General features: G+C 53.4%; 32 protein-coding genes and 1 pseudogene. 26 read left to right on the top strand and 7 right to left on the bottom strand.

Annotation, left to right across the window (positions count from 1 at the left end):
* Positions 1 to 240 precede the first annotated feature (240 nt).
* On the bottom strand, positions 241 to 999 hold the full coding sequence (locus AC3Y2E_RS31055) for an IclR family transcriptional regulator (RefSeq protein ID WP_379217179.1): 759 nt from the start codon (positions 997 to 999) through the stop codon (positions 241 to 243).
* 390 nt (positions 1,000 to 1,389) lie between these two features.
* Between AC3Y2E_RS31055 and AC3Y2E_RS31050 the strand changes: the two genes are divergently transcribed.
* The 6 genes from AC3Y2E_RS31050 (at position 1,390) to AC3Y2E_RS31025 (ending at position 9,558) form a co-directional block, all read left to right on the top strand.
* Entirely contained in the window at positions 1,390 to 2,811 is a 1,422-nt protein-coding gene (locus AC3Y2E_RS31050; protein WP_379217178.1) for an FAD-dependent oxidoreductase, read from the top strand.
* 56 nt (positions 2,812 to 2,867) lie between these two features.
* Complete coding sequence (locus AC3Y2E_RS31045) at positions 2,868 to 4,121, top strand: sialidase family protein (RefSeq protein ID WP_379217177.1); 1,254 nt, start codon at positions 2,868 to 2,870, stop codon at positions 4,119 to 4,121.
* Positions 4,122 to 4,188: 67 nt separating this feature from the next.
* Positions 4,189 to 5,535 carry an ABC transporter substrate-binding protein gene (locus tag AC3Y2E_RS31040; protein ID WP_379217176.1) on the top strand — a complete coding sequence of 449 codons (1,347 nt, stop codon included), beginning with the start codon at positions 4,189 to 4,191 and terminating at the stop codon, positions 5,533 to 5,535.
* 67 nt (positions 5,536 to 5,602) lie between these two features.
* The gene (locus tag AC3Y2E_RS31035; RefSeq protein ID WP_379217175.1) at positions 5,603 to 7,774 is read left to right on the top strand and encodes a tail fiber domain-containing protein; all 2,172 of its coding nucleotides are present in this window, start codon (positions 5,603 to 5,605) and stop codon (positions 7,772 to 7,774) included.
* Between the two features lie 652 nt (positions 7,775 to 8,426).
* The gene (locus AC3Y2E_RS31030) at positions 8,427 to 8,789 is read left to right on the top strand and encodes a hypothetical protein (protein WP_379217174.1); all 363 of its coding nucleotides are present in this window, start codon (positions 8,427 to 8,429) and stop codon (positions 8,787 to 8,789) included.
* Between the two features lie 61 nt (positions 8,790 to 8,850).
* On the top strand, positions 8,851 to 9,558 hold the full coding sequence (locus AC3Y2E_RS31025) for a hypothetical protein (RefSeq protein ID WP_379217173.1): 708 nt from the start codon (positions 8,851 to 8,853) through the stop codon (positions 9,556 to 9,558).
* 188 nt (positions 9,559 to 9,746) lie between these two features.
* On the opposite strand, the gene AC3Y2E_RS31020 is transcribed toward AC3Y2E_RS31025, so the two are convergent.
* Positions 9,747 to 10,049 (bottom strand): GerAB/ArcD/ProY family transporter, encoded by a 303-nt coding sequence (locus AC3Y2E_RS31020; RefSeq protein ID WP_379217180.1) that lies wholly within the window; start codon positions 10,047 to 10,049, stop codon positions 9,747 to 9,749.
* 246 nt (positions 10,050 to 10,295) lie between these two features.
* On the opposite strand from AC3Y2E_RS31020, the gene AC3Y2E_RS31015 reads away from it, so the two are divergent.
* Complete coding sequence (locus AC3Y2E_RS31015; protein ID WP_379217172.1) at positions 10,296 to 11,606, top strand: neutral/alkaline non-lysosomal ceramidase N-terminal domain-containing protein; 1,311 nt, start codon at positions 10,296 to 10,298, stop codon at positions 11,604 to 11,606.
* 263 nt (positions 11,607 to 11,869) lie between these two features.
* On the opposite strand, the gene AC3Y2E_RS31010 is transcribed toward AC3Y2E_RS31015, so the two are convergent.
* Together AC3Y2E_RS31010 and AC3Y2E_RS31005 are read right to left on the bottom strand one after the other, a co-directional pair.
* The gene (locus tag AC3Y2E_RS31010) at positions 11,870 to 12,526 is read right to left on the bottom strand and encodes a DUF2306 domain-containing protein (RefSeq protein WP_379217171.1); all 657 of its coding nucleotides are present in this window, start codon (positions 12,524 to 12,526) and stop codon (positions 11,870 to 11,872) included.
* Between the two features lie 64 nt (positions 12,527 to 12,590).
* Positions 12,591 to 13,640 (bottom strand): DJ-1/PfpI family protein, encoded by a 1,050-nt coding sequence (locus AC3Y2E_RS31005; protein ID WP_379217170.1) that lies wholly within the window; start codon positions 13,638 to 13,640, stop codon positions 12,591 to 12,593.
* A 222-nt stretch (positions 13,641 to 13,862) separates the two neighbouring features.
* Between AC3Y2E_RS31005 and AC3Y2E_RS31000 the strand changes: the two genes are divergently transcribed.
* On the top strand, positions 13,863 to 14,555 hold the full coding sequence (locus AC3Y2E_RS31000; protein WP_379217169.1) for a response regulator transcription factor: 693 nt from the start codon (positions 13,863 to 13,865) through the stop codon (positions 14,553 to 14,555).
* Positions 14,552 to 15,904 (top strand): sensor histidine kinase, encoded by a 1,353-nt coding sequence (locus AC3Y2E_RS30995; protein WP_379217168.1) that lies wholly within the window; start codon positions 14,552 to 14,554, stop codon positions 15,902 to 15,904. Before AC3Y2E_RS31000 ends, AC3Y2E_RS30995 begins: the two co-directional genes overlap by 4 nt.
* 401 nt (positions 15,905 to 16,305) lie before the next feature.
* Here the strand turns inward: AC3Y2E_RS30995 and AC3Y2E_RS30990 are convergent, their stop codons facing one another.
* Positions 16,306 to 17,106 (bottom strand): AraC family transcriptional regulator, encoded by an 801-nt coding sequence (locus AC3Y2E_RS30990; protein ID WP_379217167.1) that lies wholly within the window; start codon positions 17,104 to 17,106, stop codon positions 16,306 to 16,308.
* A 130-nt stretch (positions 17,107 to 17,236) separates the two neighbouring features.
* On the opposite strand from AC3Y2E_RS30990, the gene AC3Y2E_RS30985 reads away from it, so the two are divergent.
* From AC3Y2E_RS30985 to AC3Y2E_RS30945, 9 genes are all read left to right on the top strand, one after another.
* Complete coding sequence (locus AC3Y2E_RS30985; RefSeq protein WP_379217166.1) at positions 17,237 to 19,051, top strand: FAD-dependent oxidoreductase; 1,815 nt, start codon at positions 17,237 to 17,239, stop codon at positions 19,049 to 19,051.
* Positions 19,052 to 19,087: 36 nt separating this feature from the next.
* Positions 19,088 to 20,005 (top strand): ABC transporter permease, encoded by a 918-nt coding sequence (locus AC3Y2E_RS30980; RefSeq protein ID WP_190930356.1) that lies wholly within the window; start codon positions 19,088 to 19,090, stop codon positions 20,003 to 20,005.
* Between the two features lie 15 nt (positions 20,006 to 20,020).
* Entirely contained in the window at positions 20,021 to 20,896 is an 876-nt protein-coding gene (locus tag AC3Y2E_RS30975) for a carbohydrate ABC transporter permease (RefSeq protein WP_379217165.1), read from the top strand.
* A 50-nt stretch (positions 20,897 to 20,946) separates the two neighbouring features.
* Positions 20,947 to 22,491 (top strand): extracellular solute-binding protein, encoded by a 1,545-nt coding sequence (locus tag AC3Y2E_RS30970; protein ID WP_379217164.1) that lies wholly within the window; start codon positions 20,947 to 20,949, stop codon positions 22,489 to 22,491.
* 119 nt (positions 22,492 to 22,610) lie between these two features.
* Complete coding sequence (locus AC3Y2E_RS30965; protein ID WP_379217163.1) at positions 22,611 to 24,959, top strand: DUF4838 domain-containing protein; 2,349 nt, start codon at positions 22,611 to 22,613, stop codon at positions 24,957 to 24,959.
* A gap of 183 nt (positions 24,960 to 25,142) precedes the next feature.
* Positions 25,143 to 25,679, top strand: a complete 537-nt coding sequence (locus tag AC3Y2E_RS30960; RefSeq protein ID WP_379217162.1) for a class I SAM-dependent methyltransferase — start codon at positions 25,143 to 25,145, stop codon at positions 25,677 to 25,679.
* 123 nt (positions 25,680 to 25,802) lie between these two features.
* Positions 25,803 to 26,255: a VOC family protein gene (locus AC3Y2E_RS30955; protein ID WP_379217161.1), complete on the top strand. Its 453-nt coding sequence runs from the start codon at positions 25,803 to 25,805 to the stop codon at positions 26,253 to 26,255.
* Positions 26,256 to 26,484: 229 nt separating this feature from the next.
* Positions 26,485 to 27,642, top strand: coding sequence for a non-hydrolyzing UDP-N-acetylglucosamine 2-epimerase (gene wecB / locus AC3Y2E_RS30950; protein ID WP_379217160.1), 1,158 nt, complete (start codon positions 26,485 to 26,487; stop codon positions 27,640 to 27,642).
* Between the two features lie 102 nt (positions 27,643 to 27,744).
* Positions 27,745 to 28,971: a MerR family transcriptional regulator gene (locus AC3Y2E_RS30945; RefSeq protein WP_379217159.1), complete on the top strand. Its 1,227-nt coding sequence runs from the start codon at positions 27,745 to 27,747 to the stop codon at positions 28,969 to 28,971.
* A 205-nt stretch (positions 28,972 to 29,176) separates the two neighbouring features.
* Here AC3Y2E_RS30945 and AC3Y2E_RS30940 read toward each other — a convergent pair whose 3' ends face one another.
* Entirely contained in the window at positions 29,177 to 30,028 is an 852-nt protein-coding gene (locus tag AC3Y2E_RS30940) for an AraC family transcriptional regulator (protein ID WP_379217158.1), read from the bottom strand.
* 156 nt (positions 30,029 to 30,184) lie between these two features.
* On the opposite strand from AC3Y2E_RS30940, the gene AC3Y2E_RS30935 reads away from it, so the two are divergent.
* The 3 genes from AC3Y2E_RS30935 (at position 30,185) to AC3Y2E_RS30925 (ending at position 35,459) form a co-directional block, all read left to right on the top strand.
* Positions 30,185 to 31,900 carry a DUF4091 domain-containing protein gene (locus AC3Y2E_RS30935; protein WP_379217157.1) on the top strand — a complete coding sequence of 572 codons (1,716 nt, stop codon included), beginning with the start codon at positions 30,185 to 30,187 and terminating at the stop codon, positions 31,898 to 31,900.
* 52 nt (positions 31,901 to 31,952) lie between these two features.
* Entirely contained in the window at positions 31,953 to 33,308 is a 1,356-nt protein-coding gene (locus AC3Y2E_RS30930; RefSeq protein ID WP_379217156.1) for an ABC transporter substrate-binding protein, read from the top strand.
* A 63-nt stretch (positions 33,309 to 33,371) separates the two neighbouring features.
* Positions 33,372 to 35,459 carry a glycosyl hydrolase family 28-related protein gene (locus AC3Y2E_RS30925; protein WP_379217155.1) on the top strand — a complete coding sequence of 696 codons (2,088 nt, stop codon included), beginning with the start codon at positions 33,372 to 33,374 and terminating at the stop codon, positions 35,457 to 35,459.
* A 180-nt stretch (positions 35,460 to 35,639) separates the two neighbouring features.
* Here the strand turns inward: AC3Y2E_RS30925 and AC3Y2E_RS30920 are convergent, their stop codons facing one another.
* Positions 35,640 to 36,593, bottom strand: coding sequence for a helix-turn-helix domain-containing protein (locus tag AC3Y2E_RS30920; RefSeq protein ID WP_379217154.1), 954 nt, complete (start codon positions 36,591 to 36,593; stop codon positions 35,640 to 35,642).
* A 205-nt stretch (positions 36,594 to 36,798) separates the two neighbouring features.
* Here AC3Y2E_RS30920 and AC3Y2E_RS30915 point away from each other — a divergent pair, with 205 nt between their 5' ends.
* From AC3Y2E_RS30915 to AC3Y2E_RS30895, 5 genes and pseudogenes are all read left to right on the top strand, one after another.
* Complete coding sequence (locus AC3Y2E_RS30915; protein WP_379217153.1) at positions 36,799 to 38,484, top strand: alpha-L-rhamnosidase-related protein; 1,686 nt, start codon at positions 36,799 to 36,801, stop codon at positions 38,482 to 38,484.
* Positions 38,485 to 38,559: 75 nt separating this feature from the next.
* Complete coding sequence (locus AC3Y2E_RS30910) at positions 38,560 to 39,447, top strand: AraC family transcriptional regulator (RefSeq protein ID WP_332071497.1); 888 nt, start codon at positions 38,560 to 38,562, stop codon at positions 39,445 to 39,447.
* A gap of 183 nt (positions 39,448 to 39,630) precedes the next feature.
* Positions 39,631 to 40,968 (top strand): ABC transporter substrate-binding protein, encoded by a 1,338-nt coding sequence (locus tag AC3Y2E_RS30905; protein ID WP_379217152.1) that lies wholly within the window; start codon positions 39,631 to 39,633, stop codon positions 40,966 to 40,968.
* Between the two features lie 43 nt (positions 40,969 to 41,011).
* Entirely contained in the window at positions 41,012 to 43,027 is a 2,016-nt protein-coding gene (locus AC3Y2E_RS30900) for a putative phage tail protein (protein ID WP_379217151.1), read from the top strand.
* Positions 43,028 to 43,210: 183 nt separating this feature from the next.
* A pseudogene (locus AC3Y2E_RS30895) lies at positions 43,211 to 43,301 on the top strand (IS200/IS605 family transposase); the annotation flags it as partial.

Genomic DNA, 43,301 nt, shown 5'->3' with positions numbered 1-43,301 from the left:
AATCCGCAACTTTGCAGGCAAGTACGTAACTGCCCAGGGTGAAGAGCATCGGAAAGCCGTATGCGGGAAAACCGCACGTACGGTTTGATGAGGAGGGGCTGGTAATCCCAGCCCTTTACTCTACTATGGCTCGAACGGCTGCCGCATACACTCACATGCTCACCGAAGTATGCTTTTTGATACGCCCACCCGCTGACGCAACACTACAGATACGCTCTCAGTCAACACACGCACTTACACTCAATCAATCTCCAAAACCGCAATAACCGCTGCGAGTCTCCGCACATGCTCTTCAATGGTTTGTTCGTCGAAGCGCAGCGAAGGACCGGATATGCTTAGCCCCGCGACAACGTCGCCCTTGCGGCTGCGGATCGGCATGCCTACGCATTTGATGCCGTATTGGTGCTCCATATTGTCGATCGCGTAGCCGCGAAGGCGGATCGTGTTCAATTCGTCCAGCAGCGTACAGGGATCGGTAATGGTGTTGTCCGTTATCGAAGCCAGTCCCCGACCGATCACGGTATCCACGACCTCGCGGGGGAGATAGGCGAGCATCGCTTTGCCGATTCCGGTGCAATAGAGCGGAGCCTTGATGCCCATGACCGATTTGACGGTCATCAGATTTCTCGGCGAGGAGGAATCGAGGTACACGACTTCCGCGTCTTCGCCGGGAATCGCCAGAAAAATGGTTTCGCCCGTAGCGTCGGCCAACTCCTGCATATGGGGCTGAACCGTTTTGCGGAAGCTGATGTTGCTCGATACGACATGGCCCAGCTGCAGCACTTTAAGCGTAAGCCTGTATTTGCCGTTATCCGGATTTTTTTTGATATAACCGGCTTTGACGAACGTGTCCATGATGTTATGTACGTTGCTTTTGTACAAGCCGAGACGTTCGCTGATCTCCGTAACGCCCAGCTCGGGCGTCGTCGCGGTGAAGCAATCCAGCACCTGCAACGCTTTAAATAACGTTTTTGTTTTGATCTGATCGTCTGTCGCCATAAGCTCCACTCCGTCCACATTCCATAATCGGTACAGCGAACCTTAAGGTTTGCTATATTCTTTGTTACCGCTATTATTTAGAACTCTGTTCTTATATTTAGAATTCGATGCAGCCTCATTATACGACAATAGTTTGCGTCAATCAACGATCAGGTGAAAAAACGTGCGAAATCCGGGATTGTATTTCCACGATCGCTGTGCTACTATTTGGGTGTTAAATAATAGAACAACGTTCTAAAAATTAGAACGTTAAGAAGGTGGCTTATCCGCTAGCCGTTCATTGTCTCAATTTGCGGACGGAGAGCGGGGGATGAAAAGAGACGATGCGTCTGTAAGCGGTCGCATAATCACGAAAATAACACGAATCAAGGGGACGAAGGAGGACGAACGATGCGTTACGATGTCATCGTATGCGGAGGAGGCCCGTCGGGGGCCGCAGCTGCCATAGCGGCGGGGCGTGCGGGAGCGCGCGTTCTGCTGGTTGAGCGGTACGGTTTCTGCGGGGGCATGGCGACAAGCGCCCTGGTGAATCCATGGGCAGGCCATGAATACCCTCATCCGGTAACGGGCGATATGGGCTCGCTGATCGGCGGCATATTCAAGGAAATTGTCCGCGGGCTGCACGAGGCGGGCGGCTACGGCTCGGAGCTGACACACTCCGCGTTTGACGAGGAACGCCTGAAAGTGGTCTATGACTGCATGTTGCAGGAGGCGGGCGTTGACATGCTGTATCATACGATCGTGACGGATGTCGTCTGCCGGAACGGACGGATCGAATCGATCGGCGTCGCTTCAAAAGACGGCGCGAGGGCTATCGAAGGCGATATGTTCATTGACGCGACGGGCGACGCGGACTTGGCGAGCCTAGCCGGCTGCGAGTGGAGTCTGGGCCGGCCGGCGGATCAATTGACGCAGGCGATGACGGTAAGCTTCCGCATGGGGAATGTGAACAAGCCTCTGATGCTCAAGCATCTGCGCGAGCGCAACGAGACCGGACACAAGAAGGCGAGACTGCTGGTCGAGCCGTATTTTCAGGAGGCGATCCGGGCTGGGCGGCTTCACTATCCGTACCGCAATTGGATTCATTTTTATGATTATCCGCACCCGGGTGTGTTGCATTTCAACATGACCCGGATCAACAAGGTCAACGGGCTGGTCGCCAAAGATTTGAGCTTCTCTGAAACCGAGGGGCGCAGACAGGCATTCTTGCTGGCCGATTGGCTGCGTGCCGAGGTTCCGTACTTCTCCGGCGCTTATTTGGAGAAGGTCGCCTGCCAGGTGGGCGTGCGGGAAACCCGGCATATTCAAGGGCTGTATACGGTGACGGAGCAGGACATTACCGGTGCGGGAAAGTTTGACGATGCAATCGTGCGCAGCCGTTATTTTATCGATATCCATTCGCCGACCGGCTCGGGCTTCGACCACGAATCTTCGACAGGCTACGGCGCGGTGGCGGACCGGTACAATGTGCCAGAGGGAGATTATTACGAAGTTCCGTACCGGGCGATCGTGCCGAAGGGCGTCCAGAACCTGCTCGTACCTTGCCGGGCATTGTCGGCGACACATGAAGCGTCCGCAGCGATCCGCGTCATGGCGACGATGACCGGGATCGGCGAAGCGGCGGGGATTGCAGCCGGTCATGCGGCCTCACGGGGAATAGCCGCGCAGGAAGTCGATCCGCAGTGGCTCAGAAGCAGGCTGGATTATTTGTCCGAAGGCCCCGATTTCGATCCGTTATGGAACGGCTGCGCCAGCCGGCGGATGACGGGAGCCTCGGTGGCTCCGGAGATTCCCGAAATGCCGGGCGTTTGAGATTCGAAATTCCGCAGTATTCATCGATTAATTGGTTCATATAGGAGGCAGAGCGCATGTTCAAAGTAACCCCTTTAGCGAACGAGCATTTGACGATATTCGAATCCCCCGAACCGGCCTCCACCTTTGTGGGCAGCCCCGGCATCACCCGGCTCGCGAGTGGGAGAATTGTCGTGACGATGGATTTGGGCAACCGCTGGGCGGACTGGACGTATACGAAACCGAAAGATTTGAGCAAGATGGGCAAAGTGTTCGTATCCGACGACCACGGCAAAACCTTCGTTCTGAAGAAGGAATACCCGTTTTTTCACGCCAGGCCGTTTGCCGCCGGGAGCTCGCTGTACGTCTTGGGGCATTGCCGCGACTTGATGGTGATGCGTTCCGACGACGACGGAGAAACCTGGACGGACGCTTATCCGCTTACGGAAGGACAGAAGTGGCACCAGGCCCCCAGTAACGTCCATTACGCAAACGGGAACGTATACTTGGTCATGGAGCGGATGGCCTACACCGATTTTAAAGGATGGGGCGTCGGCTCGCTCGCTCCCGTGCTGATGCGGGGCAGCGAAGCCGCCGATCTGACGCGCAGGGACAACTGGACGTTTGCCTCGGAGGTTGCTTTCCGCGATGTGATCGACAGTGGAGAGCTGGATTATTTCGGCGTACCGTTTTATGAAACGCCGCCCAACGGGTATGCGCTTATCGCGCCTAAGCGGAAGGCCGACGCGGCCGGCTGGCTGGAGACGAACGTTGTGCAGTTCGTCGATCCAAACCATTACTGGCACGATCCGGACGGAAGAACGCTTCATTTGTGGATGCGCGCGAATACTGGAGGAACGGGATATGCCGCGATAGCCAAAGTCGTGGAACAGCCAGACGGCTCGATGGCAACCCAACTGGAAACTGTACCTTCCGGCAAACGTATCGCGTTCGTCCCTTGCCCCGGCGGGCAATTGAAATTTCATATTTTATACGATGACGTATCGCGGCTGTACTGGCTGTTAAGCTCGCAAGCCCGCGACAGCATGATCCGGGCGGAGCGGATGCCGGACGACCGGTACGGCTTGCCCAATAACGAGCGCGACCGGCTGCAGCTGCATTTCTCCACCAATTGCGTCGATTGGTGCTTCGCCGGGCTCGTGTGCGCCGGAAGCTTCGCCAAGGAATCGCGGCAATACGGCAGCATGGCGATCGACGGCGACGATCTGCATATCGTCAGCCGCTCCGGAGGCGAGCATTCGGTGACCGCCCATGACGCTTATAAGCTGACGTTTCATACGGTCCGCAATTTCCGAGATCTTGCGTATTAAACGGTTCCGGGAAACAGTCGCATCGGCGTCCGGACGAAATTAGGAATTAGACAGGGGGAATCCATCCATGGGGGACTCAGGAAGATCGAGAAGACAGAGCCTTTTATACACGACGCTGATTGTCGGCGGATTGCTGATCGCGAGCGGCTGCGGTCGCGAGGCGGACGTAGGCAAGACGCCGGATAATCCGGCAGGATCGCTTGCGGGAGGCGAGCCGGTCACCTTGACTTTGTTCGCGCATGGCATACTGCGGGATCAAGATTTTATCGACTATATGCAGGAACCGATCAAGAAAAAGTACCCGAACGTCACGCTCCGCAAGGTGGACGCCGACAAGCAGGTGACGATGGCAAACCTGATCGCTGCGGGCGACATTCCCGACCTGGTATGGCTCGGACTGACCAATCTTCAGCAGTTGACCGATCTGAACGTGCCCAGCAATCTGGAGCCGCTCGTCCACAAGCATCAATTCGATCTGAAGCGGCTTGACCCGCAGGTGGTCAAAAGCATCCGCTCGTATACGGATAAAGGGGAACTGGTCTATCTGCCGTTCCGCACCTATGCCTTCGGCCTTCATTACAACAAAAGCATCTTCGACAAGTTCGGAGCCGAGTACCCACGAAACGGCATGACCTGGGACGAAGTCATCGAGCTGGCGCGCAAGGTGACACGCACCGAAAACGGCGTCGCCTACCGCGGCTTGAATGCGGGCACCGCGCTGAACCGGATGCAGTCCCAGCTGTCGCTGCCTTATGTGGACCCGCAAACCGACAAGGCGCTTGTTTCTTCGGATGACGGCTGGAGGAGACTGTTTCAAACATTCCAGGATATATACGGCATTCCCGGCAACTATCCGAGCGGAGCGACGTTCGGTGACGGCGCCAAGGCGTTTTTGGATACGAAAACACTCGCGATGTTCCCGCAGCTGCTGCTGCTTAACAATCTCGATTTGGCGAAGGCCGCGAGCGAAGGGTTCCAATGGGGCGTCGTCAGCTACCCGACGTTCAAGGACAAACCGGGCACCGGCCCCGGGCTTTTCTCCGACGGCTTCGTGATCCCGCACGGCAGCAAGCATCCGGATCAGGCGTTTGAGGTGATGGCCTATCTGCTGACGGATGAGATGCAGAAGGTTTACTCCGAGAAAGGCAATATGTCAGCGCTTGTGAACCCGGATATCCATAAACGGTTGTATGCCGAGAGCCCGCTCAGCAAAGGGGTGGATATCGCCGCGCTGTTGGCCGTCCGGTCCGCCGATCCCCACGAGAAGACGATCTATGACGAGAAGGGAAGAGTGATCGTCACCAAACATCTGGAGGCGTATTTTACAGGGAAAGTCGATATGAATACGGCCATGCGGATGGCAAACGACGAGCTCAACAAGGCGGCAGCCGAGATGAAGGCAGCGAAGCAATAAAGGCAGTCGGCAGTTGGAACGATGAAAACGGTTACCTCTTGAACCTAAAAGAAAGCAGGTGATCCCATTGTCGGAGGAAGAAAAAGGCGCATCGCAGGGGCCGCAAGAAGAGAAGGAGCATTCCCCATCCCCGAAGATCAGCAGAAGAAAGCTGCTGGCCGCCGTAGGCATGACCGGAGCTGCATGGGCGGCAACCGGCGCATATGGGGTAGCAGACGGCAGGTCGGTCAGTACGGCGGTTTATGGGTGGATGGACGGCCCCGGGATGCCGTTCCGTAACGTGAAGGCGCTCGGTTCCGTAGCCGAGCTGGCGGGCTTCGAAGGAGAGTACGACGGGCGGCAGGCGCATGTCATCGCTTATCATCCGGATAAGGAGGTCGGCGGCGGTCTCTTCTACTTCGATGCCTCACGTCCCAAGTCGAAGCATGACGGCGGAACGGTCATCAGCTGGACGGTCCCTTGGGACGGTCAGCAGGCGACACTCGCGGATTACTTAAACGGAGCCGGGGAAACCGATCCGAACGGGCTCGGCTGCTGGGTACGTCCCTTCGACGGGCGCGGCGTGTATGCAGAGTGGTTCGGCGTAGTGGGGGACAACGGCGACGAGACGGCCGGGCTGCTGGCAGCCAAGCGGGTGGCGGAGGCGGAGCCTAACCGGTACTTGTACTTGCCGGCGCGCATCGTGACAGTCACGCTGAACGAGCCGCTGCTGTTCGCGGTGCAGAGCTCCGGCTTGTTCGGGACGGGCGCCGATCCCTACATCTACTCCCCCAACGAGCAGAACGTATCCGGTCTGCGGATCAACGGCGGACCTGTCGGTGAAAACAACCGTGCGGCTGTCGTGTTCGACGGATTGGGGCAATGCGGCGGCAATTTCATTCTGATCCCGGGCGAGCAGAACAACTGGTATTGGCCGCTGGATACGTGCGTGTATTCCGGGGATTTTCAGCGCATCCGGACCCGGAGGTTTAACGGCGGACACAGAGTATACAACTCCGTGACCCACGGCCATGAATCGAACAACAACAAGTTTGAGATGGTGGAATGTTATGCCATCAAAAAAGGTCTGCTGCTGGGGGTCAACCCCGTGCCCGGGGCGAAGCAGGTAGCCTTTAATGAGAACACGTGGATCAGCTGCCGTTATCGCGGCAACGTTCATTGCTTGTACATGTACCGCAACAGCACGCCGAAAGCATACGGGAACGTATTCATCAATTGCATATTCCAGGAACGGGCGGCGCCGCTTCAAGGGGATTTCGAAATGTTCAAGGCCGAAGGGGGCCACGTGGAGGGCGTCACGTTTATCAACGGACGTTTCGAATGCGTGCAGGAAGCCGGACGGCAGCGTCCGGTAATCCACCTGAACGGGCTGTCCGGCCGGTCGTTGTGCACCTTCATCGGCACCTACATTCATTCAACGATTGCGATCATCGACGATAATAACATTTTGCGCTCGCTGGGGACTGTGCACAACCCGAACTGGACGGCCAAAGTGCTGGAAACGAACTCGTTGACAGCCCGGGGAACGGCGGAGATGGTAAACGCGCTTAACCCGAGCAACTCGATCCGCTGGACAGGGAAGGGCGATGTGCAAACGCCCACGCGCCATTGGCTGGAAACGCCGTATATTGCGAACGGACACACGAGCGCAGGGTATGGGGGCAAATACCGCAAAGGTTCGTCGTGGTCGGAAAATGTGATCGAGTTTCTCTCCACGGGCGGGGTGCGCGAAACCAAATTGTGGGTGGACGGCGTGCCGGTAACCCGCACGATGCTGTCGGGCACGGACAAATTCCACGCGCCGGCGAGCGATGCGGACGTTCACCTCGGTGCGTCCTACGCCCGCTGGGCGGACGTGTACGCTGCAAGCGGCGTTATTAACACGTCGGATCGGCACGAAAAGCAGGATATCCAGCCGATCCCGGGCGCCGTGCTCGATGCGTGGGCCAGCGTGCAGTACCGGATGTTTCGTTTCAAGGACGCGGTGGCGAAGAAGGGAGACGGGGCACGGCTGCATATCGGGCTCATCGCCCAGGATATCGAAGAAGCGTTTCGCCGGTTCGGGCTGGATGCCTTCGCTTACGGCTTGCTGTGCCGGGATGAGGTCGTCGACGAGAAAACCGGCAATCGGCGGGAAACTTGGGGGATCCGGCCCGACGAGTGCCAGTTTCTCGAATCCGCCTTGCAGCGCAGGGAATGGAACCGGCGGATGAGTGAGCGTTTGAACGGCCAATTTTAAGTTCATTCGGGAGCTAGTTCACGTAGACTGGCACGTCGTGCCGGGAGCAACGGCAGAGTTGGATGAGTGTTACTTATCCGACCCTGTCGTTTCTTTTGGTTTTTTCGGCCGAAGCGGCGTCCAGGTTAATCCGTGATCGCAGGGCAGGAACGGGTGCGTATGTTGCCTAAGGAATGGACCTCATCTTGGAATGATCGGTAATTTATCGGTATATTAAATCGTGTTTCTATTGTAAAATAATTGAAATGCGTAAACTAGGAACCTTATAGGAAATTTAACAAAAGATATTGAACAAGCTTTTGTGTCGTTACAGCAAAAGGGGGTATGTGTGCAAAATTTCAGGGATGAGGGCGCTGTAGGGAAATTCTTTGATTTTTATGATCCATATGGAAACAGGTTTACGATATGGGGAGGCCAGGTCGAGGATTATAATCGCTCATTAAATCAGGCTGGAGATTTCATTCATAGGGAGACACCAACGATGTCATAAAGTAAGATATTAGGGAAAGAGCCAAAGGACAATGAACAACTGGCATTGGGCGCTTGGAGATATCTATTCCATCACCAAGGGTGACGATGGATTATGGAAGACAAGGATTTGAAGGTTGTAGAGGAATACGCAATGAAAAGGTAGCTTTATTGGGAGGAATTCATGAGGAATATTCTAAATTTACTTGTTACACTTATTGTGTTCTGGGTAGGCAATCAGTATTTTAATGAGTATCTATCCATTGCGGATATTAAGACTTTAGTAATTGCATCTGTTCTAATGTTTGTGATTCGTTTTTTGTTCAGTTTGGCCATGGCATTGTCAGTGATGCTGATAGTAGTGGGGGTTGGCTGCTTAACAACACCGGCATTAATTCTCGCCTCAATAGTGCTGACGCCAATAAAACTCTGGCTGCTTGATAAATACCTTAGCGGTTTTGAGATTCATGGGTTCTGGACATACGTGTTACTTACGATTGTTCTCAGTATTTTTACGGTGAAGGTAAAGTCGAAACAAGATAAATGATAAGACAAATCCATTGGATAAAATAATACTTTCATTAGGAAGTGGGGGGAACTACGTATCAATGATTCAAGATAAACCGGGATACTTGTCGAAAGTCCATTATTTATTTGGGAATCATCAAAACTACATTATTACAACGGAAAAGTTTCTCTATGATTTAGAAAAGGTAAAGACAACTGAAGCAATCGCTTTTCATAATGGGGAAGAGCAAGAGGTTATCCATACAGAGATTACTAATGTCGATACTTTAAATCATTACCCTCATATTTATAGAAATTCACTATTTATTACAATAAGCAGCACGTTGGAAGTGCTTCTTTATGAACTATGCAATAGGATTAACATAGAAATGAAGTTGCAAAATCCTTTTCGTAGCGGAAAAGATACACTTACAAGAGCGTGTAGATATATGAAACAAGCTGGCTTTAAATTTCCGGAGGATGAAAGATTGTGGCATCAAATTAGTGACCTGAATAAAATTAGGAATTGTATTGTCCACCACCAAGGGAACATTAGTGAAGATCGGGAAAATCTACTTTTGATTTCAAAGCGCTATCCTTCAATCACGCATAATAAAATGGATCTGATAAACGAATTGCTTCAACAATCAGGAGCAACTCTTCAATCAATGAGCGATTTTGAATTTGAACCGGAATTCATCTTCTTAAAAAAAGACTTTTGTTCCGAAGTAATTGAAATATATAAACGTTTTTTTGAACGACTGTTTTCGATTAATAGTATCAACAATCAAGAAGCACGGAAGGATTAAAATGGATGATCTTTAAAATTTATTAAAAAAAACCGGGAATAAGTGCAGCAACGGGCAACTCCCTAAAACTTTCTTTCATTTGAATCATCACGACGATACTGACGCTCAAAGCTGCTACTGCGAAAACAATGAACCCTATCATGATGAAGAACCCGCCTTATGTTTTCCTTTGGTTGGATGAATCCTAGTTAAGATAAGAAGGAGTACAGGGAACACAACAGAGAATAGCAGCATGTATTCAAAATAATATCTTTTGTTAAGGTGATATTTTCCAGAACGTTGTCGAACCCCAGAGAGAGGCCGGAAATTAATAAAATTAGAGAAAGGGCAATCCATGTCCGATTATTCACCCGAAACAATTGACAAAGTCCGGAGACCGCACAATAGTAGGTCACGCTCAGCTTAATAAAAATGACAACTAACAAGATCAAGGCCAGGGTGGATTCCAGGTGTTCGAAAAAGGTCCCTATGTAAATTTCCTGCACAATCATCAGGTTCCCTTGGTTTGCATTAATCTTCATATCGTTCAGTCGTAGGTAACGGTATAGATCCGTTTAGACTCAGCATAGGCAATTGCAAATGGATGATCCGGTTCGATTCGGCCAATCCGTGCTGACCGTTGCTTAAAGTTCCATTTTTTCAAGATTACCGATTGATTGCAGACCGGGCGGTGTGCGATAATTTAATGGATTCATTTGTCAGTTGAGAGAAATCGATATCTAATAGGAGAGGTTGTCATGAAGATCGGACTGGCCGAAGTGAATGTGACGCCACCGCTCGGGATGCAAATACCGGGTTACGGTCCCAAATCACGGCATGCGACGGGGGTCAAGGACGAACTGTTCGCCAAAGCGATGGTGATCGAGTCGGGGGAAGCTGTTCTTGCTTTTATCGTTATCGACATTCTGTCGCTCGAGCTGGATTCGTCGGATCGCATCCGCAACCGGGTACATGCCTATACCGGGATTCCGGCCGAGCAGGTGATGGTCTCCTGCACGCATACGCACACAGGCCCGCCGCGCCCGCTGGATGAAGCGGCGCTGGCCTACTACCCGACGCTGGAGGAGAAATCGGCGGATGCGGCGATTCTGGCTTACGGCAAACGGGAAGAAGCGAAAATCGGCTGCGGCCGGGGGAACGAGGACAGCGTTGCCTTCAACCGCCGCTTCTTTATGAAGAACGGTGGGCTCCTGACGAATCCGGGCGTTCTGAACCCGAATATCGACAGGCCGGAAGGCCCGATCGATCCGGAGGTGCTCGTCGTCCGCATCGATAACGCACAGGGAGAGCCGCTTGGCATCGTCAGCAACTACGCGGTGCATACCGATTGCGTGGGAGGGACGGAGTACAGCGGCGATTACCCGGCGTTCATCAGTCGGACGATCAAGCAACTTTACGGTGAGTCGGTCGTCAGTCTGTTTTTCCAAGGGGCGTGCGGCAATATTAACCATATCGACGTGTTGGGCCGCCACGACCCCAAGATAATCCCCCATCGGGTTCGGATGGGGAACATCCTTGGCAGGGAAATCGCCAAGGTGCGGGACAAGACGAGTTCCGATTCGAGCGAGGTTGTCCTATCCGCCGCCAGCCGGTTTGTAAGCGTATGCGAGCGGGCGCTGAGAGAGCATGAGGTCGAGTGGGCGCACAGCACGTTGGCAGCTCTGCGGGACGTGCCGGACGACGAGCTGAGCGGCAGACAAGCGATGGAAAAAGCTCGGGCCGAGCAGCGATTGGAGTCGATCCGGCAGCCGCTCGGCTCCCGGGATTATGAAATTCAGGTCGCTGCGATCGGCGATCTCGCGGTCGTGGCGCTGCCGGCCGAAATATTCGTCGAATTTGGGCTGGAAATTAAGGAGAAGTCCCCGTATCCGTATACGATCATCAACGAATTGTCCAACGGCTCGGGCAACGGTTATGTTTGCACGCCGGAGGCTTACGATCGGGGCGGCTATGAGCCCACAGGAACGAAATTCGCCGAAGAGGCGGGAGGTTTGTTCGTCGGCGCCGCCCTGGAGCTGCTGAACGAGCTGCATGGACGGTCGCATTAAACACTCCGGGATAAGGCTTCAGTTTTAACGGGGCGAGTAAGATCAACATAGCAGCGGGGCTGTCCCATAAGCGTTCGCAGGAGAGGGGCCGCCCCAATATCAACAACACGAAAGAACCTCAAATTCCACGGCCACGTGGAGGCTGAGGTTCTTCTTCTCAAAGAACATCGGTTGAAGCAGGGCCTCAAAAAACGCAAATGATTTTTGGCATGTTCCCGTGAGGATCGGGAATCAGACCGATTCCTGCAGTCGGCAAGACGCTTTCAGAGATTCCGAAAGCGTCTTTGCGCATCTTTGGGAGCGGAGCCGGCCCGGATGATGAGCTCCGGAATTAGCAGCAGCAGCACAATCGAGCCGTATACGCCACACGTATAGCTGGTAACGTAATCGAGACCGAAGCCTTGTTGACCTACGAACGTAAGGAGATGGATTGCCAGGTTCGTAAAGCAAAAGGCGTAGCTTCGGATCATCCAGTTCCGGTGTCGGACGATCCGTTTCTTCCGGATGTGAACGAGCGCCGTAATGGTGATCAGCGGCCAAATGATATTGAGCGCGTTAAACCCCATACTGCTTAATTTTCCGCCGGTGGCGTAAGGCGCCATATATCCGGAAGTCAGCACGACGAGAAATACGGACAGGACGTACACGTAGCCGTTCATACGGTGGAGGTTGCGTTTCTTTTCCAGCAATCGATTCGAGAAGTTAAGCAGCCCGGACGCCATGGCGATGCAGGCAAATGCGACATGAACGTACATCACGTTTAACCAGACCGGGAGATGCAGCTCACGCTTAAGCCCGGTTTTATAACTTAGAAACTGCTCGGCCCGCGGATCGATCATATAGTTGTATATCAAGGCGTACAGAATAAATCCAATGCCGATCACAGCTAACAGGACGAACCACCGGTTCTGTTTGTTCAAGCGATGTCAGCCTCCTTGGCTCCATATTCAGGTTCCGGAATGAGCATCCGGCTAACATTCGGGTTCAGACCACCCGCTTGCCCGTTACTTTCGATGCCGGAAGCATGCCGGCTTTGGCCGTTCCGGTCATGCGGTCTCCGTCGACGGATACTTCGAATTTCAAATTCAAGCGAAGCGGTTTGGTAATTCGCAGCTGCCAGGTAAGGCGGCCGTCCATGATTGCTGGATTCATAAACGGTATCGTCTCGTTCCCTTGAGTCGCGTTAGCCTCGATCGCGCCATCCTTTGTCGAGATGAAGAGCCGGGCCTGCATATTCCCGACTGGCGTCGCGATAGTCGTATCCCAAGTCCCCTCGAACGCGGAGGAATGCGAACCGTCGGGACCGGGTGTGCCGTCCGTTTCAGAAGGGATAGGCGTGATGCCGACCGCGACGCCCGAATTTTCCGTCGGTAACGGCGTAATGACGGGTGCCATTCCTGCGGCTCTCCATACCGTTCCTCTCCGCTCAAATTCAAACAGTTGTTCGACCGCATGTGCGATCCGCGGACCCAGCTCACGTTCCACCAGATGCAGCGCTAAATCAAGCCCCGAAGTGACGCCGCCGCTAGTAACCAGGTTGCCGTCGTCCACAACGCGTGCCGCGACCGGAATCGCCCCGGTTACTCCAAGAGCAGTCATGCCCAGATGATGGGTTACCGCCGGTCTGCCTTCCAGCAATCCTCCCATAGCTAGCAGCAGGGAGCCGCCGCATACGGTGGCGATTACGATGTCCTGGCGCCCGAGCGCCTGCCCGACCAGACCGGTCAATTCCGTATTCAGCGCCCGCCCCAGTATCGCCGGGACCGAATTATCGCCTTCTCCTTCGACGTCGCCCGACGCGCCCGGCACGAGAATGATTCCCGCACATTCCGGATTCAGCCTGCCGCTTGCTTCCATAGTTATCCCTTTGACGCCGCTGCGTACCGGTCTGGGGCCTTCGGCCGTGACCAACTGTACGCGAGGCGCATGAGCGTGTTCCGCATACATGGCGGCGGCGCAAAAAACTTCGTAGGGCGCAACGACATCCAGAAGATCAAACCCGTCAAAAAGCACAATTTGGACGTTTACCGTCAAATTCCTCACATCCTTCTCGATTATCGGCCCAAACGCCTTCTACCAACGATCCGTTGGCTGCGGCAGGGACCGTTCCATGTCCGCAACAAGCATTGTAGCAAACGAATATACCAAACAAAGCTGCAAAAAGGTCACAAAACGATAACGAATCGTAACAAATTAGACGGCTGCGTCGGTTTGTTCCGGGAAACATGATAAACTGGTATGCAAAGGTGGGATACGATGAGCGAACCCAATACGATACTGGTTGTAGACGATGATCCGAGTATTGCCGACCTGTTGAGAGACTTCCTGGAATACGAAAATTTTCACGTAATTACTGCCTGTGACGCCGAGCAGGCTTGGTCCGCGTTCCAGAACAACCCGGTACATGGCATCGTTCTGGACATTATGATGCCGGGACAGAACGGATTTGAGCTGTGCCGCCGGATTCGGGCGGAGAGCAGCGTTCCGATCTTGTTCTTGAGCGCGCGCAGCGACGATGTGGACAAAATTCGCGGGCTGACGCTTGGCGGCGACGATTATATCGTCAAAACCGCTTCACCGGGCGAAATTATAGCCAGAGTCAAAGCGGTGTTGCGGCGTTCCGCCGCCCCGCAGCGAATGGGGCAAAAAATAATGGATTTTGGCCGTCTTCAGCTGAACGTGTCGTCCAGAGAAGTGAGCGTGGATGGGAGAAACGTCATGCTCACGCCGAAAGAGTATGAGTTGCTGCGATTATTCGTCGAACACCCGAGACATGTTTTTACGTATGAACAGATTTTGGCAAAGTTTTGGGACGGGGTGGGCGACCGGCATACGATCCGCGTGCATCTCGGCCGGCTTCGCGAAAAAATCGAATCCGATCCGAATCATCCGCAATTTATAGTCAACGTATGGGGAGTCGGGTACCGTTTCGAGGGAGGCTCAACATGAGAACCGTTCGTATACGTACCGTATCCTTGCTGTGCCTGATCATCATGATGCTGCTGCCGTGGATCTTCTATGTGGCGCTCCACTTCATGGAGAACAAAACGTTCAGTCTCGGAAAAAACCGCCTGCAGGAGGAGAAGGTGCAGGCACAGTTGAACGGGATCGTTATGTTTCTCGAGTCCGGGATGAACCAATGGGAAGATCAGGCGTGGCAAAGCCGGCTGCTTGTCCGCTTGCAGCAGGCGAAGCTGGAGGCGGAGCTTGTCTCCGCATCCGGGGAGGTGATGTTCCGGTCCGGCCCGGAGCGCCGCAGCGGCTTATCGTCAGCCGAACGGTTCACCTTCATCGAAGATGGGCAACTGCGCGGCAAGGCCGTCGTGTCCTTGCCTAAGTCGAGCACGGTTCCGGTCATTGCGATGGCAGCCGGACTGTTGCTGGCTTTCCTAATCATCGGCATGGGCATGCGCCAAATAGTGCTGAAACCTCTGGAGACGATAAGCTTGGCAGCCCGGCAAATCACGGCAGGCGATTGGGAGGCGAAGCTGCCCCGCTCCGCAATAACCGAAATAGCTGAAGTGCGCGACGGCTTCGAACGGATGGTAAGCGGGCTGCGCCAAGCTTTCCAAAAACAAACGGAGCTGGAAGAGGGACGCCGGTTTGTGATCGCCGCTGTCGCGCACGATTTGCGAACCCCGCTGTTCGCCTTGCGCGGTTATCTGGAAGGTCTGGAGCAAGGGGTCGCGCAGTCTCCGGAGAAAGCGGCGAAATATGTGGCGGTTTGCAAAGAAAAGTCGGCACAGCTCGATCGGCTGGTCGAAGATTTGTTTACCTTTACCAAGCTGGAGTATCCGGAGATGAAGCTTCACTGCACACTGGTTGATTTTACCCATGTCATCCGCCAATCGGTCGACAATATAGGTCCGCTCGCCCGGACCAAACAGATCTCGATCTTGGACCGAACCACTGACGGCTGCTTGCTCAGCGGCGACTTGCACTTATTGGAGCGTTCCCTCAACAACCTGCTCGGTAATGCCGTCAGGCACACCCCCGAGTTTGGCGAAATCGTCGTGCAAGGTTACACGGAGAATGACCAGGTGAAGTTTACGATCCGCGATACGGGGCCGGGCTTCTCATCCGAAGAACTGCAGCGTGCGTTTGAACCTCTGTTCCGGGGGGAGACGTCCAGAAATCGTTCTACCGGGGGGAGCGGATTAGGGCTTGCAATCTCGCATACGATCATGAAGCGTCATGGAGGCGGCCTTGCCGTAAGCAACCATCCGGAGGGAGGCGCTCTGGTGACGGGCTGGCTTCCTGTAAACGGCCGACAGCAGGACAAGGATAGCCTGGTTTAAACCGATCCCGACTCAGGGGAGCTTGGAGCGCGTCATCGGAATAACGGCATAGCGGGAACGCTTCTACGGCAAGACGACCTTTTACCAGTTGATCTACGAGATCTATGAGGAGTTGGAATCAGGCGAGGTTCAAATTCTTCGTCCGGATGTGGTGTCGCTCGTCAAGTATTATATGGACAGGCATTTTCGCGAGCGATCTGGAAAAGCCTGGACGCGGTTAAAAATAACCGGATGCACAAGGTGCCGTACTACGGTCTGTTTTTCGACGATCCGATCGCGATCGAGCATCAGATGGAGATGCTGACGAATCTGATATTGAAGTAAGCCGGAAGAAGCCTGCAGTTCAGGCTTCTTTTTTAGTTGGTCAGAAAATAGGTTCACAAGAAACGGCCGTCCGCAGCCTAATACCGGTTTTGCTTGCGGAACTCGGAAGGGCTTACGCCCATCGTTTTGCGGAATACCCGGCTGAGATAAAAGCCGTTCTCATATCCGCATTTCCCCGCTATGACATCCAGCGTCCATTCCGTAACGAGCAGCAGTCTGCAGGCCATCTTTACCCGAATCGAGGTTAAGTATTGCAAAGGGTTTACGCCGTAGGCGCTTTTGAATTTCCGAATCAGCTGCACAGGCGTCAATCCGAACAAAACGGCGACATCCCGGACTTCGATTGATTCATGCGCATGGTCCTTGAAATAAACGGCGACATCGCGAATGAACTCGTCTTCGTTCAATGAAGAGACGGAGTCGGGGGATTCCAACGCCTGCTGGGTAATCATCAGCCAGATGTCCGATAAATAGTGCTGCTTCGGCATTTGATTTTCCGGGTTGAAGGGAAGCTGCTGATCCGCCTGTCTTAAGCTGCTGTAGTTTTCGGACAACCGCCGGAATTGCGGCAGCCGGATTTTCCGCTGGGCCAGAAGAGGCATGAGCTGTTGAGGTTCGCCGTCCGGCAATGTGAACGTAATGGAGTGGAAGCTGAAGCTCAAGGGTGTCAACACGTTTCGGTAAAAGGCGACCTGGGGCGGGCACACGACCACATCGCCGAATTCGGCCACACCGTAATCTTCTCCGATCCGGTATTCGAACATGCCTTCCTCTACTCCAAACAAAACCCAAGTGACATACGTATCCGTCTCGTATAGAAACTGTTCTTTTTTGCTCCAATACACATGGTAAAAAATATCGGGCAAGCCTGCGTACAATTCTCTTCACCTCGTTCGAGTGTTTTGTAATTTTGGATATGAAGAGGTAATTCTATGAATTCCAATTAGTCAACGAAAGATCTTAATATGTAATTAAAGATATCATAGAAAACAAAGGAGTCAATGCAGCATGGGGAAGCCAGATACGAAACTGTTAAGTACAGACATTTTGATCGCCGGCGGAGGGATGACGGGGGTGGCGGCTGCTATTGCCGCGGCGCGTAACGGAGCCCGGGTGATTGTATGCCAGGACCGTTCGGTTCTCGGCGGAAATGCATCGTCGGAAATTCGTATGAATGTATCCGGTGCATCCACGATCGGCAAGGAATTGGAGACGGAGCGCAGAGAAACCGGCATTATCGAAGAAATCATGCTGGAATGCGCAGTCCGAAATCCGCAGCGAAGCGCGAGTATGCTGGACTTGATTTTATATGAGAAATGCCGTGCCGAACCGAATCTGACCCTGATGCTGAACACGGCGGTTGTCGGCGCCGAAGTCGAAGGCTCCCGTATTCATTCGGCTTTCGCGGTGAGAGAAAGCACGGAGGAGAGCTTCACGATTCACGCTGATATTTTCGTGGACTGCACGGGCGACGGCCGGCTCGGGTTTGAAGCCGGGGCCGATTTTACGACGGGCCGTGAAGCGGTAGAGGAATATAACGAGTCCGGCGCGAGCTTGAACAGAGACGCTTACCGTCTCGGATCTTCGCTTTTGTTCACATCGAAGGATATGGGGCGTCCGATGCCTTTTACCGCGCCGGAATGGGCCCGCAAGTTTACGGAAGAAGATCTGAAGTTCAGAAGCCACGATTCCTGGGAGTTCGGGTATTGGTGGGTGGAATTCGGCGGAACGCTGGATACGATCAAGGATAACGAGCAGATCCGCGACGAGCTGCTTGCGATCATGCTGGGGGTATGGGATCACATCAAAAATAGCGGCAATCACCCCGATTCCGTAAACTGGGCGCTGGATTGGTTCGGCTTTCTTCCGGGAAAAAGAGAGTCCAGACGATTTATCGGCTTGCACGTGCTGACCCAAAACGATATTCAGCAGGCTATCGACTTCGATGATGTAATCGCTTACGGCGGCTGGTCGATGGATACCCATCCTCCCCAAGGCATCGATGCGAAAGACGAGAAGCCGTGCAATCAGCCGTTTACGCCTTATCTGTACGGCATTCCGCTCCGCTCAATGATAAGCAGGAACGTATCGAATCTGATGTTCGCCGGACGCAATTTATCGGCTACCCATATCGCATTCTCCAGCACCCGGGTTATGGCGACATGCGCGGTCATGGGAGAAGGGCTCGGAACGTTCGCGGCAACGGCGGTGAAGCACAGGCTTCCGCTGGAACGAGCGTGGCGCGAAAGCGGTGTCGTGAAGGAGGCTCAGCAGCAATTGCTTCGGCAGGGAGCTTTTTTGCCCGGCATGGAGTTGGAAGGAAATCTCGCGAAGCTGGCCCGGATTTCCGCATCGTCCGAGCAAAAGCAAGGAAAATGTAGTGATGTTGTGGACGGGCATACTCGTGCGGTCCATGGGGAGAAGGGGGTACGACCCGACTTGACGTCAGCTGGCACGCATCGCTGGATGTCGGAGCCGGGAGACGGCCGTCCATGGCTGGAGCTGGAGTGGGAGGAGCCGGTATCAGTTTCCCGGATTACGATCGTTCTGGATACCGGGCTTCACCGATTATTGATGCTATGTCATTTGGACGTGGTTCAGAATCATATGCAGTGGGGGCGCCCGCAAGCTGAAACGCTGAAGGAGTTTAAGCTGATCGCTTATGACGAACGAGGGGGCATGGAAATCGCCCATATCAGGGACAACTACCAACGAATGATCCAATTGCCCGTAACGCTGAAAAATCTGAAGAAGCTCCGCTTGGAGGTTATCGCCACGAACGGCTTGGACCATGCGCGGGTGGTTGAGCTCGTCTGCGAGTAACGCCGCGTACGGAAGCGTCTTCGGGAGGAGAATGGGATGAATAACAGCAAAGTCAGTCCTGCCTGGTTGTATGCACGAAAAAACAAGTGGCTGTATGTTTTGCTTTTACCCGGGTTTATCTATCTGCTTATTTTCAAATATATCCCGATGTTCGGCATTGTCATTGCGTTCCAGGATTTCAATTTGACCAAAGGCATCTGGGGAAGCGATTGGGTCGGCTTCGAGCATTTCCGCTATCTGTTTCAATCGGACGATTTTTTCAAGATTTTAAGGAATTCGCTAATTATTAGCTTTTATCAAGTTTTATTCGGATTTCCGGCACCGATCGTACTGGCTATTATGCTGAACGAAATCAGGAACCTTCTCTTCAAAAGAGTCGCCCAAACGGTGCTGTATTTGCCGCACTTCATATCGTGGGTCGTCATATCCGGCATCATTATCAATATGCTGTCGCCGTCGTCCGGCTGGGTCAACCGGCTGATCGTCGATTTCGGCGGAGAGCCGATACATTTTCTGCTGAAGCCCGAGTTTTTCCGGACGATCCTGGTTTCCGCGGAAATATGGAAGGAGCTCGGCTGGGGGACGATCATTTACTTGGCTGCGCTTACGTCCGTGGACCCGTCCCTTTACGAATCAGCCACGATAGACGGGGCCAACCGGCTGCAGAAAATATGGTACATTTCGCTTCCCAGCATTGCGACCACGATCGTCATTATTTTGGTCCTGCGGGTCGGAAGCGTATTGGATATCGGCTTCGAGCAGATCTTCCTGCTGTATAATCCGGCTACTTACGAGGTGGCTGACGTGTTTGAAACCTACACGTACCGGGTCGGCTTATTGGAAGGAAGACTTTCTTTCACGGCTGCCGTCGGCTTGTTCAAATCGGTAGTCGGGCTGGTTATGATCGTTTTGGCCAACCGGATCGCGCGCTTATTCGGAAAGTCACTGTGGTAGGAGGTGAAGAGGAACATGCACAAAAAAATCGAGCTTTTTGACATCGCCATCTATCTCATCGTCTCTTTGATTTGCGCGGTCATGCTGTATCCCCTTCTGAACGTCGCGGCGGTTTCGATCAGCTCGCACAGCGCTTATCTGCAAAACCCGATGCGCATATGGCCCAGCCAAATCTCGTTTGATGCCTACAAGGAAATTCTTTCTCATCCGGTGCTTGCGAGAAGCTACCTCAATACGCTGATCGTTACGGTCAGCGGCGTAGCGTTGGGCATCTTTCTGTATATAATCACGGCGTATCCGCTCTCCAAAACGCATCTGAAAGGCAGAGCGATCCTGATCAATCTGGTCATCTTCACGATGCTGTTCAACGGCGGACTCATTCCGAACTTTTACCTGATTCGTTCTCTCGGCATGCTGGACACGTTGGCCGCGCTCGTATTTCCCGGCTTATTCTCCGCATTCAGCTTAATCCTGATGGTGAATTTCATGCAGAACATTCCGGAGGAGCTGGAGGAAGCCGCGAAAATGGACGGAGCGTCCGAGCCCTACATTTTGTTCAAAATCGTCGTTCCGCTCTCCATGCCGATAATCGCCACATTAACGCTGTTTGCGGCGGTCGGTTATTGGAACAGCTTTTTCTCGGCGATCATCTACATCCGAAGCGTGGAAAACTGGCCGTTGATGCTGTTTTTGCGGGAGGTTATCGAAGGCGCTCATATGCTGCAAATATCGGCGGGGGGCAACAGCGCCGAGATCGGCAATATGAACGTCATGCCGGAGAAGCTGAAATACGCGACGATTATGATCGTCATGCTGCCGATTTTGTCGGTGTACCCGTTTCTTCAACGATTTTTTGTCAAAGGGATTATGCTGGGGTCGATAAAAGGATGAACAGAAAGACCCTTGACATATAAAGCAAATATAAAAGGGAGGCTGAACACATGTTCAAAAAAGTAATGGCTGGAGTGGGCGTAACGGTGCTGCTCGCCGGGGCGACCGCATGCGGAAGCAATACCAATACGGCCGAGACGGGCGACAAGAAGCCGGCCGGGGCGGAAAATGCACTAGTAAGCATGAAAATCATGGGGCAATTTGCATCATCCAACTTATCGGAAACGGACACGCTGCTCGTTCAATCAATCGAGAAAGCAACGAATACGTCGATCAAATTCGATATCCCGCCGTCGACCGGCTACAGCGAGCGTCTTCAATTATCGCTGACGACCGGAGACTATCCCGATGTCGTTTATTTTCCGAGTACCAGCGATGCCGCGTTTTTGAAAGCGGTTAAGGACGGCGTGATCGTGCCGATCGATGAATATTTGAAAAGCGCCGACAACGTTAAAAAATATTCGTACGATATTTCCTGGGACTCCTTGCGGGTCAACAACGACGGCAAAATTTACGGGATACCGCGAACGACCGTAATCCGCTCCGACGGGTACTGGCTCCGGAAAGACTGGCTCGATAAATTAAATATCAAGCTCCCGGACAATAACGAAATTACGCTGGATCAAATGATCGAGATTATGCGGAAATTTTCGAAGGAAGACCCCGACGGCAACGGAAAACACGATACGTACGGGTATGGGACGGCCGTGGGCGGCGATAAATCACTCAAGCCGATTTTCCAGAACGAGCTTGGTTTATACGGCTGGCAGGAGTCCGGCGGTGGCGAGTATAAGTTTATGAACCCCCAATACGATATGAACTCCGATCAATATTCGAAGGCTTTGGAGTTAACGGCCAAGCTGTTCAAGGAAGGGCTGATCGATCCGGATTCGCCGTCGCTCGACGCCACCAAAGCTCTAGAGCGGTTTCAAAGCGGCAAAACCGGCATATTGGAAGGGTTCGCAGGCCATTACGAAACGTTCCTCAAAGCCGGCAAAACCATTAATCCGAACTACGAGCTTGCTTACGTATACGTGAAAAATCAACAAGGCGAGATGAAAGGGCTTGGGCTTGGAACGGGCATGTGGGGCTTTTGGGCGGTAACCCGCAATGCGAAGGACCCGCAGCGAGTTGTCGACGTATTCGATTACATGCTGTCGGACAAAGGTTGGGATTCGATCTATAACGGCGTGGAAGGGCATGATTTCAAGGTGGAAGCCAACAAGCGCGTCTTCGTGGACCCGCCGCTGGAAACCTTTGTCCGCAAAAATATCGTTCGCCGCGCCAACGACTACATGTTCTTCATTAATCCGGGGATGCCGGAGGAGATGAAGCAAAAGCTCGTGCCGAACATCGAAAAAGCTGTGAAAAGAATCGTGCTGTCTAAAGACCGCGAGTTCACGCCGGCCATTGCGAAAACGCCGCCTTATCTGGATTTCAACAAAAAGTTCAGCGAGGTTACGACGAAAGTCATTATTGGCGACGCCGATCCTTCCGAGTACAAAAAAGTGCTGCAGGAGTGGCATACGAAATTCGGCAAAACGTATTTGAAGGAGATGAACGATTACATCGGTCAAATGGAAAGCAAGAAATAAGGAGAAGGATTGTTCGCACTCCCGCTTTGGGGTGTAACAATATAATCCCGGCCATCAGGCCCAAGCCCCCGGAATGGTCATTCCGGGAGGCTTCAACAAAAGGAGGCGCTAAGTTGAGGATGAGGAAAGGAAAACGGTTCGTTTGGCTGTTGATTTTGGTTTGGGCTGTTGCCCCGCTGCTGATGGAGGCTAGGCAAGCGAGTGCAAATGAAAGGGGCCTGGCGGACGAAGCAGGCCGGAAGCATCAAGGTGCAGAGCAAGGCGTTGTGCTAGTGAGTGACGGCAACCCTTCGGCAACCGTTGTAACGACGGTGTATGCTTCGGTATTGGAGAAGAAGGCGGCAACTGAACTGGTGAATTACATAAAAAGCATATCCGGGGCGGAGCTTCCTATTGTAACGAACGTGGGAGAAGCAACCGGAACGAAAATCTATATCGGAGGGGCGTCCCCCAATATCGACCTGGATGCAATCCGTCAAGGCGGAGAAGATCCCGCCTCTTTCCGTCTAGCGGCGACGGCGGACTCCGTCCAACTGTACGGGCTCTCGGATCAAGGCACGTTATATGCGGCTTTCGAGCTTCTGGAGCAGTTGGGCGTACGTTGGTTCATGCCCGGAGACATCGGGACGGTAATTCCGTCGAGAAAAACGATAACGCTTCCAATTCAAGATACGATCCAGCATCCCGGCTTTTCGGCCAGAGCGATGCAAGCAACCGAAGCTTATCAGAAACCTTCCGGACTTCCGAACGGCGTCAATTTGAACGAGGGCAAGCCTTGGGTTGAATATATGAGACTGAATCAAAAGTATTACGGCAATCATGGTCTTCCGTGCACCATCAGCGCAAAGGACCGGCCCGATTTGTACCTGCCGAACGAGAACGGACTACCGACGACCCAATTGGACGTTACGAAGCCTGACGTTTTGGCCTGTGTCGTCCAGGGCTCGCTGAACAAATTGCAGCAGGATCCTAATCTGAAAGACCTGAGAATGGGGCCGAACGACGGACTAGTGAAGGTGCTGCAGCCTCACCCGGACTGGGATGGGAACGATATGGACGCAACGCACGACACGTTGTCGTTAACGGATCGTTACGTGAAATTTTACAATCTTGTGTTGGAACAGCTGGAGTTGGCCGGATATCCGGATGTCAGCATCTCGTTTTACGCCTATGACACGTATTACCAACCGCCGGTACGCTGGACGCCGCATCCCAGGCTCATTCCGGTCATCGCTTCGATTACGGTAGACCGCTTCCATGCCCTGGACAATCCTCTTTCCTGGGAACGCGGTCACCTGAAAGAGATCATCGAAGGCTGGCGGAATCTGGGGGTTCAGCCTCAGATTTATCAGTATCTGTACAACCTTGCCGATCCGGGCCTTCCGTTTTCACCGGTCGATCAAGTGTCCAGCGAGTTTAAGTATTACAAGCAGAACGGGATTACCGGCATTCGCGCCGAAAACTTGCCCTCTTGGGGGTATCAGGGTCCGGGACTTTATTTGGCGGCAAAAATGATGTGGAATCCGGATCTGGATGTTGAGGACTTGCTTGACGATTACTATTCGAAGTTTTACGGTCCGGCGGCCAAGTCGATGCGGGAGCATTTTGAAACGTTGGAGCAGGCTTTTGCCGATGCCGATTATTTTGCCGGAAACATTTATGATTTCCCGCATATTTTGACGGACAAGGTTCGGAAGGAAATGGAGAAAACGCTGGGCAAAGCCGAGAAGGAAGCTAACAAATCGAACGATCCGGTTTACGGCAAGCGTGTTGCCATGGTGCGGCTTGCTTATAGTTTCGGTGACCAATTTCTCGGGATGATGGAATCCATGAATCGCCTGGATTTTGTGAAGGCCAAAAAACAGTTTGATCAAATTTACGTTCTCCGGAATGAAGCCGTACTCCATTCGCCCGTGATCTTAAATCCGTATGGATCGTTTGTGTTTACTGATATTTTCTGGAAAAAGATGGTGACGGAAGGCGAACAGCGCGTAACCGGAGGAAACCGGGTTGTCGCTCAAATGCCGGACGAATGGAAGGCGATGCTGTTCCCGCACGAGAACGGAGAACTACTCGGTTTGTGGAAACCGGGTCTGGGAACAAAGTCATGGTTGAAGCTGAAGACTTATTCCGAGACATGGTCCAGCCAAGGACTTCGCTATTATAAAGGGCACGTCTGGTACCGGACGGAAGTGAAGGTCGACAAGAAGTTTGATAACGGCAATCCGATCCGCCTTTGGTTCAGCAGCATCGATGACAGCGCAAAGGTTTGGATGAACGGACAAGAGCTGCCGCTGGTGAAAAAGGGCAGCGGGTTAACGTCGCCGTGGGAGTTTGACGCGACGAACGCCATCCGGTTCGGACAGTCGAATCTAATCGTTGTTGATGTAGGCAATACGATACTGGATGAATTGGGGACAGGCGGAATTACGGGGCCGGCGATGCTTTGGCAGGCTGCATCTGACTGATTGGCTGGAACGGGTCCGCAAGGAATTTGCAATAAAAGGGAAAAAGTTCTTGTCCGAAAGTGGGACAAGAACTTTTTTTGCGACGACAGGGTGAGTGGCCAGACGAGGCGCTTATTGGAATAATCGGTATGTTATAATGGATTTTGTAGACAGGTTACCCGAGCACATCTAGGAGGGGAACGTATGGCGAAATCGATCGCCTATCGGCTTACCTATGCATTTGAAATATTGGAAGTCGACCCATCAGATCGCATCCTGGAGATCGGTTGCGGATACGGAGCAGCGGCTTCCTTGATCTGCGGGCGCTTGGTCGACGGGAAGATCACGGCAATTGACCAATCCGAAAAAATGATTCGTGCAGCGGAGAAGTTAAATGCTCCTTTTGTATCGGCAGGGAAAGCGATATTTCTTGCCGCACCGCTTCACGAGGCCGATTTGGGTCATAGCCGGTTTAACAAAATTTTTGCCGTAAACGTGAACTTGTTCTGGATGAAGGCCGCGCGCGAGCTGGAGCGGATCCGGGAACTTTTGCTGCCGGGAGGCACCTTATATTTATTCAATCAACCGCCTTCAGCGGGCAAGCTGCAGAGTATTGCCGATAGCACCGGTCAAAATCTGGCGGATGCCGGTTTTACCGTTAAACAAATAAAAATAGGGGATCAGAAGCCGATACCCGTAGTATGTGTCATAGCAGTTGGGGGACAAGATCGTATAGTGTAACGGATCCGCGTATATCGCGTCAATGATTTCGTGTCTGTTTTTTTGGAGAAAATAGTAATTGTTGATAGAATACGTATGAAGATGATCAGCTAATAAATTTTGTACATATAAGGAGATAAAACAATGGCAACTAACAAATTACTAAGAATGGACAATGTTGGCATCGTTGTAGAATCCCTTGATAACGCAATCACTTTCTTCGAGGAGATTGGCTTGAAGCTCGAAGGGCGAGCTACTGTCGAAGGGGAATGGGCGGGTCGCGTAACCGGGCTGGGTTCCCAGTGTGTAGAGATTGCTATGATGGTTACCCCGGATGGCCACAGCCGACTTGAACTTTCGCAATTTCTCACACCGCCTGTTATATCGGATCACCGAACGGCTCCTGTAAATGCCCTCGGTTATCTGCGCGTCATGTTCGCCGTTGAAGACATTGACGAAATGGTATCCAGACTCGCTAAGCATGGTGCTCAGCTCGTTGGTGAAGTGGTTCAGTACGAGAACTCGTATCGGCTCTGCTACATTCGTGGAAAGGAAGGAATTCTAATCGGCTTGGCGGAACAGCTTGGTAAAAAATAAGTGACGTTAAAAAAGAAGATTTAACTGAAATAGAAACAGAAAAACAGTGTGAAGCCGACTGAAGCTTGAAGATAAGATTAACCTTATCTCTAGGCTTTTTCTTTTTTAGACCCCTGGCGACAAACACGTCGCTTTGCCACTGAAAAGCTTTTTTATTTTTTCCTTGCATGTGACGTATGGTCACCCTTTAAGCTTGGATTACAGCACCAATTCAAAGGGGGAAGGGTTCATGACCATGCGTAAAAAAGTAATGGTGATTTTCGGTACACGTCCGGAAGCGACGAAGATGGGCCCGGTGATTCAGGAATTCAACAAACATCCGGAATGGTTCGAAACGAAAGTGGTGGTAACGGGGCAGCATCGGGAGCAGTTGGAGCAGGCGCTCTCTCATTTCGGGATTCGTCCCGATGTCGACTTGGCGCTCATGAGGGAAAACCAGTCGCTCGCCTATGTTACATCCGCAGCCGTAACCGGGTTGGATCAAGTCATCTCCGCAGAAAGGCCGGATCTCGTCCTCGTTCACGGAGATACCCAAACGGCCGTGTGCGGCGGGATGGCCGCTTTTTTCCACAAGATCCCGGTCGGGCATGTGGAGGCGGGATTGCGCTCTCACCACAAGTACTCCCCTTGGCCGGAAGAGGTGAACCGTAAAATTATCGACGTCGTGGCCGATCTGTTATTCGCACCTACTGCCGTGAGCAGAGACAATCTGATCCGGGAAGGTTATCCGGAGCAACATATTTATGTGACGGGACAAACAGGCGTGGATGCCGCCATGATGACGTGCCGCGCCGATTATGTATTTCATGAAGACCGCCTCAATCGTCTGCTCCGTCAACCGGGCAAAGTGCTGACGATGACGGCCCACCGCAAGGAGAACTACGGATCGCCGATGCGCCAAATGTTTCACGCTGTGCGGCGCATTGCCGACGAGTTTCCGGATCTGTCGGTCATTTACCCCGTTCATTTAAGCCCGGCCGTCCGGGAAATCGCGTATCCTATCCTTGCGGAGCATGAACGCATTCATCTGCTGGAACCGATCGATTATCCCGATATGATGAATCTGCTGTCCCGCTCGGATCTGGTGCTCAGCGATTCCGGAGGCCTCCAGGAAGAAGCGATCGTCTTCCACAAGCCGCTTGTGCTGATGCGGGATACGACGGAGCGGCCCGAAGCGGTTGCGGCTAACGCTGTGTATCTCGCCGGGACGGATGAAGAGGTCATCCATGCGGCAGCGAGCAGACTTCTTACGGATACGGATTTTTACGCTTCGATGGCGAGCGCCGACAATCCGTTTGGCGACGGATGGGCTTCGAGGCGCATCGTGCAGATCGTTGCCCGCCATTTCGGATTCGTTTCCGGGCTTCCCGCGGAGTTTCGGGTTTAGGAGATTCGGTGGCGCCTTAATATCCAGCCATTGGCAGGGCTGTTCATGGAGCAGACGGGTGTTGTATAGTAAAGTCTTACAGGAAACCGGCAGGGGGCGTATATGGAGCTGCGAGAAGAATGGATGACCGCTGGACAATTCGCGGACAAGGCGGGCGTAACGGTCCGCACGATCCGATTTTACGATAAAGTAGGGCTGCTGCATCCGAGCCACCGAACCGGTTCGGGGCACCGCTATTATTCGAAGCTGGATTTGGCGCGGCTTCAACGCATATTAACGCTGAAGTATATCGGGTTGACCATCGATGAGATCGGGGCCATTATTCGGCGCGAGGGGCACGAAGAGGATCTCAAGGAATCGTTGCGGGTTCAAAGTACGATTATCGGCCAGAAGATGGAACATCTCCGCCTCGTCCAGAAAACGATCAAGGAGACGCTGTCGCTGCTGGAAGGGCTGGATCATGCGGAGCAGGAAAGTGCGGACCCTGCGGCAGGACACGGGGAAAGCAGTCCCGCCTGGGAGCTGTTCGCCTCGATCATCCGGGTCGTGAACCAGGAATACGAGAACGCGTTCAACCTGCAGACGCGGATTCGGTTGCATGACGACTTCAGCGTCAATCCGTACAAATGGCACCACTGGCTGTTCGACCAATTGAAAATCCCGGAGAGCGGGGCGATCCTGGAGTTGGGCTGCGGGGACGGAACGTTGTGGCAGCGCAATACGGACCGGATTCCCGAAGACTGGGACATTACGCTGACCGATCTGTCCGAGGGAATGCTGAACGACGCCAGGGAGGGGTTGAAAAATAACGCCGACCGATTCCACTTGATGCCGGCTGACGCCCGCTCGATTCCGTTTCCGGATAACAGCTTCGATGCCGTGCTGGCCAACCATATGCTCTATCATGTGAGCGAACGCCACCAATCGTTGAAAGAAATCCGGCGCGTGCTGAAGCCCGGGGGCATGCTGTTCGCCTCGACGATGGGAAAGCGTCACATGAACGAAGTCAAAGGTTTTCTAAGCCAATTGAATCCGAACTATGATTTTGGACGTCAAGATTTCGCCTGCGAGTTCGGATTGGACAATGGGGAAGACCAGCTGGACGCTGCAGGTTTCGTCCGAATCCGTTTGTTGCGTTACGAGGACGGTTTGCAGGTCACGGATGCGAAGCCGCTGATCGACTACATCCGGACCACTCCCGAAGGCCGGGAAAATTTTACGGACAGCCGCTTGTCCAAGCTGCAGGCGATGCTGAACGAGTCGATCCGGGCGAAGGGAGCCATAGCGATTACGAAGGATGTCGGTTTGTTTGTAGCGTTTCGCGATTAATCGGGGGATAGGTGAACCGCCGCCAACACGGATCGGACCAAGCTTTGCCTGAAGATCGAGCCTATGGGATCTTCGGGCTTTTTGGCATGCCGCCGGCATCGATGGCTTGAAACTTCAGCCGGTATTGACTGGGAGTTATTCCAGTCGCCTTCCGGAAAATCCGCTAATTCATCCGCTCCAGCAAAGGCTATCTCATTCATACACGCTAACTGCCGTTCGTCATCTTGTAGTGGCGCGGCGACATGCCGGCGTACTTTTTGAACAAACGGGAGAAATAGAAGACGTCGCGATATCCGAGCGCCGTAGCGATCACCTTAAAAGTACGCTCAGTGCTGATCAGCAGCTTTTTCGCTTCTGCCACTTTGAGCCGGTGAACATATTCGTGCAACGGGTAACCTGTCACCTTTTTCACGGTTCGTTTCAAAGTGGAGATCGATATGTGGTGGCGGGTGCACAACTGCTCGGGTTGGAACGGGCGATACAGCGTTTTGGCGATGTCGTCAAGCAGGGAGAGCGTATCTTCGTTTTTGTGCGTTTGCGGCGCCGACCGGGCGTGCATCATAAATTCAAACAGCAGCGACTCCAGCAGCATCGCCGCGCGATCGACATTGATCGGCACTCCGCTATCCATTAGCATAAAGATCCGCTCGATCTTGTTCTGCTGGTCTTCATCGCTCTGAACCGGCTGAACCGTCCCTGATTCAAACAACCATGAATCGAGCCACTCCTGTATGCGCGGCCCTTCAATTGTAAAATAATACTCGTCCCAAAAGCCCCCCGGATCGGGCCCATAGTGAAAAACGGCCCCCGGATAAAACATAAAAAGGCTGTTAGCTTTTACTTGCTGCTTTTCACCATCGTTAACCTGGTACGTCCCCGCTCCGCCTGCAATAAAGATGACCGCCCATTTGTTCATAAAAACCGCATCTCTTCGAAACGATGTCCGGCCTGGCAAATAACCGACATCGAGAATTGTCAATGACTTCATTTCCAGCATGCTCTTCTCGACCTTCAGCCCGATAATTTGCAGCGGTTTCGAACTAATCCTATAGTCCATGTATTTGGCCGCCATTTCCATTCCCCCGTCTATGCCCAAATGGTACTTTAAGTATACAGTCCTTTTGAAAACCTGCCTAGAGAAGCACGCGAATAGCAGAACAAAAGCGAGGCAGGGGAATGGATTGGTGCTTCGCAATGAATAGGGGATGAACCGATGTATTACGGACTACAGTCCATGTTTTACAAAGCAATTAAAGGGTATCAGCCATGGTCGCAGTTGGTGAAACAAACACAAACGAAACAACTGGAGGTGATGTGTTGCAGGAGGGACAGCACAGCGGTGCAGTGCGTCGTCGCGTCACAAGAACCTTTTTTGCTGACGACGCATACCGATCCGCTGTTCTGGAAAGGAGGTCCGCTGCCGATCGTCCGTGTGGAAGTGGATATCGATGAACCGCTGACCGTAGATGTGCGCCTGATCGGCTTTGTCGAAGATGACGACCGGACACAGAAAGCGGACGTGCTACTGGATGCACCGGAGTTGTTTGTGGAAGCACGTACGCTACAGCCGGTTTGGATCGAGTGTACGGCATCCGCGGATACACCGAGCGGATCTTATATGGGAACTGTGCGACTGTATTCCCATACGATGTTTGAAGATGAGCAATTGCTAGGCGTGTGCACCTTCGTGTTGAACGTCAAAGAAGCGGTACTGCCCGAACCGCAGCATTACTCGTTCTATCTCGATTTGTGGCAGCACAACGCAAACATTGCACGTAAGTCCGGTACGACATTGTGGTCGGAGGATCATTTCGCGGTACTGGATGCTTATTTGGCAAGCATGGGGCGATTGGGACAAAAAGCATTGTCTGTCGTCGTATCTGAAATTCCGTGGTCGGGGCAATTTTCCCATCGGGACCGAGAACCGTCCAATCTGTTTGAGTACAGCATCATTGGCGTGACAAGGGATCGAAGCGGGACTTTTCATTACGATTACACAGCGCTCAACCGGTATGTGGCGCTGGGAGAGACGCATGGCATCCGTGCCGAGATTGAGCTGTTCGGGCTGCTGAACATTTGGCAGGATATCGATGCAGGTTACGGTGCAATTGTCGAAGGATATCCGGACGGCATTCGCGTTCGGTATTACGATGCAGCGACCGGAACGTACCGCTTTATGCGTCAGCAGGAGCAATTGGAACATTACATTCGTGCGTTGGAGGCACATCTCGCTTCTCACGGCTGGATCGACCGTGTCCGTGTGCTTGCGGATGAGCCTGGTGATGTCCCGTTGTTTCAGAAGCGCCTGGAAAGGCTTCGGCATATTGCGCCTGCATTCCGCTACAAAATCGCGATACACAGTACATCGATTATGGAGCAGTTGACATCGGAGGTGAACGACTACGTTCCGGTGTTATCCAGTATTGGTGCAGCACGGGAGAAGCTCGTCCGCCATCAAGCGAAGCCCGGCAGCAGGACGCTGTACTACTTGGCATGCAACCCGGATATTCCGAATACGTTTTTGCGCTCGCCTGCGCTGGAATCCCGCCTTATCCCTTGGCTCGTCGAGAAGCTGGGGCTTGATGGCTTCTTGCGCTGGAACTACACGGCGTGGGTTGACGATCCATTGCGGAAGCTGTCGTACCGCTCACCGATCTGGAAGGCAGGAGACGCCAATTTCGTCTATCCCGGTGCAGCGGGCAAGCCACAGCTGTCGCTCCGGTACAAATGGCTGCAGCGCGGGATCCGGGACTATGAGCTGATGCAGCTGTTAAAAGCGGCCGGACGCGGAAGCGACGTGCGGCAGGCGGTCGATCATGTGCTAGTATTTACCGATCCGTGCGAGCTTGATCCTGACGCGCGAAAGCGAAGTACGGAGCTGTATCGTTTGACCGAAGATGCATATGACGCACTGCTGCGCCTTGTATAACGGCAGGTGCATCAACATGTAAACAACTTGATAACAAGGAGGATTTTTACAGATGGGTACATGGAACAAACAAGCGTTGTGCGCCATAGGCGCTGCGATTGCGCTGGCAGGATGCAGTGCGAAGCAAGCAGATCCGCAGCCAGGGGAAATAGGAGGGCAACCGAACGGAACAGAGCAGCAGGCAGCAGGCGGCTTTATTGTCGATACGACACCGGTCAAGCTGACGCTTTTTTTCGATATGACCTTCGGACCGGAAGACAGCCAGCAGAACTTTATTCTCGCCCCGTTAAAGGCAAAGTATCCGCACATTACACTGGACATTATCAAACGTGCAAAGGGGTCGTATCTGGAAGATCTGATGGCGCAAGGGCGTACACCGGACATCATTTACAATTGGAATGGTGAGATGCCGTCGTATGCGGACAAGGAGCTGCTGTTTGATCTTGAGCCGCTTGCTAAGACGCTGCGTTTTGACCTTGGCCGTTTTGATCCGGCGCCGATAGAAGCGATTCGCGCCACAACCGGCGGAATGGGGCTGTATGGACTGCCGTTTGAGAGCGGCGGGATGGCAACGTTCTACAACAAAGATTTGTTCGACAAGTTCGGGGTTGCGTACCCGAAGGACGGGATGACGTGGGACGAAATGATTGAAATTGCGAAGAAAGTATCGCGTACAGAAGATGGAAAAGTATACCGCGGGCTCAGCGCCGATGTTGTGGACCGGATGGCGATGTCGCTGTCGCAGCTGCCGGTAGACGGCAGGACGAACAAAGCGTCGGTGCAGACGGACGGCTGGAAGCGAGCGTTCGAGACGGCGAAGACGATCTGGTCGCTGCCGAATAATGCGCCGGATAAATTGAACGATACCGGACAACGGTCGTTCCTTGTTGACAAGACGCTGGCCATGGACCCGACGAACAACATTTTGTATACGTCTGCGCAATATTTTCACCCGAAAAACGGCTTGAACTGGGATCTGGTCCAGTACCCGAGCTTTACCGGGCAGCCGAACGTATCCGGAGCGCTCACCCCATCGGTGTTCTTGATTACGAAGACTAGCAAGCACAAGGAGTCGGCGATGCAGTTGCTTGATGTAGTGACTTCACTAGAAGTACAGCGCAAAATCGTGCGTGAACAGGGACGGATGACGCCGCTTGCGGACAAGCAACTGCAGCAGCAGTTGGGACAGGACGTCGACTATTTGAAAGACAAGAATATGAAAGCGTTTTTACTGAGCCAGCCGGCGCAGCCGAAGCAGTACTCGCCATTCAACACGAGCAGCAACGTTATTTTGCGCAAAAAGTTCGAAGAGTTTTTTAACGGCAAAGACGTCAACTCCGCGCTGCGTGAAGCAGAGGAACAAATTAATTTGGACATTGCCAAGCAGTTATCCGCCATCGGCAAGTAACGGGCTTGCCTGATAACTGGCACGCTTTGGGATCGAGAATATAGTTGAAGGGAGCGAACGGCCATGAGCGAACACCGTAATGAGACGGAATCGAGGGCAAGCGAGGAGCCGTTGCTGAAGGGCACGAGCCACAAAATAAGCCGCAGAGGATTGCTTGCTTCAATTGGGGCTGCTGGCGTTGTGTTGGCGGCAGGCGGAATCGGGCGGACAAGCGCACTGCCCGTTTCCGCTGCTGTGGGTACTGTAACCGCATCTGTGTATGGAGGCGGAGGTGACGGGAGCACGGGAGTGGAGCACGGTATATGGAACGTCCGGGAGCAAGGCGCGCATGGGGACGACGTTCACGACGATACGGTGGCGATCCAGTCCGCGATCGATCAATGCGCCGCTGCGGGAGGCGGCATCGTCTACCTTCCTCCAGGCGTGTACAAGGTGACAGACACGCTTATGCTTCATACAGGTGTCACGTTGGAAGGAGCGGGCGTTGGCGCCTGGGACATTCCGTTTCCGAACCGGACGAAGCTGCCTGCGGCATCGGAACTGCGGTTTACCGGCACGGGGGCAAAGACGTACTCGCTGACGTATGCGACCGATTTGTTTCCTTCCGGTGGTGTACTGACCCATACAGACACACTTCCCGACCATCAAGATGCGGTGTACAGCTTGACCAATTTCCGTCTGGGGGATGCGGCGCCAGGGCAAGCGGCAACAGTGCGGCCGTTCTCGGTCGCGGTATACGTGCCGAAAGGGAGCCAATTCGCGGCCATCCGCCATTTGCGCATTGTACCAAATTTCGACGGCTTGAACGGCTACAACAACAAGACGACGTTTGCGCTTGGCGATGAATGGGACGTCGGTCTGTATCTAGACAATGCTCAGGATATCGCCGTTCACAACGTGCAGGTGGTCGGGTATTGGCGCATCGCAGCGAACCTGATTGGCGCGGGCGGTCTGGGTACGGAATACAACAACGCGGGAGCGGAACGGAACCGGTTTTACGACTGCGTGTTCCAAGGATTGACGGGCGTCTGTGTGCGCGGGGGCGACTTGTACCGCTCGCTTGCTTTTGGCGGGACTGCTGGGAACTACACGCTGGATATTCCATGGTGGAGCAGCAGCCCGCTCGATGCCGCGGGACGGATCAAATTCGGCAGCAAAACGTTGGATTACACGAGCACGAGTGTGTCCGGCGACCGGATGACGCTTTACGGTTTGACGATCGATCCGGCACTACAAGGCAAAGTGGGGGATGAGGTGCGCATCTCGCCATACAGTACCGGATACGCTGGCTCCACGTATATCAACTGTTATATCGCGGGACTGGAGCATGCGTCTAAGCGCGCGGCCAGCCATAACGCGATCGGGCTCGGCGTATCCAAAAACATCGAGTTAAGCGGGACGTCCCTGCGCGGGTTCAAATTTATTAGCTGCACGATTCAAGGTCATGAAGATGTGCTGCTCCATCTGCACGAAGCGTTCGATATCCAGTTTATCGGGAGCTACTTCGAGTCTGGTGCACGTTACGATGGCAAGCTCGGCGGCGGTCGGATGATCGCAGCGCCGTGGCGCAATACGACTCAGGCGCGCGGTCCGTACCCGAGCGGACAGACGAATAATGTATACTTTTTGGCGACCGAATGCAGCAGCGTCGACAAAGCGCCAAAATTCAAGCGGCAATCGTCGGTACGTTACACGGATACAGGCTTTTTTAACCCGAGATATATGTTTGACAGTTACGAGACGATGCCCCAGACGAGCGAAACGGATTTCTTGCTCAAAGCGCCGCTCTCCGCGCGTACGAAGCTGCAAAACGGCGAAGGGAAAGATGCGCTGGCCGTGACTCCGGGTGCGAATGTCGAAATATTTGGTGCAATCAACCAGGTAAGCGGGCCGATGGTGCTTGAGAGTAAAAATGGACATGAACTGCGGGTCCAGGGCGATGTTAAGCTGCGGCTTGCCGCGACTGGGGATGCGGTGTTGAGTGCAAATGTGCTGCCCATGCAGGACGGAACCGCTTCGCTTGGGGAGGCGGCACAACGGTGGAAGCAGCTCCATGTAACGGAAGGGATCGTCATGATGACACCGGATGGGAGCAAAACGTACAGGCTGTCGCTCAACAATGACGGAACATTGCGAACCGAACTGGTGTAGCGTCTGAACGGTGCAAGGAGGGACGGCTTTACACTCGATCCGTTTATCAAGCACAAGATTCACCATCGTGGCCAGCTGACCGTCCTGTTCAGTCGGGACTTCCCGTTATCGGCGTGTATGTCCTTAGAAACTTTGACGGGAGGTGATCCGGCGCTGAACATCCCCGGACTTTGCGGGAGGCTAAGGGGAAAAGCGCCCTTGGATGTCCAACTCCTCCGGCAGCGATTTCATCGAAACGGCGCCATTGCGGTATTCCCTGGCCGTTTTGCCGGTCACTTTGCGGAACGTTTTGTTAAAAAAACGGTAGTCGTTATACCCAACGCGTGCTGCGATTTCCGTTATCGTAGCCGTTCCTTCCTCAAGCAGCCGGCAAGCTTCTTCGATCCGCAGCCTTTGCAAATATTCGAAGACGCTCATACCGGTCGTTTTTTTGAACATAGCGGAAAAATAGCTCTTGCTCAGCAGAGCATGGCGGGATATGTCGTTAAGCTGGACCGGGGAGGCGTAATGCTCCCGCAAGTAAGCGACCGCTTTTTGGATCAGCTCCAGCTTGTATTTGTCAGGGTCCGGCTGGAGCGACTTGTTCCGGTTCCCGTAAGCGCGGTAGATTTGGATCAGCAGTTCGCACAGCTTGAGCTTCAGAAGCTCCGTTCGCCCTTCCCTATTGGCGCTGTATTCCTCGTGCAGAGCGGTAAAGATGGACAGGAAGTTGCGATCGCGCGAATCCGAAAGCTTGAGGTCGGGCTGGTACGTCTGCTCTCCCGGGTATAGGCCGCTCAGCAGCAGGATGGATGTGATCTCCTGCAATACCGGCAGCTCCATGGGCAAGGAGCCGACGAATTCGGGCATAAACATGCAGTTGTACACTTCTAGCCGTCCGGTGTTGTCCGGGTCCAGCGGGAAGAAGCTGTGTGGCGTATCGAACTGGATGATGAACAGGTCCCCCATCGATACCGGCTGTTCCCGGCCGCCTACGACATGGATTCCTTTTCCTTTGCAGACGTAAGCGATCTCGATAAACTCATGGCAGTGCATCCGGATTCGCTCATGCGGGTCATAAGCATAATGATTGACGCATAACGGCAGTCCCTCTGCGAAAAAATCGTCCGCCCTCAGCTTGTCCACCCGTTCCATCTGCGAACACCTCCGAATCGTTCATTTTTTTACCTTACCATAATCGCAATATGCGGAAAAGTGCGATCGCCACACTTTCATAGTTGGATCAGACCTGTTCGGATGCCGCTCCCCAAGTTACGCTTTTAAGTAGCGGCGCCAGACGTGCGGTCGCTTGCAACCATTTCGACCAGGAATCTGCAGATAGAGAGGACAGGGAAACGGTATGGAATATCCATTTGCACAATCGGGGGGCAAAGACCCTCGCACCCGTTATTACGTCGACCCGCGCCGCATCGTATGGAGAAGCGAAGGAACTGATGCGGTCGTTCAGCGAGCCGAACTGCTGCTGACAGGGGGAGACGGTCAAGCGACGTTAACCCGGAAGAACGGCTGTATCCTGCGCAGCGGGGCGGAAAACCGTGCCGGCTTGCTGATCGATTTCGGGTTGGAGCTGCAAGGCGGCATCCAGCTGTGTGTCTGGTCCGCGAATGAGAATAGAAAATCGGTAAAGCTGCGAGTCCGGTTCGGCGAATCGGCGATGGAGGCAATGAGCGAGCTTGGCGGGGAAGGCAATGCGGGCAACGATCACGCGGTTCGCGATCAAGTTGTGGAAGTAAGCAGCTTTCTCGGCACGACGGAGGTCGGCAATACAGGTTATCGTTTTGTCCGGATCGATTTGCTGGAGACGGAATGCGAGATGGAGCTGAAAAGCGTACGCGGCGTCTGTCTGTTGCGCGACATCCCCTACAAGGGCAGCTTCCGCTGCAGCGATCCGCTGCTGGACCGGATATGGCAAACCGGGGCTTATACGGTTCATTTGAACATGCAGGAGTACTTGTGGGATGGCGTCAAGCGCGACCGGCTCGTCTGGATCGGCGACATGCATCCCGAGATAGCTGCGATTGGAGCCGTATTCGGCTATAACGAGGTCGTGCCGAAAAGCTTGGACCTGGTCCGCGACAATACGCCGCTCCCGGGCTGGATGAACAGGATCGCCAGCTATTCCGCATGGTGGATCTGGATTCAGCATGACTGGTACAAGCTTAACGGGGATATAGCGTATCTGCGGGAGCAGAGGGCGTACCTGCTCGGACTGATTGGACAGTTTGACGAAAGTATCGACAGCGAGGGCCGTTTTAACGATCCGAGACCGTTCCTCGATTGGCCGACATCGCCGAACCGATCCGGGGTGGAAGCCGGCGTACACGCTTTGCTAATTGCCGCCGTGGCAGCAGCTGCGGAGCTGTGCGCGCTGCTGGATGAGCCCGATGCGGAGCGGCGATGCCGGGCTATGGAACGGAGGCTGCGGAAGCGATTGCCGGAACACGGGGGAAGCAAACAAGCGGCGGCGCTTCTGGCTCTTGCCGGCCTGCTCGATGCGGATGCGGTCAACCGCGACGTGTTGGCTGCGGGAGGAGCGCGCGGGATTTCCACCTTCCTCGGATATTATGTGCTGAAGGCGCGGGCGGAAGCCGGCGACATAAGCGGCAGCCTGGATTGCATCCGTGAATATTGGGGAGGCATGCTTTCCCTCGGCGCGACGACGTTCTGGGAAGATTTCAACCTCGATTGGCTGGATAACGCCGCCCGTATCGACGAATTGACGCCGTCCGGCCGAAACAACGTACACGGCCTCTTCGGCGATTACTGCTACAAAGGGTATCGGCACAGTCTGTGCCATGGCTGGGCGGCGGGACCGACAGCATGGCTGTCCGAATATGTGCTCGGCATTCGCGTTAAGGAAGCGGGCTGCCAAGTTATCGAGGTGAGGCCCATGCTTGGCGATTTGGATTGGGCCGAGGGCAGCTTTCCTACCCCGCACGGTACGATCCGGGTCAAGCATGAGAAGCGGAGCGACGGCACGATTGCGACAGAGATCGAAGCGCCGCCGGGCGTAACGGTTATTTGATCTTTACAGTCAGGGTTATGGCTCCCCCGGACGGCGACAAAGATTGGATAGCATTTCAAGAACGAGGTGCGTAGTTTGGAAACGAAATTGATGAGACACTATCCGCATCCGTACGACTTTCCGTTCTGGATTCAGCGTAACCGTCATAGCAGCGTCGATACGCCGGGATGGCATATTCACGAGTTCGTGGAGCTCATCTTCGTGATGGACGGACAAGCGACTCATATGATTCAGGATGCTTCCTACGATCTGAGAGCCGGCGACGTATATGTCATTAATCCGGGAGAAATGCACGAGTATGTTCTAGAGGAGCGGCAGCACATCGAAATTTTTAACTGCATGTTCGACCCGGGGCTTATTTCGCCTGCTCTCTTGCGAGAGATCGATGCGTCCGATTCTTTCGATTTTTATTATGTACATCCGTTTTTGAACAAGGAATCCTCATTCCATTCGAAATTAGTTTTGCAAGGGGAAGCGTCGCGCGAGGCGCTGGAGCTGTTAGACGGAATGGAACGGGAAATGCGGCGTCGGGACTACGGTTTCCGAACGGTCATCCAGTTGAAGCTGGCCGAGCTTTTCTTGCTGCTATCCCGGCACTACCAGAAAAAAAACGATAAAATCAACGACGCTTGTTCTTCCGGCGAGCTTTTGGTGCAGCGTGTTCGAGGATATATCGAAAGACACTTCAACCATAAAATCTCTCTCCCGCTTTTGTCAGAGCTTTTTCATATCGGAACGCGCCAGTTAAACAGACAGTTCAAAAAATATATCGGGAAAACCGTAATCGAATATTTGCACTTGATTCGGATGGAACATGCCAAAAAACTGCTCGTCGAAACAGACGAGATTGTCGCCGTTGTGGCAAGAATGATCGGCTACGAAGATCCGGCTTCTTTCAGCAGACTGTTTGCCCGCGAAGTGAACTGCCCTCCCGGCAAGTACAGAATAACGGCCCGGAAATAGAAAGGGCCAAAGTCTCCGTCCCTAATGACAATTTAGATGTCTGCATCGCCAATTGTCCCGGGTTGTTCCCATCCCTTATACTTTTCCATGCAAAGGCTTTCAATCTATCGGGAGGCGCCCTCGATAGGGAAAGCGATACTGCCTGCTAGCAAAAGACGAGAGACCAAAGGGGATGTAAAACCGATGAACCTTACGTTCAAACGAACGGCTGCCGCGTGCAGCCTCGCCATTATGCTCGGTGCTTGCTCGAACGGCGGCACGGAGTCGAATCCGGGAACGGCCGCGAATCCGGAATCCGTTAATCCGGCTGTCTCTGAGGCCGGCAAAGAACCGGCCGAGGTTATCTTTTATTCCAACAACAACGATACGGTGGAAAGCTTCGACAATCGTTTCGGGGACGCGCTTCGTAAAAAATTTCCGAATTATACGATCCGGTACATTCAAAGCCAGAAAGGATTCACCTTGCCGGAAATGATCGCTTCAGGAACCCGGTTTGATATCTTCTTCCAGTCGATCGGCAATTTTGAAGGAAATGCGTTTCCAAACGGAATCCAGTACGACATGACCGAATTATTGAACCGGCATAAGGTCGATCTCGGCAAGTTCGAGCCGTCCATCATCGAATCCGTCCGACAAGCTTCCGGCGGAAAACTGTACGGGCTTCCCGTGTTCACGAACAACTTGGTGCTTTATTATAACAAAACGTTGTTTGACAAATTCGGAGTGGAATATCCGAAGGACGGCATGACCTGGGATCAATTGACCGAGTTGTCCAAAAAAATGAGCCGGGACGACGGAGGCAAAACGTTCTACGGGTATGCCCGTTCCCCGGACCATCTGATCCGGATGAATGCGCTGTCGATCCCGATGGCCGATCTGAACACCGATACGCCCACGATCAATACCGATGAGCGCTGGAAGACGTTTATGAACAGTCTGGTCGCTCCTTCTCAGGACGCTCTGACCATGGATTATATGAACAAAACCGGCAAAATACTCGGACTGGAGGACTTCGCCGTCAACCAGAACGTCGCCTTATTCCCTTACCTGGCCAGCTACGTGTATGTAGGGCAGGAGCAGCTCAAAGGGCTGGATTGGGATATGGTTTCGCTTCCGAGTTTGCAGCCGGGAATCGGCTCGCAATCGTACCCGAGCTATTTCGGAATAACCAATATGGCCAAAAACAAAGATGCGGCGATGGAAGTGCTGAAGTATATGGTATCCGAAGAGTTTCAGAGCCAGCTCGCCAAAAAAGGAATCATGCCCGTTCTGCAAAATGCGGATCTGCAAAAGCAGTTGGGCCAAGAATCCCCTTTTAAAGCCAAAAACTTTTCAGCTATGTTTTTTAACAAGTTCGCGCCAATTCCGCCCAAAGCTTTATATGATGCGCAATTGGTTTCCGTCTATCTGAAATACGCCCAGCAGGCGCAGATCGGTAAAATGGACTTGAATACGGCATTGCGGTCGGCCGAAGAGGAAGCCAAAAAGACGATCGCCGATTACAAAAGCAAAATGAAGTGACCGCACCGGCGCACCAATCCAGGATAGAAGGGAAGAGACGTGCATGAAGGACAACCGGAATCGAATGAGTCGGCGTAAAATGCTTGCCGCAATGGGAATGGCTGGAGCTTCGCTTAGCTTACTGGGAACGATCGCGAATGGAGAGCGAAGTTCCGTCACGTCCGCCGTGTACGGTCAAGACGGACCGTCCGCGTGCTGTGGACTGCGCATGATCAGCTCCATCGATCAGCTTCGCGCCGTTACCTCTACTGTCAGCGGCGAAACCGTGTGGGTAGCCGGTTATTATGAAGATACGCCCGGAACCGGGGGCGGAGCTTTTCGGTCGGACCCGTCCGATACCGTATCGCTCGATAACGGCGGTACCGTCATCGTGTCTTCGGATGGCACGCGCTGGAAGCGGAACAATACGGAGCCCCTTACGCCCGAAATGTTCGGAGCCCGTAATGGAGAACTGTGTCAGTCCGCTTGTCAAGCGGCGCTGATGGCAGCCTCGGTCTCCGCCAGCCGCTCGTTGCGGTTTTCTGACGGATTCGTGTACCGAGTGACCAGTCTGTACGTCCCTCTCGGTGTCCGGAAAGTGTACGGTTCCGGGGAAATCCGGGCGGAATCGGTCGTCGACCAACTGTTGTATACGAAAGGCCCGGTATTTGGCGGTACGGCCGGTTTTCGATGCGTCTTTTTCGATTTGAACATAAATTGCGCCGGTAAAGCCCGACAGGGCCTACTGCTCAACGGCGCATCGGATTCGTCCATATCCGCGTGCACGATTTATGGTCTTGCCGTATCGGGTGGAAACGGAATACGCGTTGCGACAGACTGCAGCCGAATCGACATCCAAGACAATACGATTCGGATGAGCCGGGATATTCCGGTCGGCACCTATGTCACCTTAAACGGCATCCTAATAACGGCGGAGATCGCATCAGATTACGGCGGGATCGATGCCGGAGGTTTGCCCGTCTACGCAACTGTTACGACGACGGATATTCGTTGCTGCGGCAACCGGATTTATGACGGAACGCACGGCATTCACGTCAGAGGCTTGCTGCGAGGTGAAATCAGCGGCAATACGGTGATCGGTTCCTCTCATCGCAACATCAACCTGAGTCCGGCATGCAGGCAAATTAATATTTACGGCAATCAACTGCATGACGCACGATCCAGCGGCGTCAATATCGCATGGGGATGCGAGCGCATCGTTGTAGAAGGGAACGTCATCTCCTCTTACGTTTCTTCAGCGGAAAATACCGATGATGCCGCGATTCAAGCCTACAAAGACGGAACAGGCATTACGATTGCGAATAATAATATCTCCGGCGACTGGAAATACGGCGTTTTCCTGTCCCAGGTTAAACATTTCACAATTACGGGCAACACTTTTATTGACGGAAGCTCGCTGGCCAATATCGGCATCGAAACAGATTTTGCGGCAGCACCTCCGCCTTTGGCGATCTATTCCAAAAGCCGCAGCGCAGTGGCCGCGGCCAGCGGAACGTACGCCGGGTCCATTACCGGTAATGTTCATGGAGGGACTGCAGCCGCAATCTCCATAGCAGCTTTTGGCGACAAAACACTAAAAGAAGTAACGATATCCGGGGAAACCGTAAGGGGCACGGCAAGGTCACACGTGCTGTACGTGTATGCCGATTCGGCAGCGCTTATTCCTCGCTCGATCGATATAAGCGGAATCGGAGGCTCTGTACCGTTCGGCAGCGGCTATTATTCCAATATAGGTCGCTCGGCCTTCGGGCGAGTGGCGGATGCGGCAGGTTTGGAGGACGGAACCGGCGAAGTCGTCATTATGGGTCCGACTCCTTCGGTGTTGCGCGGTCCGAATTTGGCGATTGGGGAAGCGGTTGCGATTACGGATTTTCTGGACGGCGGCAGCGGGCAGCGAATCTCGGTTCGCTTGTATGTTGGGGCTAGCTTGGTGAACAACGACAGCAAAATCCGCTTAAAGGGAGGCGTCAATGTAACAGGGGATTCGACGGCAGGGAGAAAAATCATTACCCTCGTCAGACGTGCGGACATTTGGTTCGAAGAGTCCCGTAACTTTTGAAGCATAGTTTTCGCAAACTCATGACTTCAGTCATGAGTTAGAAAACATCGGATAGGGCGTGGCTTATGCCACGTAAACTATCCGATATATGTTTGGGTGACTTTTACAACAATCCCTTTAATGTCAAGGTTTCTATAGGTGAACAATACTGACATATGTTATCCTGTAATCAGAGGTGATTATGTGTCAGAAATAAAGCGTGGTCGTGGTTACGTCTATGCCATTCAGTACCACATCGTATGGTGCGTAAAGTACCGACACAAGATACTTGTGG

This window comes from Paenibacillus sp. MAH-35 (genome assembly GCF_058135425.1).
Note: the sequence above shows the minus strand (reverse complement) of the source record. Positions and strands in the feature narration are given on the sequence as shown.

Excerpts from the sequence above, each read along its gene's own strand:
- wecB (WP_379217160.1), top strand. The coding sequence starts at position 26,485 with ATGACCATGCGTAAAAAAGTAATGGTGATTTTCGGTACACGTCCGGAA.
- AC3Y2E_RS30940 (WP_379217158.1), bottom strand. The coding sequence starts at position 30,028 with ATGGACTATAGGATTAGTTCGAAACCGCTGCAAATTATCGGGCTGAAG.
- AC3Y2E_RS30925 (WP_379217155.1), top strand. The coding sequence starts at position 33,372 with ATGAGCGAACACCGTAATGAGACGGAATCGAGGGCAAGCGAGGAGCCG.
- AC3Y2E_RS31030 (WP_379217174.1), top strand. The coding sequence starts at position 8,427 with ATGAGGAATATTCTAAATTTACTTGTTACACTTATTGTGTTCTGGGTA.
- AC3Y2E_RS31025 (WP_379217173.1), top strand. The coding sequence starts at position 8,851 with ATGATTCAAGATAAACCGGGATACTTGTCGAAAGTCCATTATTTATTT.
- AC3Y2E_RS30935 (WP_379217157.1), top strand. The coding sequence starts at position 30,185 with ATGTATTACGGACTACAGTCCATGTTTTACAAAGCAATTAAAGGGTAT.
- AC3Y2E_RS31045 (WP_379217177.1), top strand. The coding sequence starts at position 2,868 with ATGTTCAAAGTAACCCCTTTAGCGAACGAGCATTTGACGATATTCGAA.
- AC3Y2E_RS31000 (WP_379217169.1), top strand. The coding sequence starts at position 13,863 with ATGAGCGAACCCAATACGATACTGGTTGTAGACGATGATCCGAGTATT.
- AC3Y2E_RS30970 (WP_379217164.1), top strand. The coding sequence starts at position 20,947 with ATGTTCAAAAAAGTAATGGCTGGAGTGGGCGTAACGGTGCTGCTCGCC.
- AC3Y2E_RS30980 (WP_190930356.1), top strand. The coding sequence starts at position 19,088 with ATGAATAACAGCAAAGTCAGTCCTGCCTGGTTGTATGCACGAAAAAAC.
- AC3Y2E_RS30975 (WP_379217165.1), top strand. The coding sequence starts at position 20,021 with ATGCACAAAAAAATCGAGCTTTTTGACATCGCCATCTATCTCATCGTC.
- AC3Y2E_RS30905 (WP_379217152.1), top strand. The coding sequence starts at position 39,631 with ATGAACCTTACGTTCAAACGAACGGCTGCCGCGTGCAGCCTCGCCATT.
- AC3Y2E_RS31050 (WP_379217178.1), top strand. The coding sequence starts at position 1,390 with ATGCGTTACGATGTCATCGTATGCGGAGGAGGCCCGTCGGGGGCCGCA.
- AC3Y2E_RS31020 (WP_379217180.1), bottom strand. The coding sequence starts at position 10,049 with ATGATTGTGCAGGAAATTTACATAGGGACCTTTTTCGAACACCTGGAA.
- AC3Y2E_RS31055 (WP_379217179.1), bottom strand. The coding sequence starts at position 999 with ATGGCGACAGACGATCAGATCAAAACAAAAACGTTATTTAAAGCGTTG.
- AC3Y2E_RS30955 (WP_379217161.1), top strand. The coding sequence starts at position 25,803 with ATGGCAACTAACAAATTACTAAGAATGGACAATGTTGGCATCGTTGTA.
- AC3Y2E_RS30915 (WP_379217153.1), top strand. The coding sequence starts at position 36,799 with ATGGAATATCCATTTGCACAATCGGGGGGCAAAGACCCTCGCACCCGT.
- AC3Y2E_RS30965 (WP_379217163.1), top strand. The coding sequence starts at position 22,611 with ATGAGGAAAGGAAAACGGTTCGTTTGGCTGTTGATTTTGGTTTGGGCT.
- AC3Y2E_RS31015 (WP_379217172.1), top strand. The coding sequence starts at position 10,296 with ATGAAGATCGGACTGGCCGAAGTGAATGTGACGCCACCGCTCGGGATG.
- AC3Y2E_RS30900 (WP_379217151.1), top strand. The coding sequence starts at position 41,012 with ATGAAGGACAACCGGAATCGAATGAGTCGGCGTAAAATGCTTGCCGCA.
- AC3Y2E_RS30985 (WP_379217166.1), top strand. The coding sequence starts at position 17,237 with ATGGGGAAGCCAGATACGAAACTGTTAAGTACAGACATTTTGATCGCC.
- AC3Y2E_RS30960 (WP_379217162.1), top strand. The coding sequence starts at position 25,143 with ATGGCGAAATCGATCGCCTATCGGCTTACCTATGCATTTGAAATATTG.
- AC3Y2E_RS31040 (WP_379217176.1), top strand. The coding sequence starts at position 4,189 with ATGGGGGACTCAGGAAGATCGAGAAGACAGAGCCTTTTATACACGACG.
- AC3Y2E_RS30995 (WP_379217168.1), top strand. The coding sequence starts at position 14,552 with ATGAGAACCGTTCGTATACGTACCGTATCCTTGCTGTGCCTGATCATC.
- AC3Y2E_RS30945 (WP_379217159.1), top strand. The coding sequence starts at position 27,745 with ATGGAGCTGCGAGAAGAATGGATGACCGCTGGACAATTCGCGGACAAG.
- AC3Y2E_RS30930 (WP_379217156.1), top strand. The coding sequence starts at position 31,953 with ATGGGTACATGGAACAAACAAGCGTTGTGCGCCATAGGCGCTGCGATT.
- AC3Y2E_RS30920 (WP_379217154.1), bottom strand. The coding sequence starts at position 36,593 with ATGGAACGGGTGGACAAGCTGAGGGCGGACGATTTTTTCGCAGAGGGA.